This window comes from Hymenobacter sp. BT18, assembly GCF_012273015.1.
GTDB classification, from domain to species: domain Bacteria; phylum Bacteroidota; class Bacteroidia; order Cytophagales; family Hymenobacteraceae; genus Hymenobacter; species Hymenobacter lutimineralis.
In genome coordinates, this window is record NZ_CP050954.1 from 3,980,751 (window position 1) to 4,038,421 (window position 57,671).

General features: G+C 61.8%; 43 protein-coding genes and 1 pseudogene (1 of these 44 only partly in view). 21 read left to right on the forward strand and 23 right to left on the reverse strand.

Annotation, left to right across the window (positions count from 1 at the left end):
• Nucleotides 1–75: 75 nt before the first annotated feature.
• The 4 genes from HER32_RS17120 to HER32_RS17135 form a co-directional block, all read right to left on the reverse strand.
• On the reverse strand, nucleotides 76–417 hold the full coding sequence (locus HER32_RS17120; protein ID WP_168682753.1) for a cupin domain-containing protein: 342 nt from the start codon (nucleotides 415–417) through the stop codon (nucleotides 76–78).
• A gap of 69 nt (nucleotides 418–486) precedes the next feature.
• Complete coding sequence (locus tag HER32_RS17125; RefSeq protein WP_168682754.1) at nucleotides 487–882, reverse strand: hypothetical protein; 396 nt, start codon at nucleotides 880–882, stop codon at nucleotides 487–489.
• Between the two features lie 103 nt (nucleotides 883–985).
• Nucleotides 986–1,468: a 2-amino-4-hydroxy-6-hydroxymethyldihydropteridine diphosphokinase gene (gene folK, locus HER32_RS17130; RefSeq protein WP_168682755.1), complete on the reverse strand. Its 483-nt coding sequence runs from the start codon at nucleotides 1,466–1,468 to the stop codon at nucleotides 986–988.
• A gap of 5 nt (nucleotides 1,469–1,473) precedes the next feature.
• Complete coding sequence (locus HER32_RS17135) at nucleotides 1,474–2,334, reverse strand: alpha/beta hydrolase family protein (RefSeq protein ID WP_168682756.1); 861 nt, start codon at nucleotides 2,332–2,334, stop codon at nucleotides 1,474–1,476.
• Between the two features lie 235 nt (nucleotides 2,335–2,569).
• Here HER32_RS17135 and HER32_RS17140 point away from each other — a divergent pair, with 235 nt between their 5' ends.
• A complete protein-coding gene (locus tag HER32_RS17140; protein WP_168682757.1) occupies nucleotides 2,570–3,559 on the forward strand; it encodes a polyprenyl synthetase family protein in 990 nt (329 codons plus the stop codon).
• A gap of 252 nt (nucleotides 3,560–3,811) precedes the next feature.
• Here the strand turns inward: HER32_RS17140 and HER32_RS17145 are convergent, their stop codons facing one another.
• The gene (locus HER32_RS17145; RefSeq protein ID WP_168682758.1) at nucleotides 3,812–4,111 is read right to left on the reverse strand and encodes a hypothetical protein; all 300 of its coding nucleotides are present in this window, start codon (nucleotides 4,109–4,111) and stop codon (nucleotides 3,812–3,814) included.
• A gap of 162 nt (nucleotides 4,112–4,273) precedes the next feature.
• Between HER32_RS17145 and HER32_RS17150 the strand changes: the two genes are divergently transcribed.
• Both HER32_RS17150 and HER32_RS17155 read left to right on the forward strand, forming a co-directional pair.
• Nucleotides 4,274–5,674 carry a cytochrome P450 gene (locus tag HER32_RS17150; protein WP_168682759.1) on the forward strand — a complete coding sequence of 467 codons (1,401 nt, stop codon included), beginning with the start codon at nucleotides 4,274–4,276 and terminating at the stop codon, nucleotides 5,672–5,674.
• A 126-nt stretch (nucleotides 5,675–5,800) separates the two neighbouring features.
• The gene (locus HER32_RS17155) at nucleotides 5,801–7,732 is read left to right on the forward strand and encodes an ATP-binding protein (RefSeq protein WP_168682760.1); all 1,932 of its coding nucleotides are present in this window, start codon (nucleotides 5,801–5,803) and stop codon (nucleotides 7,730–7,732) included.
• A gap of 4 nt (nucleotides 7,733–7,736) precedes the next feature.
• On the opposite strand, the gene HER32_RS17160 is transcribed toward HER32_RS17155, so the two are convergent.
• A complete protein-coding gene (locus HER32_RS17160) occupies nucleotides 7,737–8,861 on the reverse strand; it encodes an MBL fold metallo-hydrolase (protein WP_168682761.1) in 1,125 nt (374 codons plus the stop codon).
• Nucleotides 8,862–9,155: 294 nt separating this feature from the next.
• Here HER32_RS17160 and HER32_RS17165 point away from each other — a divergent pair, with 294 nt between their 5' ends.
• Nucleotides 9,156–9,710: a GNAT family N-acetyltransferase gene (locus tag HER32_RS17165; protein ID WP_168682762.1), complete on the forward strand. Its 555-nt coding sequence runs from the start codon at nucleotides 9,156–9,158 to the stop codon at nucleotides 9,708–9,710.
• 112 nt (nucleotides 9,711–9,822) lie between these two features.
• Here HER32_RS17165 and katG read toward each other — a convergent pair whose 3' ends face one another.
• Both katG and HER32_RS17175 read right to left on the reverse strand, forming a co-directional pair.
• Entirely contained in the window at nucleotides 9,823–12,075 is a 2,253-nt protein-coding gene (gene katG, locus HER32_RS17170; RefSeq protein WP_168682763.1) for a catalase/peroxidase HPI, read from the reverse strand.
• A gap of 344 nt (nucleotides 12,076–12,419) precedes the next feature.
• Nucleotides 12,420–13,760: a TlpA family protein disulfide reductase gene (locus HER32_RS17175; protein ID WP_168682764.1), complete on the reverse strand. Its 1,341-nt coding sequence runs from the start codon at nucleotides 13,758–13,760 to the stop codon at nucleotides 12,420–12,422.
• A 184-nt stretch (nucleotides 13,761–13,944) separates the two neighbouring features.
• On the opposite strand from HER32_RS17175, the gene HER32_RS17180 reads away from it, so the two are divergent.
• The 5 genes from HER32_RS17180 (at nucleotide 13,945) to HER32_RS17200 (ending at nucleotide 23,706) form a co-directional block, all read left to right on the forward strand.
• Nucleotides 13,945–16,239, forward strand: a complete 2,295-nt coding sequence (locus tag HER32_RS17180) for an aconitate hydratase (protein WP_149070518.1) — start codon at nucleotides 13,945–13,947, stop codon at nucleotides 16,237–16,239.
• A 160-nt stretch (nucleotides 16,240–16,399) separates the two neighbouring features.
• Nucleotides 16,400–17,368, forward strand: coding sequence for an ATP-binding cassette domain-containing protein (locus HER32_RS17185; protein ID WP_168682765.1), 969 nt, complete (start codon nucleotides 16,400–16,402; stop codon nucleotides 17,366–17,368).
• Nucleotides 17,369–17,594: 226 nt separating this feature from the next.
• A complete protein-coding gene (locus HER32_RS17190; protein ID WP_168682766.1) occupies nucleotides 17,595–20,447 on the forward strand; it encodes an MSEP-CTERM sorting domain-containing protein in 2,853 nt (950 codons plus the stop codon).
• A 94-nt stretch (nucleotides 20,448–20,541) separates the two neighbouring features.
• The gene (locus tag HER32_RS17195; protein ID WP_168682767.1) at nucleotides 20,542–22,533 is read left to right on the forward strand and encodes a TonB-dependent receptor; all 1,992 of its coding nucleotides are present in this window, start codon (nucleotides 20,542–20,544) and stop codon (nucleotides 22,531–22,533) included.
• Between the two features lie 180 nt (nucleotides 22,534–22,713).
• A complete protein-coding gene (locus tag HER32_RS17200) occupies nucleotides 22,714–23,706 on the forward strand; it encodes an AAA family ATPase (protein WP_168682768.1) in 993 nt (330 codons plus the stop codon).
• On the opposite strand, the gene HER32_RS17205 is transcribed toward HER32_RS17200, so the two are convergent.
• Nucleotides 23,696–24,037, reverse strand: coding sequence for a hypothetical protein (locus HER32_RS17205; protein ID WP_197748848.1), 342 nt, complete (start codon nucleotides 24,035–24,037; stop codon nucleotides 23,696–23,698). The two genes, HER32_RS17200 and HER32_RS17205, sit on opposite strands and share 11 nt — an antisense overlap.
• Before the next feature lie 151 nt (nucleotides 24,038–24,188).
• Here HER32_RS17205 and HER32_RS17210 point away from each other — a divergent pair, with 151 nt between their 5' ends.
• Together HER32_RS17210 and HER32_RS17215 are read left to right on the forward strand one after the other, a co-directional pair.
• Nucleotides 24,189–24,722 (forward strand): metal-dependent hydrolase, encoded by a 534-nt coding sequence (locus HER32_RS17210; RefSeq protein WP_168682769.1) that lies wholly within the window; start codon nucleotides 24,189–24,191, stop codon nucleotides 24,720–24,722.
• A gap of 59 nt (nucleotides 24,723–24,781) precedes the next feature.
• Nucleotides 24,782–25,468 carry a TIGR02117 family protein gene (locus tag HER32_RS17215; RefSeq protein ID WP_168682770.1) on the forward strand — a complete coding sequence of 229 codons (687 nt, stop codon included), beginning with the start codon at nucleotides 24,782–24,784 and terminating at the stop codon, nucleotides 25,466–25,468.
• 104 nt (nucleotides 25,469–25,572) lie between these two features.
• Here HER32_RS17215 and HER32_RS17220 read toward each other — a convergent pair whose 3' ends face one another.
• A complete protein-coding gene (locus tag HER32_RS17220; RefSeq protein ID WP_168682771.1) occupies nucleotides 25,573–25,821 on the reverse strand; it encodes a hypothetical protein in 249 nt (82 codons plus the stop codon).
• A gap of 264 nt (nucleotides 25,822–26,085) precedes the next feature.
• Between HER32_RS17220 and HER32_RS17225 the strand changes: the two genes are divergently transcribed.
• From HER32_RS17225 to HER32_RS17240, 4 genes and pseudogenes are all read left to right on the forward strand, one after another.
• Complete coding sequence (locus tag HER32_RS17225) at nucleotides 26,086–26,520, forward strand: LexA family protein (protein ID WP_168682772.1); 435 nt, start codon at nucleotides 26,086–26,088, stop codon at nucleotides 26,518–26,520.
• 2 nt (nucleotides 26,521–26,522) lie between these two features.
• A pseudogene (locus HER32_RS17230) lies at nucleotides 26,523–26,633 on the forward strand (hypothetical protein); the annotation flags it as partial.
• 560 nt (nucleotides 26,634–27,193) lie between these two features.
• Nucleotides 27,194–28,918: a group II intron reverse transcriptase/maturase gene (gene ltrA, locus HER32_RS17235; RefSeq protein ID WP_168682773.1), complete on the forward strand. Its 1,725-nt coding sequence runs from the start codon at nucleotides 27,194–27,196 to the stop codon at nucleotides 28,916–28,918.
• A gap of 68 nt (nucleotides 28,919–28,986) precedes the next feature.
• Nucleotides 28,987–30,183 carry a Y-family DNA polymerase gene (locus tag HER32_RS17240; RefSeq protein ID WP_410503900.1) on the forward strand — a complete coding sequence of 399 codons (1,197 nt, stop codon included), beginning with the start codon at nucleotides 28,987–28,989 and terminating at the stop codon, nucleotides 30,181–30,183.
• A gap of 122 nt (nucleotides 30,184–30,305) precedes the next feature.
• Here HER32_RS17240 and HER32_RS17245 read toward each other — a convergent pair whose 3' ends face one another.
• From HER32_RS17245 to HER32_RS17280, 8 genes are all read right to left on the reverse strand, one after another.
• On the reverse strand, nucleotides 30,306–30,725 hold the full coding sequence (locus tag HER32_RS17245; protein ID WP_168682775.1) for a VOC family protein: 420 nt from the start codon (nucleotides 30,723–30,725) through the stop codon (nucleotides 30,306–30,308).
• Nucleotides 30,726–30,851: 126 nt separating this feature from the next.
• Nucleotides 30,852–33,617 (reverse strand): S8 family peptidase, encoded by a 2,766-nt coding sequence (locus HER32_RS17250; protein ID WP_168682776.1) that lies wholly within the window; start codon nucleotides 33,615–33,617, stop codon nucleotides 30,852–30,854.
• Between the two features lie 283 nt (nucleotides 33,618–33,900).
• Complete coding sequence (locus HER32_RS17255) at nucleotides 33,901–34,140, reverse strand: hypothetical protein (RefSeq protein WP_149070505.1); 240 nt, start codon at nucleotides 34,138–34,140, stop codon at nucleotides 33,901–33,903.
• 85 nt (nucleotides 34,141–34,225) lie between these two features.
• Nucleotides 34,226–34,972: a LytR/AlgR family response regulator transcription factor gene (locus HER32_RS17260; protein WP_168682777.1), complete on the reverse strand. Its 747-nt coding sequence runs from the start codon at nucleotides 34,970–34,972 to the stop codon at nucleotides 34,226–34,228.
• On the reverse strand, nucleotides 34,969–36,087 hold the full coding sequence (locus HER32_RS17265) for a sensor histidine kinase (protein ID WP_168682778.1): 1,119 nt from the start codon (nucleotides 36,085–36,087) through the stop codon (nucleotides 34,969–34,971). Before HER32_RS17265 ends, HER32_RS17260 begins: the two co-directional genes overlap by 4 nt.
• A 15-nt stretch (nucleotides 36,088–36,102) precedes the next feature.
• Nucleotides 36,103–36,711 carry a DUF7010 family protein gene (locus tag HER32_RS17270; protein ID WP_149070502.1) on the reverse strand — a complete coding sequence of 203 codons (609 nt, stop codon included), beginning with the start codon at nucleotides 36,709–36,711 and terminating at the stop codon, nucleotides 36,103–36,105.
• Between the two features lie 98 nt (nucleotides 36,712–36,809).
• Entirely contained in the window at nucleotides 36,810–37,766 is a 957-nt protein-coding gene (locus HER32_RS17275) for an alpha/beta fold hydrolase (RefSeq protein WP_168682779.1), read from the reverse strand.
• A gap of 379 nt (nucleotides 37,767–38,145) precedes the next feature.
• Nucleotides 38,146–38,469 (reverse strand): hypothetical protein, encoded by a 324-nt coding sequence (locus HER32_RS17280; protein ID WP_149070500.1) that lies wholly within the window; start codon nucleotides 38,467–38,469, stop codon nucleotides 38,146–38,148.
• A 191-nt stretch (nucleotides 38,470–38,660) separates the two neighbouring features.
• Between HER32_RS17280 and HER32_RS17285 the strand changes: the two genes are divergently transcribed.
• Nucleotides 38,661–39,110 (forward strand): energy transducer TonB, encoded by a 450-nt coding sequence (locus tag HER32_RS17285; protein WP_149070499.1) that lies wholly within the window; start codon nucleotides 38,661–38,663, stop codon nucleotides 39,108–39,110.
• Here the strand turns inward: HER32_RS17285 and HER32_RS17290 are convergent.
• From HER32_RS17290 to HER32_RS17310, 5 genes are all read right to left on the reverse strand, one after another.
• Nucleotides 39,107–39,661, reverse strand: coding sequence for a hypothetical protein (locus HER32_RS17290; protein WP_168682780.1), 555 nt, complete (start codon nucleotides 39,659–39,661; stop codon nucleotides 39,107–39,109). The two genes, HER32_RS17285 and HER32_RS17290, sit on opposite strands and share 4 nt — an antisense overlap.
• Before the next feature lie 16 nt (nucleotides 39,662–39,677).
• Complete coding sequence (dctA, locus tag HER32_RS17295) at nucleotides 39,678–40,955, reverse strand: C4-dicarboxylate transporter DctA (protein ID WP_168682781.1); 1,278 nt, start codon at nucleotides 40,953–40,955, stop codon at nucleotides 39,678–39,680.
• A 483-nt stretch (nucleotides 40,956–41,438) separates the two neighbouring features.
• Nucleotides 41,439–42,659, reverse strand: a complete 1,221-nt coding sequence (locus HER32_RS17300) for a PQQ-dependent sugar dehydrogenase (RefSeq protein ID WP_168682782.1) — start codon at nucleotides 42,657–42,659, stop codon at nucleotides 41,439–41,441.
• A 161-nt stretch (nucleotides 42,660–42,820) separates the two neighbouring features.
• Nucleotides 42,821–43,333, reverse strand: coding sequence for a hypothetical protein (locus HER32_RS17305; protein ID WP_168682783.1), 513 nt, complete (start codon nucleotides 43,331–43,333; stop codon nucleotides 42,821–42,823).
• A gap of 269 nt (nucleotides 43,334–43,602) precedes the next feature.
• Nucleotides 43,603–44,046 (reverse strand): hypothetical protein, encoded by a 444-nt coding sequence (locus tag HER32_RS17310; RefSeq protein WP_168682784.1) that lies wholly within the window; start codon nucleotides 44,044–44,046, stop codon nucleotides 43,603–43,605.
• Nucleotides 44,047–44,226: 180 nt separating this feature from the next.
• On the opposite strand from HER32_RS17310, the gene HER32_RS17315 reads away from it, so the two are divergent.
• From HER32_RS17315 to HER32_RS17335, 5 genes are all read left to right on the forward strand, one after another.
• Nucleotides 44,227–44,715, forward strand: a complete 489-nt coding sequence (locus HER32_RS17315) for a GAF domain-containing protein (protein WP_168682785.1) — start codon at nucleotides 44,227–44,229, stop codon at nucleotides 44,713–44,715.
• A 41-nt stretch (nucleotides 44,716–44,756) separates the two neighbouring features.
• The gene (locus HER32_RS17320; RefSeq protein WP_168682786.1) at nucleotides 44,757–46,886 is read left to right on the forward strand and encodes a TonB-dependent receptor family protein; all 2,130 of its coding nucleotides are present in this window, start codon (nucleotides 44,757–44,759) and stop codon (nucleotides 46,884–46,886) included.
• 248 nt (nucleotides 46,887–47,134) lie between these two features.
• Entirely contained in the window at nucleotides 47,135–47,350 is a 216-nt protein-coding gene (locus HER32_RS17325) for a PID-CTERM protein-sorting domain-containing protein (RefSeq protein ID WP_232066295.1), read from the forward strand.
• Nucleotides 47,351–47,400: 50 nt separating this feature from the next.
• Complete coding sequence (locus HER32_RS17330) at nucleotides 47,401–48,387, forward strand: hypothetical protein (protein ID WP_168682787.1); 987 nt, start codon at nucleotides 47,401–47,403, stop codon at nucleotides 48,385–48,387.
• Nucleotides 48,388–48,466: 79 nt separating this feature from the next.
• A protein-coding gene (locus HER32_RS17335) for a T9SS type A sorting domain-containing protein (RefSeq protein WP_168682788.1) crosses the window boundary here: on the forward strand, nucleotides 48,467–57,671 show its 5' portion. 590 nt of this gene lie beyond the right edge of the window; the window shows 9,205 of its 9,795 coding nt (coding positions 1–9,205); it begins with the start codon at nucleotides 48,467–48,469; its stop codon lies beyond the right edge, outside the window.

Genomic DNA, 57,671 nt, shown 5'->3' on the forward strand with positions numbered 1-57,671 from the left:
TTGGGTAGACGAATACTTAAAAGAGGTGCTTTCTGAGTTCATACCGGCAGAGAGCAGGCCGGTATGTGCTTGTTCTTAGCTGTTGATTACCTCCTGCAGGCGCTCCACCTTGTCTTGCTTAGATAGGGTAAGCCGGACCACCGAGTTTTCTTCCGCCGTCAGGTCGTGCGGAACATTGCCTTCCAAGAATATGATGGTGCCGCTTTCCATGGTCTGCGTAGTGCCGTGTACACCAAGCGCAATCCGGCCTTCCAGAACGTGAATCAAGATGGGGTAGGGCGTTTTGTGCTCCTTCATTATCTGCCCGGCCTTCAGCAGGATGCGGATTTCCTTGGAAAACGACGTTTCCAGTAAAACTTTCGTTTTAACCCGGTTTTCGTCGAATGCTAAATCTTCGTTAAATGAGGCAGTGTTCATGGGAATAATGGGATGGATGCTTGAAGAGAATTTGCCGTAGCCCAAAGCAACAGGGCAGTAGTATAGGTCTTATTCTACCATTTCCGGAGGCTCCAAGTCAAACAGCTCGAACAGCTCGACCAGGGGGGGGGTGCTGTGGGGAGGTAAGTTTATCGTAGCAAAGCAGTTGAAATCAACTTGCCAAAAACCGCCCTGCCGCGTAATCTCGTCGCCCAGCAGCCGGTATTCTGATTCCTTGTAACGAGGGGAAAGCACAAAGCGCCACGTAGTATATGCCGAAGGCTCGATGATGGACACCACCTCGTGCGCGCCACTCTCATGCAGGACTGTTCCGAATGTCGTTCCGTAAGTCAGCCGGTCATCGACTATGTCATTCTCAACGGCCCGGTATACCCTATCAGCCACTGGTTCCACGGCCAGGGTGGTAGTGGTTTGCTCTTGAGCGTTATAGATTCTTATTTCCATGCTGGGTATGCTGTCCTTACACGATGTGCGCCTACTAAAGCTGCGCCGCGAGCTGCTGACTTCGGCGCCAACTTCTTTCTTACCACGTCCCGCTTAGCCGGCACTAGCCTACCCGCTCCACCGCCAGCGAATCGGGGCAGGCAACGAGCAGCTCAGCTACGGTGCAATGCAGCAGCGGGTGCACTGCTTCCGGGGCAATTTCGCAGAGCGGCACCAAAGCAAACCGGCGCTCCGGCAGGCGGGGATGCGGCACCTGCAAGGCAGGCGTATCCAGCACCTGGTCGCTGTAGAGCAGAATGTCCACGTCGAGGGTGCGGGCATCCCAGCGTACGTGCCGCTCGCGGCCGGCGCGCTGCTCAATGGCCAAGCAGGTGGCCAGCAGCTGCGCCGGCGTAAGCAGGGTGCGCAGCCGCACGGCTTGGTTTAGAAACGCCGGCTGGCTGGTGAGGCCCCAGGCGGCCGTTTCATACAGGCTCGAAACCGCCTCCACGGTGCCGGCGGTTTCCTGCAGGTGCTGTACCGCCGTACGCAGATACTCGGTCCGGTTGCCGAGGTTGGAGCCCAGTAAAAGGTAAGCCGTAGGCATGGGCACTACAGCACGCGCCGCAAAAAGTCCAGGGTAGCCTCGGCGGCCTGCCGGGCAGCTTCGGGCAGCTCGGCCACGTTCCACGGGTGGACGCCTCCGAAGTTGTGCGTGACCCCGGGCAGCAGGGCCAGCTCGGCGGCTGGATACCACTCCTTGAGCTCATGGGCGCGCCGTACGGGCACGGTTTCGTCTTCGTCGCCGTGCACCACGAGCAGGGGGCGGCCACCGAGCTTGCGGCGCACGTTGTGGCGGATATCGAGACGCAGGCGGTTCTGGTGGTAGTCTTCCACAATTTGAAAGTACAGGGGCAACTGCTGGCCGGTGCGCGCATTTTCCACGTGAAAAACGCCCTGCTGCTGCCACTGCTCCAACAGGGTCTCGGGCCAGCCGGGGTTTACATCGTTGATGGCAGCCCAGGTGACCACGGCGTGCACCCGGGCATCCTCGGCCGCTTTCAGGAGCACCAGGCCGCCGCCGCGGCTATGCCCAACCAGGGCCAGGCGTCCGAGGTCAACTTCGGCCGCCGGCAACAGGGCCGGCAGCTGGTCGAGGAGGGCCCCAATGTCGTCCAGCTCCAGGGAAAAGTTGTTTTGCCCAAAGGCTTCCAGGTCTTCCAGGTCGCCGGTGCCCCCCACCACGAGGCCGTTGTGGGAGAGGTTGAGCTTGACGAAGACAATGCCCTGCCGGGCAAACCAGTCGGCCAGCAGGTTGAAGTGCCCCCAGTCCTTAAACCCCTTGAAGCCGTGCACGAAAACCACCACCGGCTTGGGCTGCCCATCGGGCAGCAGGCAGGCATCGGCGGTGAAGGGCCGGGAATGGCGCGGACTGGACAGCTGGAAATGCAGTTGGACGGGCTGGTCTGGCATAGCGACGAAGATAAGCAGGGGGCCGGTCATTGCGGGCAGGGCCGGGCCAGCCAGCCTTAAGGCGCTGCGCAGGCCCGGGTAAGACTGGCGCTGGTTACCTTTCGGGGCTTGGCGGGTTGTTTAGGCGGAGGCAGCAGTGGCAGGCGCGAAATGGCCTGCGTCCGCGCCCTGTTAACGGCTTAACCGCCTCATTTCTCCTTTTTACCCGTATCATTGCAGCGCCCAAAATACCCGCATGAACGTTACGCTGGACCAGATACAGGCGCCTATTGCCGCCGAAATGGAGGAGTTCGAGAAGAAATTCCGGCAGTCCATGCAAACCAAGCAGCTGCTGCTCGACAAGATCATGGGCTACATCGTGAAGCGCAAGGGCAAGCAGATCCGGCCCATGTTTGTGTTTTTTACGGCCAAAATTAGCGGAAACCAGCCCGAGGGTCCACTGCCGGAAGCTTCTTTTCGGGGCGCGGCGCTTATTGAGCTGCTGCATACGGCCACGCTGGTGCACGACGACGTGGTGGACGAATCCAACTACCGGCGCGGCTTCTTCTCCATCAACGCCCTCTGGAAAAACAAGATTGCCGTGCTCGTGGGCGACTACCTGCTAAGCAAAGGCCTGCTGCTGAGCCTGGAAAACGACGACTATGACCTGCTCAAAATTGTGAGCAACGCGGTGAAGGAGTTGAGCGAAGGCGAGCTGCTGCAGATCGAAAAAGCCCGCCGCCTCGATATCACGGAGGACGTGTACTTTGACATTATCCGCCAGAAAACGGCTTCGCTGATTGCTTCCTGCTGCGCCGTGGGAGCGTCCTCCGCCGGGGCCGACAAGGAAACCGTGGAGCGGGCCCGCCTGTTCGGCGAGAAAGTAGGCATGGCCTTCCAGATCAAAGACGACCTGTTCGACTACGGCACGGCCGAAATCGGCAAGCCCGTGGGCATCGATATCAAGGAGAAAAAGATGACGCTGCCCCTCATCTACGCCCTGCAGCAGGCCGACTGGCTAACCAAGCGCCGCGTCATCTTTAACGTGAAAAACAACGAAGGCCGCAAAGACCGGGTGCAGCAGGTTATCGACTTTGTGAAGCAGTCGGGCGGGCTGGAGTACGCCATCCGCACCATGGAGCGGTACCGCGACGAGGCGCTGGCGGTGCTGCACACCTTCCCAGCCTCCGCCTCGCGTACCTCCCTGGAGCAGTTGATCAACTACACCATCGAGCGGGAGAAGTAACCCACGGATTCGGGCTGATTTTGTGGACGATACCAGCCTTGGCAATCGGGCAGCAAAAAGCCTCACACTTTGTGCGAGGCTTTTTGTCTTTTGTCATCCTGAGCGGAGCGAAGAACCTTATCATGTCGGCACGAGGCCGTTCGACAGTAATACCGCCGTGCCGGCATGATAAGGTTCTTCGCTCTGCTCAGGATGACAGAGAATTACTGCGAATCGTCCGCGAAATCCGAAAAATCCGCCCGAATCCGTGGGTTAGGCTTTCACCTGGTAGGCTACGCTTTCGGGCTTCACGTCCGACACGTCGAAGTGCACGCCGTCGAAGGTGCTTTTTACCGTGATTTCGTGGGTCATGTCGCAGCCGGGGCATTTGATTTCCTCGGTTTCGAACTGGCCGTCGTCTTCCGTGGAGTTGGCCAGGTGGTCGGCGGCGGGCACCCCGATGAGGTCGGTGAATACCTCCGTCTGACACGAGTTACATTCGAATTTAAGCCCTACCGTGCGGCCTTGCAGCTCATCGAGGGGGGCTGGCGTATTTTTTTGCTGAATCCACATAAGAACGGGTGTTTGATTGGAGAAAGGATGGGAGGTGAGGCGCCAGGGCCTACAGGCTGTACGCGGGGAGGGTAGGGTGGGGTTGTGTTTGCGGTAAAGGCGGAGGAAAGCGGACAAGCAAACGTGCGTACCTTCCCTTCAGAAACCATTGGCTTCCCCTGCATGAGCACGCAACCTGCCCAGGCCCTTGCCGAGCCGCTGTCCGGCCCAATTCCGTGGGTGCCGCGCTGGCGCACCTTCCGTTCGCTGCTGGCTATGGCCCGCAACCCCATCGACAACCTCGACCAGGTCCACCTGCGCCTCGGCGACACGGTAGGCATACACCTGGGCGGCATCCGGCCCACCATCGTCACCCGCGACCCGGCCCTGGTGCAGCACATTCTGCAAAAAAACCACCGCCGCTACCTCAAGTCCGACCTTACGCACGGCCTGATTCGCTACCTGGGCCGCGGCCTGCTCACCAACGAGGGCGCCGACTGGCTGCGGCAGCGCCGCCTGATTCAGCCAGGTTTCCACCGCCAGCGCCTGGCTGGCCTTACGCGCCTAATGCAGGCGGCTGCCGAGGAATGGACCCGGGAGTTGCGCCTGCGTACGGCCGCGGGGCCAGCCGTGGTAGATATTCACGAGGCCATGACGCGGGTGGCGTTTCGCATCATTGCCCAGGCCACCTTTGGTACCAGCATGAGCGAGCAGGAGCGGGAGCGGCTGTCGGACATGCTCACCCAGATTCAGGCCTTCTACGTGCGCACCATCCGGCAGCCCTACCTGCACCCGTGGTTTCGGCTGGCCGGCCGCTACCGCCACCACGATGCCCTGAGCCGGGAGCTGCGCGAGCTGGTGCGCGGCTACATCCGCCAGCGGCGGGCGGCCGGCGCCGGCCCCGGGCAAGACGACCTGCTGCAAATGCTCCTGGATGTGCGCTACGAGGATACCGGGGAACCCATGACGGAAGACCAGTTGCTGGACGAAGCCAACATCCTGCTGCTGGCGGGCCACGAAACCTCCGCCAATGCCCTGAGCTGGCTGTTTTACTTGCTGGCGGGTCATCCCCAGGTCGCAGAAAACGTGCGCGAAGAGCTGCGCCAGGCCGGCCTGAGCACCCAGGCCCCCGCGTTTGAGGACCTGGCCCGACTGCCGTACTCCATGCAGGTCGTTCAGGAGACTATGCGCCTTTACCCGCCCGCCTGGATTCTGGACCGGGTAGCGCTGGAAGCCGATGAGTTTCGGGGCCAGCCCATTCCCAAGGGGACGCTGTTTTCGATTTACCTCTACGGCCTGCACCGCCACCCCGGCCTCTGGCCCGAGGCCGACAGTTTTCGGCCGGAGCGGTTTGCCCCCGATGCCCAGCCACCCGTGCCGGCCTACGGCTATCTGCCGTTCGGGGGCGGGCCCCGTCTGTGCATCGGCAACCATTTTGCGCTGGCCGAAATTCAATTGGTGCTGCTCGAAACGCTCCGGCACTTTGCGGTAGGGCCGGTGTCGGCCGCTGCCGTGGTGCCCGTGCCGCTGGTTACCCTGCGTCCGCAGCCCGGCCTGCTGGTGGAATTCAGCTCCCTGCCCTAACACTTCGGAAGGTTAGGGGTTGAAAACGGGCTGCTTGCTCCACAACAATGGAAGCTCGATCTTTGGGCATATGTTGGGGCAGGCTGCCGCTTCTGGTCCAAGGTGCTGTCTTTTGCCTGCTTATCTATGTCCACCCCGCCCAGTTCCCCCGAGTCCCTGCCCACCAATCTGGCCGATGCCCAGGCCGAGATTCTGGCCTTGCGCGCCGCTTTGGCTGAGCAGCTCACCATAGCCCGCATTCCGGCGCAAAACCCCAACCCCTCTTATCGGCTGGGGTCTAATCGGCAGCGGTTGTTTGCCAACCCCGCCGCCGATGCGCTGGCGGCTTCATTACCTGCTGACGTGCAGGAAGAAGGCCGCGTCCAGGCGTTTGGCTGGGCCGCGGAGGCGCTGACGAGCGGCCAGCCAATAGAACGGATGCTGAAGCTGGGTGAACGTCAGTTTGCGGCGTACATCGTTCCTTTCCCCGAGGAAGAATACGTGAACATGTACTTGGTGGAGCAGACGGCCCAGGTAGCTGCCCAACAGCGGCAGGCGGCCCAGGAAGCCTTTACCCGGCAGGTGCTCGACGCGGTGCCGGTACTTGTGTACGTGCGCGATGCGGCCGGCAACTATGTGTTCCAGAACTCGGCTACGCGGGAGCTGGCCGAACAGCTGGCCAACAGCCAGCCCACCGCCGAAATAGCCAGCCACCAGGCCCGGCAGCTTGCCAGCTACGATGCCGCCGATGCCAGCGTACTAGCCTCGGGCCAGCAGGTAGTAGTGGAAGACGAAATGACCTTGCCCGATGGGAGGCTGCGCTACCTGCACACCATTAAGCAGCCCCTGCGCTGGGATGATGGCCCCACCCACGTGCTGGGCGTAAGTGCCGATGTGACGGACCTAAAGCAGGCCACGGAAGCGGCCAAGGCGGCGGCCAAAGCGCGTGAGAATTTCCTGGCCAACATGAGCCACGAAATCCGTACGCCCCTCAATGGCGTGCTGGGCATAGCCGCTCAGCTGGCCAAAACGCCCCTGAACACCCGCCAGCAGGAGCTGCTGGGTATTATCCGCAACTCGGGCCGCCACTTGCTGGGCGTCATCAACGATGTGCTCGACATGGCCAAGATTACCTCCGGCAAGCTGGAGCTGGAGCAATCGGCCTTCAACCTCTGCGACTCCATGGGGCAGGCCATCCAGCCCCTCATCTACCAGGCCCAGGAAAAAGGTATTACGGTGGAAGGAACTCTGCTGCGCGACTCTTGCCCGTATCCCTGGGTGATTGGGGATGCGCACCGGCTCAACCAGATTCTGATGAACCTGGTCAGCAACGCGGTAAAATTCACGCCTGCCGGGGGCCATATTAAAGTAGGCGGCTACGCCCTGGCCGAAACCGGGGAGGAGCTAACCGTGGAGTTCCGGGTAAGCGACACGGGTGTGGGCATAGCCCCCGATAAGCTGGGCCGCATCTTCGAAAACTTCACCCAGGCCTACGCCGATACTACCCGGCAGTTTGGCGGCACCGGCCTGGGACTGAGCATCAGCCGGGCGCTGGTGGAACAGATGAATGGTACGCTCACCGTGACCAGCGAAGTAGGTAAGGGCAGCACGTTTGCCTTCCAGCTCACGCTGCCCCGCGTGGCGGTGCCCAAGCCGGCCGATGCCCCGCCCGCCCACACCACCTACGATACCGGCGCATTGCGTGGCAAGCACTTGCTGCTGGTAGAAGACAACGACATCAACCGGTTAGTGGCGCGTATGCTCCTCGAAGACTGGGGCGTGACCCTGGAAGAAGCGGAAGATGGCCTGGAAGGACTGGCCTGCATCACCCAAAACACCTACGATGGAGTGCTGCTGGATATTCAGTTGCCCGGCCTGAACGGGCTAGAGGTGACGGCGGCCGTGCGTGCCCTGCCCGACGCACGCAAAGCCCAGGTCCCGATTCTGGCGCTAACGGCCAATGCCTTCCAGAGCGACACGGAGGAGTACCTGGCCGCTGGCATCAACGACGCCATTGCCAAACCCATCGACGACGCCGTGCTGTTTGCCAAGCTTACCCGGCTACTGACTGCTACCTAGGCTGTTACTGCCACCAGCGTACCTGGGGCAGGGGGCCGGCGTTCAGGGTTACTGGCTGGCCTAGCTGAGGTGTGGTGATAGGCAGCTGGCGGCGGGCGGCCTCAGTAGTGGCCCGGCGCACCGGCTCATTCCAGGCGTGGTGAGCTTCCGTGAAGGCACCCCAGTGCACCGGCAGCATCAGCCGGGCCTGCACGTCGAGGGCGGCCTGCACGCTTTGCTCGGGCATCATGTGAATTTCGGCCCAGTCGGCATCGTACTGGCCGCACTCCATCAGGGCCAGGTCGAAGGGACCGTGCTGCCGGCCAATGGCGGCAAAGTGCGGGCCGTAGCCCCCGTCGCCGCTGTAGAACACGCGCTTGGTGGCTGATTTCAGTACCCAGGAGCTCCAGGAAGTGGAGTTGCGGTTGGTGAGGCCCCGGCCCGAGAAGTGCCGCGTGGGCGTACTCACAATGGTAAGCCCCGGCAGCTGCAGCGAGTCGCCCCAGTCCATTTCGTGGATTTTGGCGGGCGCCACGCCCCAGGCCAGCAGGTGGGCCCCCACGCCCAAGGGCACGTAGAAGTTAGCCGTCTTATCCTTTAAGCGGCGAATAGTCTGGTAGTCGAGGTGGTCGTAGTGGTCGTGGGAAATCAGCACGGCATCGATGGCGGGCAGCTGCTCGGCCGTTATGGCCAACTGAGGGTTGTAGCGCTTGGGCGTCACCCAACTCAAAGGGCCCATCTGAACGCTTAGCATGGGGTCGAGCAGCACGTTTTTACCCGCTATTTCCACCAGACTGGCCGAGTGGCCAAACCACGTCACGCGCACTGTCTCGTTGGTTTTCTGCTGAATATGAGCGGGCGTCAGCGGCTGGGTGGGCAGGGGGGCAGCGGGCCGTTCGTTGGGCGTTTTGGTAAACAGGAATTTCCAGAGTGAGGAAAACGTGCTGCCGCCCGTCATGAGCGTGGTGGGCACCAGGTTTTGAAATTCGCCGTCCCGGTAGTGGCCTGTTTTGGCATAGGCCGCACGCTGGGCTTTGGTGGGCTTACCCCCAAACTCCGGGCTCAGGTTGGCAAAAGCCCCGCCCACCACGAGCAGGGCCACCAGAAAGCCACCTAACAGGCGAACAAATAAGCGTCGGGGTTGGCGCATACGAACTAGGAGAGAGAAATGGGGGGTAACAGTAGCCCACTGCCCTGCAGTCGGAATACGGGGCGAAATACTTTACCGCGTGTCCAGTAAAGTACGCTTAACTGCCCCAATTAGCCGAGTGAGGGTGGTGCCTGGGCAGGTGGGTAAAATACTTGTCTTGTTGCGTTTGCCGATTCCGGAACCCAGGAAAGGCTGAGCCTCGAAAGGTGCGTACAACCTACTCGATAGCGCGGATGGACGTTATTTGGCTACCCCGCGCCGAATAGAGTCAGGCCTTTCTGCTACTTTGCCGCCATGGAACTGCTTTCCCTCGGCGGCCTCGTGCCCGACGCCATCCCCCGCCTCGAAACCCCCGACTTACTGCTGCGTGCGCCCCGGCCCGAAGATCTGGCTGAAGCGGCAGCGCTGCACCAGGACCCGGCCTTCTACCGCTACCTCGGCGGCAACCCCAACGACGAAGAAACCGTGTGGCGACGCATGCTCTCCCATCTTGGCCATTGGGTGATACTGGGCTACGGCTCCTGGGCCTTGGAGGAAAAAGCCACCGGCCGCTACGTCGGCACCGTGGGCTTCTTCGATGTGCAGCGCGACCTGACACCTTCTATCAAGGGCACGCCCGAAGCCGGCTGGGTACTGGCACCCCGGCTGCACGGCCGCGGGTACGCCAGCCAGGCGCTCACCGCTGCCCACGCCTGGGCCGATGCGCACTTCCCCTCTCCGCGCACCACCTGCATCATCGACCCCGACAACGAGGCTTCCCTACGCCTGGCGCGTAAGTTTGGCTACCAGGAATTTGCCCGCCCGCTTTACCACAACAAGCCCATAGTGCTCCTGGAGCGGTTTCGGTAGCTACCTGCCAGCTGGCTTCTGCGGTGGCTTAGTCAAGCCCAAGAAAAAAGGTGGCCCCACATGAGGCCACCTTTTTCACTGCTAAAATGACGCGGAAGCGCCCGAGCAGGCTTTAGGCCAGGTCGAAGCGGCCGAGGTTCATCAGGCGGGCCCATACGGCCACGAAGTCGTGCACGAACTTCTCCCCGGCATCGGCGCAGGCGTACACCTCGGCCAGGGCGCGCAGCTCGGAGTTGGAGCCGAAAATCAAGTCAACGCGGGTGCCGGTCCACTTCACGGCGCCGGTTTTCCGGTCGCGACCGTTAAAGGTATTTTGGGCATCGGAGGTGGCGCTCCACGTCGTGTTCAGGTCGAGCAGGTTCACGAAGTAGTCGTTGGTGAGGGCCCCCGGGCGGGCGGTGAACACACCGTGCTGCGACTGGTCGAAGTTGATGTTGATGGCCCGCAGGCCGCCGAATAGCACTGTCAGCTCCGGTGCCGTCAGGGTCAGCAGCTGCGCCTTGTCAATCAGCAGTTCCTCGGCCGCGGCCTTGTGGTGGGGCTTTAGGTAGTTGCGGAAGCCATCCGCGGCTGGCTCCAGGGCCGCAAACGACAGCACGTCGGTTTGCGCCTGGGAGGCATCAGCCCGGCCCGGCGTAAACGGTACCGTCACCGCGTGGCCCGCATTCCGGGCGGCCTGCTCAATGCCCACCACACCGGCCAGCACAATCAGGTCGGCCATGGAAATCTGCTTGCCGTCGGTTTGAGCTGCGTTGAAGGCCTGCTGAATGCCAGTCAGTGCGCGCAGCACGTCGTGCAACTGAGCGGGGTTGTTTACTTCCCAGTTTCGTTGCGGGGCCAGGCGCAGGCGCCCGCCGTTGGTGCCGCCGCGCTTGTCGGAGCCGCGGTAGGTGGAAGCTGCCGCCCAGGCCGTGCTCACCAATTGCTGCACCGAGAGGCCGGAAGCCAGGATGTTGGTTTTCAGGCCGGCCACGTCCTGATCGTTCACCAGGGGATAGGTTACGGCCGGGATGGGGTCTTGCCAGAGCAGCTCTTCCGTGGGCACTTCGGGGCCCAGGTAACGCTCTTTGGGTCCCATGTCGCGGTGCGTGAGCTTAAACCAGGCGCGGGCGAAGGCGTCGGCAAACTCCTCGGGGTTTTGCTGGAAGCGGCGCGAAATTACCTCGTACACCGGGTCGGCGCGCAGGGCAATGTCGGTGGTGAGCATGAAGGGCGCATGCTTCTTCGAGGGGTCGTGGGCATCGGGGATGGTGCCGGCCCCGCCGCCGTTTACCGGGCGCCACTGGTGGGCGCCGGCGGGGCTCTTCGTTAGCTCCCACTCGAAGCCGAACAGGTGGTCGAAGTAGTCGTTGCTCCACTGGGCGGGGGTGCGGGTCCAGGCGCCTTCCAGGCCGCTGGTGATGGTATCGGCGCCGTGACCTTTGCCGTAGCTGTTGCGCCAGCCCGTGCTCATTTCTTCCAGCGTAGCGCCGGCGGGCTCCTTGCCCACGTACTGGCCGGGGTCGGCGGCGCCGTGGGTTTTGCCGAAGGTGTGGCCACCAGCAATCAGGGCCACGGTTTCTTCGTCGTTCATGGCCATGCGGCCGAAGGTTTCGCGGATGTCGCGAGCGGAGCGGATGGGGTCAGGCTCCCCATTGGGCCCCTCGGGATTTACGTAGATCAGGCCCATCTGCACGGCGGCCAGGGGGTTATCCAGCTCCCGGTCGCCGGTGTAGCGCTTGTCGCCCAGCCACTCGGTTTCGGGCCCCCAGTAGATGTCCTGCTCGGGTTCCCATACGTCTTCGCGTCCGCCCCCGAAGCCGAAGGTTTTGAAGTTCATGGACTCCAGGGCGCAGTTGCCGGCCAGAATCATGAGGTCGGCCCAGGAAATTTTCTGGCCGTACTTCTGCTTGATGGGCCACAGCAGCAGGCGGGCTTTGTCGAGGTTGGCGTTGTCGGGCCAGCTGTTGAGGGGGGCAAAGCGCTGGGCGCCCGAGCCGGAGCCGCCGCGGCCGTCGCCGATGCGGTAGGTGCCGGCGCTGTGCCAGGCCATGCGCACGAAGAACGGGCCGTAGTGGCCGTAGTCGGCCGGCCACCAGTCCTGGGAGTTGGTCATCAGCTCGAATAGGTCCTGCTTTACCGCGTTCAGATCCAGCTTCTTAAACTCCTCGGCGTAGTTAAAGCCTGGGTCCAGGGGGTTGGACTTGTGGTCGTTCTGGCGCAGGATGCTCAGCTTGAGTTGGTTGGGCCACCACTCGCGGTTGGTGCGGCCTCCGCCGGCGGTTTGCTTTACGGCGCCGTAGCCGAAGGGGCACTGGGCGGCCGGCTCGTTCAGTTCGTAGAGAATGGAATTTTCCGGGGGGAGGTTGTGTAGGTTGGTGTCCATGTTGAAAATGAGTTATGACCTGGTCTCCGTGTGAAGCATAGCCGGTGGCAGGTTCGCCTGCCGAGCTAAAAATGCCCGGGTTGGCGGCGGGCCCGCGCCCCAACGCGTTACCAGGCAGCTGAGCCGCCTGATAAACGACCTCCTTTCTACAAAAAGCTCGACCATTTGTTTGCCGGGTGTGGCCGCTGATAAAACTCTATGCCCAGGAAATCCGTTGAAGGCCCACTTTTCCGCGACAAACTGGGGATGTCGCTCGGCAGGAACTTGCTGCGGATAGGATAAAAAAAAGACAGGCAGCGACTACTGAAAGTCCCTGCCTGCCCTATGGGAAGCGCCCGTAAACCTTACTCCGCCAGCAGCTGGTCGATGGTTTTGTTGAAGTCGGCTTTTTCCTGCTCGTAGTACTTGCCGGTACCGGGGCCGGAGTATCCCGTATGAATCTTGCGCACCTCGCCTTTCTTGTCTAGGAAGATGGTGGTGGGGAAAGCCAGCACCTTGGCCAGCTGCGGCAGGGACTTGCTGGCTTCGGCCGCCGAGGCCTGGCCCGCCACGGCAATATCGTAGCCGATGTTCATGCGCTCCTTCATCTTCAGCAGCTTCTGGGACGCCACTTTCTGGTCGGCGGTGCGCTCGTAGCCCAGCCCAATGATTTCGACCCCGCGCTGCTTGTTCTTCTCGTACCAGGGGGCCAGGAAGTTGGTTTCATCCATGCAGTTGGGGCACCAGGAGCCCAGAATCTGCACCACCACCACTTTGCCCGTGTACTTGGGGTCGGTGGGGGAGATGCTGCCGCCTTCGTAGATGTTGGGGAACTTGAAGTCGAGGCGCTTCTGGCCGGGTTTCATGCCGGTCAGGGCGTTGGCGTCGGGTAGCTTGGCGTTTGGGTCGGGCGTGGCGGTCCAGGTTTCGTGGCCTTTCTTGCCGGAGTAGAACTCGCCGAATAGAGTATTAGGGGCGTAGTCTTTCGTAATGTCGATGGGTTCTTTCGGGCCGTTGTGCGCCGTGAAGAGGAAGCCGTGGCTGCCATCGAACGTGCTGAGTTTTAGATTAGCGCCATCCACTTGCCCGGCCAGGTAACGGTAGTCACCAGTCGTGGTCAGGAAAGTGCCGGTTACGTCCGAACCAGTCTGCTTGAAGATGCCGACTGCCGGATAGGTTTCTCCGTCGTCGCCCTTGAAAGTCACTTTCCAGGTGCCATCAAACGAGAGCGGCTTGCTGGCCGCAGCTACGGGAAACAGCTTCTGTGCTCCTTTGGTAGCCGTAAACGCCACCCGATATGGCTCCTTGCCGTCGTACTTCACCCAGGCGCCTTTCAGCTTGTCGGCCCCGTCCTGGCGAACCACCAGCGCGGCATCAAACACGCCCATGCGGATGGTGGTGGAGTCGCCGGCTGAGCTAATTTCGTCCAGCTTCAGGCGCTCCTCGCCGTTGCGCAGCGTTACCACGGGCTTGCCGCCCTGCTGGCTTACTTCAAACAAAAACGGAATTTCCTGCCCTTGCGCTGAAAGTACGCCCCGCCACTTGCCGGCCGTGAGCTGGGGCGCCGCGCCCGTGCCCGCCGAAGCGGCGGCAGGTGGAGTAGCGGTGGTTTCGGTGGTGGTAGTAGAATTGGACTGGCAGGCTACCGCGGCCAGCGCGAGTCCGGCCCCGGTTACAGCCTTGCGAAACGAAAAGGCGACGGGCATAGTGAAAGAGGTTATTTGTTCGGGGCTAAACTACGGAGTAGGGTTGATAGTTTAAGGAATACGCCCTTGCCTGGCCAAAACGGCGGCCAAATGCCAAAATATTGGGCTGCGCAACGGGCGGTACCTATATTTGCGTACCTGTCTCTGATAGGCACGTTCTCTCCATCTTTTTCCCTTTCGCATTATGGCGTTTGACTTAGAAATGATCAAGGCCGTGTACGCCGGTATGGGCTCCCGCATCGAAGCGGCCCGTACTGCCGTCGGTCGTCCGCTCACCCTCACGGAAAAAATCCTGTACGCTCACCTGTACGGCGGCACTGTTTCGCAGGCGTTTGAGCGGGGCGTTTCCTACGTCGATTTCGCCCCCGACCGGGTAGCTATGCAGGATGCCACGGCCCAGATGGCGCTGCTCCAGTTCATGCAGGCCGGTAAGCCCCAGGTGGCCGTGCCCAGCACCGTGCACTGTGACCACCTCATTCAGGCCAAAGAAGGCGCCGACGAGGATTTGGCCATTGCCAACGCCGAAAACAAAGAAGTATACGATTTCCTGGCTTCGGTCTCCAATAAATACGGCATCGGCTTCTGGAAGCCCGGTGCCGGTATCATTCACCAAGTAGTGCTCGAAAACTACGCCTTCCCCGGCGGTATGATGATCGGCACGGACTCGCACACCCCCAACGCGGGCGGCCTCGGCATGATTGCCATTGGCGTAGGTGGCGCCGACGCCGTAGACGTGATGTCGGGCATGGCCTGGGAGCTGAAGTTCCCCAAGGTTATTGGTGTGAAGCTCACCGGCAAGCTGTCGGGCTGGGCTTCGGCCAAAGACGTTATCCTGAAAGTAGCGGGCATCCTGACCGTGAAAGGCGGTACGGGTGCTATCGTGGAGTACTTCGGTGAAGGCGCCAACAACCTGTCGGCTACTGGCAAAGGCACCATCTGCAACATGGGCGCTGAAATTGGGGCAACGACCTCGGTGTTCAGCTACGATGAGAAAATGGGCGACTACCTGCGTGGCACCGGCCGCGCCGAAATTGCCGATGCCGCCGCCGCCGTAGCCGCGCACCTGCGCGCCGATGATGAGGTGTACGCCAACCCCGCCAACTTCTACGACCAGCTCATCGAAATCAACCTTTCCGAGCTGGAGCCCTACGTCAACGGCCCCTTCACCCCGGATGCTGCCTGGCCAATCTCGCAGTTTGCCGCGGCCGTGAAAGAGCACAACTGGCCCGCCAAGCTGGAAGTCGGCCTCATTGGCTCCTGCACCAACTCTTCCTACGAAGACATTACCCGCGCCGCCAGCATTGCCAAGCAAGCCGCCGACAAAGGCCTGACGGTGCAGGCCGAGTACACCGTAACGCCCGGCTCGGAGCTGGTGCGCTACACCGTGGAGCGCGACGGACTGCTCGACACTTTCGCTCAGATGGGCGGCGTGGTGCTGGCCAACGCCTGCGGACCGTGCATCGGGCAGTGGGCCCGCCACATGGACGACATGAAGCGCCCCAACTCCATCATCACGAGCTTCAACCGCAACTTCGCCAAGCGCAACGATGGCAACCCGAACACCCACGCTTTCGTGGCCTCGCCCGAAATCGTGACGGCCTTTGCCATTGCCGGCGACCTGACCTTCAACCCCCTCACCGATACGCTGACCACCAAAGACGGCCAGCAGGTGCGCTTCGACGAGCCCCAGGGCATTGAGCTGCCCCCCCGCGGCTTCGATGTGGAAGATGCCGGCTATCAGGCGCCCGCCGAAGATGGCTCGGGTGTACAAGTGCTGGTAGCGCCTACTTCCGACCGTTTGCAGCTGCTGGAAGGCTTCAAGCCCTGGGAAGGCACCGACCTGCACGGCCTGCGCCTGCTCATCAAAGCCCAGGGCAAGTGCACCACCGACCACATTTCGATGGCCGGCCCCTGGCTGAAATACCGCGGCCACCTCGACAACATCTCCAACAACATGCTCATCGGGGCCACCAACGCCTTCAACGGCGAGACGAACTCGGTGAAGGATGCCCTGACCTCGGGCACGCCCTATGGCGCCGTGCCGCAGGTAGCCCGCAACTACAAGGCCCAGGGCATCGGGTCGATTGTGGTAGGGGATGAAAACTACGGGGAAGGCTCCTCGCGCGAACACGCGGCTATGGAGCCCCGCCACCTGGGTGTGCGCGCCGTGCTGGTGAAGTCGTTTGCCCGTATCCACGAAACCAACCTCAAGAAGCAGGGCATGCTGGCGCTGACCTTCGCCAACAAGGCCGACTACGACCTGATTGAGGAGGACGATACCATCGACATCCTCGGCCTGACTACGTTCACGCCCGGTCAGCCCCTGCAGATCCGCCTGCACCACGCCGACGGCGACACGGACCTCATCACGGTGAACCACACCTACAATGAAGGCCAGATCGAATGGTTCAAAGCCGGCTCGGCCCTGAACCTGATTCGTCTGAAAGAGTCCGGCGAAGCACAGTTGTCGCAGAAGTAATTGCTGCTAGCTTCGGCTGATGCATAGAAACGGCCGCTTCTCCGGTAGGGGAGGCGGCCGTTTTCTGTGGGCAGATGCTACTATATAATTGCTCTACTGGTTAGGCCTGTAGTAACAGAATAGGTGCGCCCATCCAAAACTACCCGTCAAATACCCACGAATGGCCTTTCTCCGCGTTTCCCACCTCAGCTTGCACGAAGCCACCCACCAGGCCCTCACCAACGTGAGCTTCTCGCTAGGGGAGGGCCGGCGGCTGGCGGTAGCCGGCGAAACGGGGGCCGGTAAAAGTACCCTGCTGCAAAGTATTGCCGGCCTGATTCAGCCCACCGGAGGAGAAATATGGCTGGAGGAACGCCGCGTAAAAGGCCCCCAGGAGCAATTGATGCCCGGCCACCCTGGCGTAGCCTACCTGTCTCAGCACTCCGAGCTGCCGAAGTTTCTGCGGGTAGAGCAGGTGCTGCGCTATGCCAGCACGTTGCCCGCTCCAGAGGCTGGGGCTTTGTATCAGTTGTGTCGCATCGACCACCTGCTGCTGCGCCGCACCGACCAGGTTTCGGGCGGGGAGCGGCAGCGCATTGCCCTGGCCCGCCTGCTGCTGGCCCGTCCGCGCCTACTGCTGCTGGATGAGCCTTTCTCCAACCTCGACCGGGGCCACAAGCAGCTGCTCCAGGCTGTATTGCACGACGTCACCACCCAGCTGGGCCTCACCACCCTTCTCGTTTCCCACGACCCACAGGATACCTTGTCCTGGGCCGATGAGCTGCTGGTACTGGAAAAAGGTGTGTTGGTACAGCAGGCTGCCCCCGAAACTATTTACCGGCAGCCGGTGAGTGCGTACGTGGCGGGTCTTTTTGGGGAGTATAGCTTGCTTTCTGCCGCAGCTTCCCGCCGTCTTACGGGCGACCCAGGCCGGCGCAACCGACGGCTGCTGGTGCGGCCCGAGCAATTACAGCTGGCCGAGGTAGGAACGCCCGCACTAGTACAGGAAGTCCGGTTCTACGGCAGCTACTACGAAGCGCAACTTACCCTGGCCGGGCAGCCCGTGCGGCTGCGCACCCCGCAGGCCGGCCTGCAAGCGGGCCAAACGGTGTCGGTAGCCCTGGCAGCTGGGGCAGCGTGGTACGTGTAGTTCAAAGGAGGAGCAACGTACGTCGGCTACTATAGCGCAAAAAGGCTTTTCGAGCTTCGGAAGAAGTGCTGGTTTTTGATGCCAGCCTACTTATTACTGATTGCAAAACAGGTAATACAACTGCCTTCCTGGAAGGAAAGGGTATCTTTTTTAATTAAACTTTGAAATGCAAAGTACTTTATAATATGTTTGTGACGTTCTGCCTTTTTATCTACCTGATCTGTACATGATGCGCTCTGTTCTGCAACCCCGGTGGCTATTTTTAGTGAATACATTACCAGTGCTGGTTCTACTGGCTCTGGGCTACGCCCAGTTTTCCCTGATTGAGAGCCTGCTGCCAATGAGCAGTGTGCGCACTTGGTGCTGGTTGGGTGGAAGCCTAGCGGGGCTAGGCCTGCTCACGCTAACCTACGCGGTGCGGCAGATGGTGCGTCGCCGCCCGGTAAGCCTGGGTTATTGTGTGGTGGGGTTGGTGACCACCATACTATGGCTGCTGGTGGCCATGCAGCAGGATTGGGAGTTGATTCCCTCAGAAATTCCGCGCTGGCTGGTGCCCACGGATGTTTTACTCTACGCCTATACCTTTCTGATGCCTACGCTGGCTCATGCGGTGTTTGTAGCCGTGGTACGCCTCACGCCCGCTAACCAACCTCAGTCGGCCTTACAGAACTTTGGCTTAGCCTTTTTGTCACCTATTCTGTGGGCATGTGCTGTCATATTTTTTTGGGCAGCATTAGGCCGCTGGGTGCCCATGGCGCTCGAACAAACACTGATGCGAATAGGCTTTGCGCTGGGCGCGGCCTGCTTCCTGTTTTTTCTGGTGCGCGCCGCTTACATCATGGGCCTACGCCGGCTAGAACATGGCCTGGGGTTGCACACGGGTTGGAAAGTGCTGGTTGGGCTGGTGATGCCCGTCCTGGGTTTGTTGCTAAACTCCGGTATCCTGCTAGGAAGCTGGACGTGGAAAGAAAGCGGCCTTTTCGGCAATTTCAACAGCTTCTCGTTTTATGCGCTGGCCGTGCTCAACGGCATTTTTGTGAGCTTGCCCCCCTCACCACGTCGGGGCTGGCAACTGCTGCTTATGCTGGGGCGGAGCATTCTGCTGGCGTATACGCTTTATTTCTTTCTGGTATTTCTGCCGTTTCTGCCGCTGGCGCTGCCAGCGGTGCTCCTCTTCGGTTTGGGGCTGTTCATGCTCACACCCTTACTGCTCTTGGTGGTACATGTACAGGCACTTTCCCTCGATTGGCAAACGCTACGCCCCATTACCCCGCGCGCTACGCGTTTAGCCGTGTTGGTAGGGGGCGGGCTGGTGTTGCCGTTGGCTCTCACGCTGTACTACCTGCATGAGCGGCACACGTTGCATCAAGCCCTCAGCTACCGGTACTCCCCCGATTATCAACTGCACCCCAGCCTTGATGAGCAGACGCTTGCCCGTACCCTGCAGCAGGTGCGCCGCAACAAAAACAACCAGGGCGGCCCGTGGGACTCCGGGCAAACGCCCTATCTCTCCCTCTACTTCAACTGGCTGGTGCTCGATAACCTGACGCTGTCGGAAACCAAGCTGGCGGACCTCGAACGAGTATTTATGAGCAAACCGGTAGCAGCGGAGGAGGTGCCTTTTACGCTACCCCCACCGCCTCCCTCATCGTTTCAGCCCGGCATCACCGACCTGACCACCCGCAGTAGCTATGATGCCCGGCAGCAAGCCTGGGTGAGCTGGGTGCACCTGCGCATAGCCAATGCCAACCCGCAGGAGCAGGATGGGGAATTTACGACAACGCTGGAACTGCCCGCCGGCTGCTGGGTCAGCGACTATTACCTGGATATGAACGGGCGGCGTGAGCAAGGTATCCTAGCCGAAAAGAAAGCAGCTGCGTGGGTATATGCCCAGATCCGCAATGAGCGTCGGCAGCGCGACCCGGGCCTGCTCATGTACCAGAAGTCGGGCCAGCTAAGCCTGCACGTGTACCCGGTGGTGGGCGCGGCCGTGCGCACTACCGGCTTGCAGCTGCTGCACCGGGACCCTCTCACGCTGCGTATTGGCCAGCGGCGCGTGGTACTGGGCGACTCGGTAGCAACCCCTCTGCAACCAACTGTGGTGGCAGCGCCGGGTGGGGCCGTGGCTTACGTAAGCCGGGCTGCCAAGCAGCGCCTACCGCTGGTGCGCCGCCAGCCCTACTATCATTTCCTGCTCGATGTCTCGGCCCGGCAACAAACCGCGGCGGCTACCTATGCTAACCGCCTGCGTCAACACTATGGCTCGGCCGTGCTGAACAACCCACAAACCCGCTTTACGCTGGTCGATGCTTACAGCACGCCCGTAGCCGCAGGCCAAAACTGGCAGGCCGCTCTGCGCGCGCACCAAGGCCGGGGTGGTTTTTACCTCGATGGTGCTCTACGGCGCCTTCTTACGGATACTTACCTGCATCCTGCCGCCACGTATCCCGTACCGGTAATCGTAACAGACTCCCTGCAGCATGCCATTCTCGGGCCTGATCTCGCCGATTTGCGGGCCGCGTACCCTGAGTCGGACGTGTTTTACGTGCTGGGTCCAGATGGCGAGCCTGAGCCGCATGCCTTAAGCCGGCGAAGTGCTCAGCCGCTGGATGTAGTGGATCAGATCCGGCCGGTGCGGGCTTGGCCCTCCGCCTTCCAGGCCCGCGCCTATCTCCCCGACGATGGGGCCGGCGAACTGGTCCTGGCTAACCCGGCTGCACCATTAGACCCCGCACTGGCTTCGGCCAACCGCTGGCAAACGGGTTTGCTGCTGCACGGCTATCAGCAATGGCAGGCCTTCCACCCCGAAATAGGGGAAAGCCAGCGGCGGCCTTTTGTGCAAGCCAGCTTCCGGGCCGGCATTCTTACACCCTTCACGGCGTATCTGGCCCTCGAAAATCCTGCTCAGAAAGAAGCCCTGCGCCGCAAGCAGCAGCAAGTGCTGAACGCCGCCTCGGCCCTGGATCTGGAAGAAGATTCTGCCAATCCTACGGCAGTGCCCATCGACCACTACGCTGGACTTCTGGTAGTTGCTGCGGCCCTGCTGGCGCTGTGGCAGCTGCGCCGTACTGCAGGTTGAAGCCTGGCCGAGCGGGCTATAGCAAGCATGAGCCCGGCTGCTGAAGGATTACGCTAGTTTTGCGGGCATATAGCCGTGGCTCTACTCCTTCTACATGAAACTAGGCATACTCTCTGGTGCTTTATTGTTCATCACCGCCACCAGCCGGGCCCAAACGCCCACTGCTTCAGATACGACCACGGCCCTGCCCGAAGTGACGGTGACGTACCGGGCGGCCGCCCGCACGCCCGTCACGTTTCTCAACCTGAGTGGCCGGGCGCTGGCGGCCCGCAACGTAGGACAGGAGCCGTCGTTTTTGCTCACGGAGACGCCCGCCGTGACGGCCTACTCCGATGCGGGCAGCACCCAGGGCTACGCCTACTTCCGCCTGCGCGGCATCGACCAGACACGCATCAACACGACCCTGGACGGAGTGCCGCTGAATGAGCCCGAAGACCAGGGGGCTTACTTTTCCAATTACCCCGACCTGTTTACCTCCCTGAGCGGACTGCAGCTTCAGCGGGGCGTGGGCACCACCCAGAACGGGGCGGCCAGCTACGGGGGCAGCCTGCAGCTGTTCTCGGCTTCCCTGCTCGATTCGGCCCGGGCCACCCTGGGTGGGGGCTATGGTTCCTTTGGCAGCTATCGGCTGTTTGGGGAGGTAGCCAGCGGACGGCGCGGGCACGTGGCCGGCTACGTGCGGGCCTCGCAGGTGCACTCCAACGGCTACAAGAACCGCTCGGCCAATACTTCCCGCTCGGTGTACCTGAGTGGGGGGCTGTTCTACGATAAAACCCACTGGAAGCTGAGCGTGCTGGCCGGACAGCAACGCAACCAGCTGGCCTGGCTGGGCGTGCCCGATTCGGTGTTGCGCAAGAATCGACGTGCCAATGCCAATGGACCGGAGAATGACTTGTTCCGGCAGGCCCTGGTACAACTGCAAAACCAGTGGCGGCCCACCGCCCATGCCGAAGTCAGCACCAGCGTGTACGCCTCGGGCCTGCGCGGGGGCTACGACTTCGACTTAAACAACTTTCTGGGTTTTCCATCCACCAACGAAATGTACCGCTACGATTTTCGCTCAGGGCTGCTGGGGGCTTTTAGCACCTTTACGCACCAGACCCGGCGGTTCACGTGGTCGGTAGGAGGCAACCTGAGCACCTACCAGCGCCGCCACTTGGGCAGCGAGCGGACGACCGGCGAGCTGTACCGCAACACCGGCTACAAGCGCGAAGGCAGCGCCTTTGGCAAGCTGGAGTACCAGGCCGGCCTGCTCACGCTGTTTACGGATGTGCAGGCCCGGGCCGTGCGGTTTCGCTATGCGGGCGACGTGCCCCTGGCGCCGCTGTCGTGGCAGTTTATCAACCCCAAAGCCGGCCTAAGCCTGGCCCTCACCGACCGCACTACGCTGTACTACAGCTGGGGCCGCACCGGCCGGGAACCTACCCGCAACGACCTGTTCGGAGGCAACGACAACCTCTCAGTCGACGAAGACGGGCAGGTCCTGCTCTACAGCACCCGCGCCGAGTACGTGCAGGACCACGAGTTGGGCCTGCGCTACCAAAGTCCTCGGCTTGAAGGCAGTGTGAATACCTATTACATGGATTTTCGGAACGAGATTGTGCTAAACGGCAAGCTAGGCCCCAACGGGTTGGCTTTGACCGACAACGTGGAGCGCAGCTACCGAAGCGGCGTAGAAGCCACGGTGCGTTACCAGCTCACCCCACGGTTTTCTCTGCTCAACAACTCCGCCTTCAACTACAGCCGCATCCGCGAGCAGGCCGAAACCTTTCGGCCAGTTCTTACCCCGGCGGTGCTGCTTAACCAGGAAGCCGCGTACGCCACCGGACCCTGGCAACTGGCCCTGACGGGCCGCTACCAGAGCCGCTCCTACCTGGATTTTGCCAACTCCGCTACCGTGGCAGGCTACGTGCTGCTGAACGCTCGCGCGCAGTATGCCTGGCGACAATGGGAGTTCACGCTCTTTGGCAACAACCTCACCAACGCCCGCTACTTCAACACCGGCTACGTGGAGGCCGACGGCACCCGCAAGTACTTCGTGCAGGCCCCGGCCAACATTTACCTGGATGTGAAACTACACCTCTAGCGTAGTCCCGTTTTAGGTTAAGCGTTAGCTGAGGCCCGCGTAGCCGAAGCCTCTCTGCCATTTCGTTGAATACCCGTAGAAAGCAGTCGGGATACTTCGGCCAGTTCAGCTTGACGTTTAATTTAGCATGTATCGGTTTTTCCATTGCATAGCAAGGGTTCATTAGAAGCGTTATCCGCTATGACGCACGCCTTAGTATTCGGGAAGTTTCTGCCCCTGCACCGGGGGCACCTGGCCCTCATTGACTTTGCCCGCCGCCACTGCGACCACCTAACGGTGCTGGTATGCGCCAGCGACCTGGAGCAATTGCCGGGTAGCGTACGGGCCGGCTGGCTGCGCGAAACTTACGCTGCCCACCCAGAGGTACATGTGCAGGTATTGGACTACCGCGAAAACGAGCTGCCCAACACCTCCGTTTCCTCCGAAGCCGTGGCACACGCGTGGGCCGAGCGGTTTCGGCAGGAGCTGCCCACCGTTAATCTAGTCGTCACTTCGGAGCCGTATGGGGAAATGGTGGCGGCCCGGCTGGGTATCCGGTTTCTGAATTTCGATCCGGCCCGTGTGCAAGTACCTGTTTCCGCCACCGCCATCAGAGCCGACCTACAGGCACATTGGCAGTACCTGCCGGGCAGCGTGCAGGTCTATTACCGGCGCACGGTAGCAATTCTGGGTACGGAGTCAACCGGCAAAACCACGCTGACGCAGCAACTGGCGGCATACTTCGGAGCCTCCTACGTAGCCGAGGCGGGCCGGGACTTGGTGGCCCACTCGACCGAAATTAGCCGGGCCGACTTACTGGCGGTGGCCTCGGAACACGCCCGACGCATTGCGGCGGCCCAGGCCACAGGCGGCCCGCTGCTGCTGCTGGACACCGATGTGCACATCACGCAGTCGTATACCGGGCTGCTGGGCGAAGATTACCTGGAATTGCCGGCCGAACTGTATGCCATCAACCGGGCCGATCTGTATTTGTACCTGCAAGCCGATGTGCCGCTTGTAGATGATGGTACCCGGCTAAGCCAGACCGAACGGCTGCGGCTGGATGCTTTGCACCGGCAGACGTTGACGCATTTTGGCATCCAATACCACGAAATAGGTGGGGTGTGGCCCGAGCGGTTTGCGCAGGCCGTGCAATTGATTGAGTTGCTGCTGAAGCAGGCGGCTACAGCGTAGCTACTTGCTCCGGCCGGTTCTCGCGCGGTTTTTGCACCAGGTAGTAGAAGGCCAGCACCAGCAGCCCGGCTCCGAACGGCACCAGCGCCAGGTGCTTGCCCGTGACGGAGTGCCACACCAGCACCTCATCGAAGTGAAAGAACTCACTGATCATCCAGTAGGAGTTGGCCGAAATCCAGAGCACAATGGCCAGGTTGTGGGCCAGCTCGGAAACCAGGTGGCGGGTGCGCCAGGTAATCATGATAGCAATAGCCAGGGTGGGCACAACCATGGCCAGGCCCAGGGGCTTCCACACCATGCACCAGCTCACGTCTTTCAGCAGCCAGAACACGATGTGCAGGTTTTCAGAACACGATGTGCAGGTTTTCCATGCGCCGGTACGCGGCCGGAATGACGTAGTGGGCGTCGGACGATTCGGTAGCCATTTTTCAGGGGAAATAGGGTTTCAAATGTACACTGCACCGCCGTACTTGCGGCCCGCTATGCCCACCATTTTCACCCACGCCGCCGTAGCCGTTGGCCTCGGCCGCAGCCTCTCTTCCCAGCCGCGCCCCGCGGGCTTCTGGTGGCTCCTGGCCCTGTGCGCCATCCTGCCCGATTTCGATGCCGTGACGTTCAAGCTGGGTATTCCTTACGCAAGTATGTGGGGGCACCGGGGCTTTACGCACTCCCTGGTATTTGCTGCGCTGACTGGAATTATGCTGGCCTTGCTGGCGCCGGCGCGGCTGCGCGGTACGTTGAGCCGGATAGAGCTGGCGGCTTGGCTGGCGGCAGCCACGGTTTCACACCCACTGCTGGATATGCTCACTAGTGGCGGCCTGGGGGTGGCGCTGCTGGCCCCATTTAGCGGGGAGCGGTACTTCTGGCCATGGCGCCCGGTGCGCGTTTCGCCGGTGGGGGCGGGGTTTTTCTCTTGGCGTGGGGTAGTCACGCTGCTGAGTGAGCTGCGCTGGCTGTGGCTGCCTACGCTGCTGGTCCTATTAGCTACGCGGTGGGCCCGCCGAAAAGAACAATAACTTTTGGGCTCTATCTCGTATGAGGGCTGGTCTGCTATATTCAAGCTCAACCGTTCTGAATGCCAAACACGCTAAAGAAAGTATTGAAAGGAGCCGCCTGGACGGGTGGAGGTATCGTGGGTGCAGTAGTCGTATACCTGGCTGCTTCAGCCGCGTTGTCGGCGGTGCCGGTGGGGGAGCGGAGCCAGCCTGAGACGGGCGCCATTGAGGCCTGGGTGCTGTCGAACGGGGTGCACACCGATATTGTCCTGCCCGTGCGCACCCAGTACATCGACTGGAGCCAGCTGGTGCCTTATAGCCACACCCCGGCCGCCGACAGCAGCCGGCAATACGTGGGCTTCGGCTGGGGCGACAAAGGATTTTACCTGAACACGCCTACCTGGGCCGAGCTTAAACCCAGTACCGCCGTGCGCGCCATGTTCTGGATGAGCACCACGGCCATGCATACCACCTTCCACCACCGCCCCCAGGAAGGCCCGCACTGCGTGCGTATTTACCTCACGCCGGCCGAGTATGAAAAACTCATTGGCTTTATCCGGAACAGCTTCGAGCCCGATGCCCAGGGCCGGGTGCAGCACATTGCCGGCCACAGCTACGGGCAGTACGACGCTTTTTACGAGGCCCGCCGAACCTATAACCTGTTCTACACCTGCAACACCTGGGCCAATGAGGCCCTAAAGGTGGCCAACCAGCAAGCCGCCCTCTGGACGCCCTTTGACTTCGGAATTTTCTGGCACTACCGGTAGGACCAGCGAAGCCGATGCAAAGGCGGGCAGAAAAAGAAAGCCCGGTTGGGCTGCTTTAAACACGCAGCGCCAACCGGGAAGATGAAAGAGAAATAGGCTGGAACCTAGTTCAGCCAGACTTCGGCGACGGAGCTGAAGCGGTGAGCGGCAAAAGCTCCATAAGGAGCCTCGGCATAAAACCCCAGAACGTGGACCTGGGGCTTGCCAGTGCGGACGTTGCGCCGGTATTGCACGGGGTACACATGGCCTACCTCCGGCCACTCGCCAACGTAGTCTGCGGGCCGGCTACTAGCATCAATGCACCGCGCAAACTGCTGCACGGGGGCTGGTACAGGAAACTTGACTTTCGACATATCCAAAGATACAAATACAACAGTAAACTAACAAAATTGGCGGTAAAAATATACAGGTTTATTACCAGGTAAAAAGCCATTTATTGGCTATTATTGCCTGATTAATGCTATTTTAATACCAGTTGTACAGGCGCATAGGAGAAACATACGATGTGGGTAAGCTCTTGGATTTGCTAATATTTTTAGTAAATAGCGGCGGCGTAATTCCTGCTGCTACCCATGCATCCATTGTCCTTGTATACCCTGCCCCAGCAACCGTAGGCCTTGGCGCTACCATTGCTGAGCAGCTACTTACCAGCGGGTTTTGCCTCACCCGCTGATGACTACCTGGAGGGGCACCTCGACTTAAACCAGCACCTGATCCGGCACCAGGCGGCTACCTACTTTGCCCGGGTGCGCGGCGACTCTATGCAGGAAGCCGGTATACAGGATGGCGACTTGCTAATCATCGACCGCGCCCTCACGCCCGCAAGCGGGCTGGTAGTAGTGGCCGTGGTGGATGGGGAGTTTACCGTGAAGCGGCTACGCCTGGCTAGAGGGCGGGTATGGCTGGAGCCGGCCAACCCCAGGTATCAGCCCCAGGAAATACTGCCCGGAATGAACTTCTCCGTGCGCGGGGTAGTCACCCACGTCATTCATTCCATGAACACTACTGCCAGCTTGCGTGCTGGGGATGGTAGTCAGATAACCGCTGAGTAGTTATGGTGGCGCTGGTCGATTGCAACAACTTTTACGTGTCTTGTGAGCGGGTTTTCCAGCCCCGTCTGGAGGGCCGGCCCGTGGTGGTGCTGTCGAACAACGATGGTTGCGTGCGACCTGTTGCCTGTGAACTCCATAAGCAGGCGTTCTTTAGCTCGGGCTAAAGAATAACTATCTGTCTGGTGCAGAGCCAAATTCTCTGCCGTCCTGATGAGCGGGCGAAAACGCTTTCCCCACTTGCCCGATGTGGCAACCCGGGCGGGTGAAGCGGGAAAGAAAGCGGGTACGTCGGAGACTGGCCGGCTATCCCTGCGAGTGTGAAAGTATGCGTAAGACCTTCTGAATCCATTAATCATCGTTACGTTGAACAAGCTTACCCAGTATAACAAGCTTGCCCAAAAGGGACTGGTTGTCAGGGCTTCGGTATTGCATGACCGACCGAAGCCGCTCATTCACAGCATAACCCGGTGAAACAGTGGGACGCTACGCTTTCGTGAAACAGACAGGTGGAACAGGGAAACCCCGAACCGGCTCTGCTTCGGCAGTGGGCCGCCGGCTACACGCCGGTTCGGGGCAGGATGGCGCAAGAAGCCAACGCCGCCGGGAAAGCCGGCGGATATGCCCACTTGCGCCCGTTGTGTATTGGTAAACGAAGTTAGTAACAGTCAAGACGATGGACACTGTGATGCCACAGATGGATGAATGGAAGGCCCTGCCCTGGAAGAAGCTCCAGCGTACGGTCTTCAGACTGCAAAAACGCATTTACCAGGCCAGCCGCCGGGGCGATACCCGGCAGGTGCGCCAACTCCAAAAACTACTGAGTAAGTCCCGGGCGGCCAAACTCCTGGCCGTCCGCAAAGTCACCCAGGACAACCAGGGCAAGCGCACGGCCGGCATCGACGGGGTGAAATCGCTCACCGACAAGCAACGCCTGCGGCTGGGCCGTCGGCTCTCGTTTCGGTGGGCGGCCAAACCGTTGCGACGGGTCTGGATTCCGAAGCCGGGTTCGGCCGACAAACGCCCGCTGGGCATTCCCGTCATGCGCGACCGGGCCTTGCAGGCGCTGGTCAAGCTGGCGCTGGAACCCGAATGGGAAGCCCGGTTCGAGCCCAACAGCTACGGCTTCCGGCCCGGCCGGTCGGCGCACGACGCCCTGGCGGCCATCTATACCTGCATCAACCAGCGGGCCAAGTGGGTGCTGGACGCCGACATCGAAAAGTGCTTTGACCGCATCGACCACCCGCGGCTCCTGGCCAAGGTGGATACCGTGCCCCGGTTCCGCCGCCTGCTCAAGGGCTGGCTGCGGGCCGGCGTGCTGGAGGGCGACGTGTTTCAGCCCGTCGAGGCCGGGACCCCGCAAAGCGGGGTTATCTCGCCGCTGCTGGCCAACATCGCCCTCCACGGCATGGAAACGGTCCTCCGGACGCACTTCCGACAACGGCGCATCAGCCCCACCCGCCTGAGCCCGAAAGTGACGCTGATTCGCTACGCCGACGACTTCGTGGTCCTCCACGAAGACCGCGCCGTGGTGGAAGCCTGTCAGCAACTACTCGCGGACTGGTTGGCGCCGTTGGGACTGGCCATGAAGCCCGCCAAAACCCGGCTGGTGCACACGCGGCACGCCACGGCCGAGCACCCGGCGGGCTTCGATTTCCTGGGGACCACCGTGCGGCAGTTTGTGGTGGGACGGACCCATTCGGGCAAGGACCAACAGGGGCACCTGTTGGGCTTCAAGACGTTAATCAAGCCCTCGCGCACGGCGCAGCACCGGCACGGCCAGCGGCTGCGGGACATCCTGTTTCGGCAACGGGCTTCGCCCCAACAGGCGCTGATTCGGGAGCTGAACCCGGTCATCCGGGGCTGGAGCCAGTACTACGCCGGTGTGGTGGCCAGAGACGTCTTCTCCCGCATGGACTACGTGCTCTACCACGGGCTGCGCCGCTGGGCCATGCGCCGGCACGGCGGCAAGCACCGCCGACGCATCGTGCGCAAGTACTGGCGGTTGGAGCAGGGCAGTTGGAACTTTGCCACCCCGGCCGGGGTGCAACTCCGCTACCACAGCTTCACCCGCATCCAGCGCCACGTCAAGGTGGCGGGCACCCGCTCGCCCTTTGATGGCGACTGGCCGTACTGGGGCGCGCGACTGCGGCAGTACCACGGCCTGGACCGGCGCACCTGCCTGCTGCTGAAGCAGCAAGCCGGGCGCTGCGCGTGGTGCCACCTGTGCTTCACGGACACGGATGTGCTCGAAAAGGACCACCGCGTACCCCGAATACGCGGCGGGAAGGAGGAGTTGACGAATCTACAGCTGCTGCACCGGCATTGTCACCACCAAAAGACGAAGCAGGACGGCAGCCTGGCAGCTCGCGGTAGCGGTGCACAACGAGGAGCCGTGTGAGGTGAAAGTCTCACGCACGGTTCTGAAGTGGCAGCCGGGGGAGCGATTCCCCGGCTGACCATAACCTTATTTCCCGCTCGGACGAAGCCAAACAGCTAGGTTTTGCTATGGGAGAGGCCTATTTCCAGGCGCGGGGTCGTCTGCGTGAGCACGGCGTAACGGTATTCTCCTCCAACTATCCGCTCTACGGCGATATGAGCCGGCGCGTCATGACCATCCTCTCGCAGTTTTCGCCGGAGGTAGAGGTGTACTCCATCGACGAGTCGTTTCTGAACCTGGAGGGGCTGCGCTACTGCGCCCCCGAGGGCCTGCAGGCATATGCCCATCGGATTCGGCATACCGTGCGGCAGCAAACCGGCATTCCCACGGCTATTGGCATAGCTCCCACCAAGGTGCTGGCTAAGCTGGCCAACCGGCTGGCCCGCCAACTACCGGAAACGGAGCGGGTGTGCTTGCTGGCTACGCCGGAGCAGCAACGGGCGGCGCTGGCCAGCACGCCGGTAGAAAATGTCTGGGGCATAGGTCGCCGCTACGCCGCTAAACTGCGCTTGCACCAGGTGGGCACCGCCGCCGAGCTAGCAGCAATGCCCGAAGCCTGGGTAAGGCGTCACCTGGGCGGCGTGGCCGGGGTGCGCCTGTGGCGGGAACTGCGGGGTGAGAAAACGCTTTCGTGGCATGGCGAAAATCTGCTACCCGAGGAAGGCGAAAAAAACGAGCTGGCGCGGCCAAGGCACAGCGTGATCTGCACCCGCAGCTTTGGCAAGCCGCAAACGGCGCTGGGCCCCCTGCAGGAGGCTATTGCCACCCATATGGGCCGCGCGGCCGAGAAGCTGCGGCAGCAGCAGCGGGTAGCGCATCTGCTAACCGTGCTCCTGGGCCGCGACCGATACACCGGGGAGCCCGGGCCTTACACGCTATCCACGGTAGTACCCTTGCTGGTAGCCACCAACGACACCCTGTCTTTGACCAAGGCCGCCTTGCGGGGGCTACGGCAGTTGCGCCAGCCCGGAGTGGCCTATACCCGGGCCGGGGTTCTGCTCACCGGGCTAGAGCCCGCCGGCCAGCCCCAGCTGAGCTTATTCAGCGCGGGCGAAACGGAGCAGAGCGCCGCCTTGATGTCTACCTTTGACGCCCTGAACGCGCGTTTTGGCCGCGGAACCGTGCGCTTGGCGGCCAGCGGCCTGGACCCCAGCGCCTGGCAGGGCCGCAGCGCCTTTCGTTCCCCGGCCTACACCACCGACTGGCAGCAGCTCTGGCATATTTAGGCCAGGCGTTTTCTCATCTGACTAATGCAGCTCTGGCCTAAAAGACCTATGTAACGCTTGCAATAGCCGGCCGCCTGAGTTTCTCATTTATGAACAGGTGCTTCGCCTGTTACGCCGCCCTGTCAGCTGGGCTCCCATAGCTCGAGCTTATTGCCCTCGGCGTCCAGAATGTGCACAAACTTGCCGTAGTCGTAGCTGGCAATAGCATCGAGAATGGTGACGCCGTTTTCCCGGAGTTTGGCTACCAGCCCTTCGATGTTCTGAACCCGGTAGTTGATCATCAACTCTTTCTTAGAGGGCGCGAAATAGTCGCTTCCTTTTGGAAAGGGGCTCCACTGCAGCTGGTTTACCTCATCGGGGTTGGCGGCATCCCGGGAGGCAAAGGTTGCGCCCCAGTCATTCAGCTCGAACCCCAGGTTTTGGGCGTACCAGTCCTTCATTCCCTCTGGGTTATCGGCCAGAAAGAAGATGCCACCAATGCCGGTTACCCTGGGGCTGATGAAATTACTGGCAGCAGACGCTGCGTTGTCGGTATTTTCCATTTTCCTGGTTTGTTTGCGCGACTACAAATTGCAAAAACTATTACAGGATAAGTGCTTCAAAATCTTGGAGCCCCCAGGAAGGATTTGCTGAGCCCTGGCCGCCGACCGGACTGTGCCCTGGAGCGACTAAGGGCGCACCAGCACTTTGCGCACCAGCACGCCGCCTGACCCTGTTACCCGCAGCAGGTACAAGCCGGCGGCCGAGGGAAGCTGAAACGCTTGGCGACGCTGCCCGGTCCACGTCCAGCTCCGCACCGGCCGGCCCAGAGCATCCAGCAGGGTAACCTGACGGGCAGAAAAGGCGGGTGGCACGTCTATTACCACGCGGCCCGTGGTGGGGTTGGGGTATACTTCCCACCGGGTCGCAACTGCGCCGGGCGGCCGCACGGGCGTAACGGTGCCCAGGTATTGCTGCCGGGCAACATCTGCGGTGGCCCGCAGGCTATCCAGGGAGCCACCGGCCAGCAGGGCAAAGGCCACCAGAGTAGAGTCGCCGGGGGCCAGGGCGGGCAGCTCGGCCCCTACTACGTGGGATACATCGGCACCGGTGGCCGTTTCGCCCGCGGTGGCTTGGGTAGTACCGCTGCTCAGCATCAGAAACTTCTCCGCGCTAGTGAAGCCATCAGCCAGCCGGATGGGCGAGCCTACCGGCGCATTGTTGTTAATAGCATAGCTGACGGCGGTACCGCCCTGCAGCAGCTGCACGCCGGTGTGCAGGGTGGGGGCGAGGCGGTCGTACACGTAACCCAACTGGCGCCCCGCATCCCAGGCCGCGGCGTTACGGCTGCTGGCCTGCGGCAGGTCCCAGTCCATGAACAGTCCCGCGTACAGGGGGCGCAGCGTATCGGTGGTGATGTTGGTGAGGCGGTACTCCAGCACCACGTAATTGCGGCGGAGCGAGTCGGCCCAGGCGTAGGCCCGCTGCCGCACGCGCACTCCCACCGTACTGGCCGAGGGCACGTCCTGAAAGCGCCCGGCTATTTCCTGATCCGCCTCCCGGGCCGCGGCTACAAAGCGCAAGGGCTTTACGCTCACAAAATCCTGGTCAACACTTTTGACCTCGTTCAGCAGCCGGTCCGACACGCGACTGGGCGTAGTGCCTACCAGCAGGCTGCCGCTGGACAGCAGCGGCGGGCCGTTGCGGTACGTGACGCCCTCGCCCACGGCCGGGTTGGTGGCTTCGTAGCCGATGTTGCCCTGGCTGGTAACCGATACGTGGAGGTTGCCGGCCGTGAGCGTAATAAAGCCCGGGTTCAGGGTCACCGTCACAAACTGGTCGTCCTGGTAGCCATTATCGGCTTCAAAGTGAAAGCGCAGCACTGCCATAGTGGCCTGGGGAACGTCTGGTGAGACAAATACCTCAAAGGGCTCCAGGCTGTTGCTGGCGTTGCTGAGCGTGAGCATGTCGCCCACCACTACGCTGCTGTGCAGCACGCGCAGGTAGGGGGAGGCCGTGGTCAGGGAAATGCGCAGGTTGGCCACCGGGGTAAGCACGTTTTGCAGCTCCGCCACAATCCGGGTGGTGTCATCGGGCTGGAAGCTGGGCTGGGGCTCGTAGCGCAGCTTGGTAAGCTGCACGGCGTAGAGTACCGGCTCGGTGAGGGCGCGGTGCATGTTGAGGCGGCCCGTACCCAGCTTGTGGCGGTACACGGCATTGCCAGTGACGGTGTACAGCGAATCGGTGGTCTGGCGCAGGCGCGCCATTACCTGCTCCGAGGTGTAGCCGGGAAACTGCGTGCGCACCAAGGCGGCGGCTCCGGCTACCAGCGGGGCCGAGAAAGACGAACCGCCCACGTCTACGTAGGCGCTGTCGTGGTTGAAGACGGTAGTGAAAATCTGCTGTCCGGGGGCCGATAAATCGATGTGGTAGCTGTAGGTGTTGGAGCGCCCTTTCTGGTCGTTGGGCTCCAGAGCACCTACCGACAGCACGTGCTCGTAGCTGGCCGGGTAAAAATCCAGCTCGGCATTGGTATTGCCGGCCGCGGCCACCACTACCACGTCCCGGTCCACGGCGGCGTAGGTGATGATGTCCTGCTCGTACTGCGACTTGCCCCCGGCGCCGCCCCAGGACAAGTTAATTACCTGGCAGCCGTGGTCGGCGGCGTACACAATAGCTTCGAAGCCGGCGAAAAAGCCGCTGGCCGTGCTGGGGTAAATCTTCAGGGGCAGGTACTTGCAGGAGAAGCCGGCTCCGGCTATGCCCTTGCCGTTATCGGTGCGGGCCGCCGCTACGCCCGTCACCAGAATACCGTGGCCGCGCTGGGAAGTCAGGGCGTCGGGCGAAGGGTCGTTGTCGTTGTCGGCCAGGTCCCAGCCCCGGAAGTTGTCGATGTAGCCATCCTCATCGTTGTCGATGCCGTCAATCGGGTCGTTGTAATTGCGCTTTTCCTGGCCCCTCAGGTCCTGGTGCGTAAACCGGGTGCCGGTGTCCAGAACGCCGATAACCACGTTGGTGTCGCCCTTCGACACGTCCCAGGCGCGGTAGGCGCTTACTTTTTTCAGGTAGTACTGCACATTTTTGGTGCGGGTAGAGTCGGCGTAGGGGTCGTTGGGCTGGTAGAGCGGCTCCCGCTGGTAAAGCGGCTCCACGTACTCCACCAGGCCGGTTTGCAGCAGCAGCGTCCGGGCTTTGGCAAAGGAAACCTCGGCCGGGTACTCGGCCTGGTAAATCAGCTGCAGGTCGACGGCTGGCTTTTTCCGGGCCAGCGGGCCGCGGGCGTGCGGAAACTTTGGCCGCACCGCCGTAGCGCCCAGCTGGCGCACGGCCTTTTGCCAAGCCGGGCTGGTGAGGCGCTGGCCCGCGGAGAGCCCGCCCGTGGCCGCCTTTAGTCGGAAAACCAGTACCCCAGGTGCAGTGGGGGAGACTGTTTGGGCCGAGGCTGCACTTGGCAAAAGCCAAATCAGCGCCCAAAGGAAAGCAGACAGAACAGGTAGCCGTGGCAGCATATAGGTGGGGAATTCAGTATGAAAATATACGGGGTAATTGCCGTACCAAGGTCAACTATGTACGGGCTTTTCGCTAAAGCAGGCAGTTTTCTCTGCGAGTTAGTTTGTGGCTCATCCTGAATAATTTATGCCTGGCGAAAGCGCGGATGAAACAGATAAAAAAATCCTGCCTCAGTACCATCGTACCAAGGCAGGATTGTGCCGGGAACAGGCAGCCGCCGACGCGGGGTTAGTTGTTCTTAGACCGTTTCACGGTCTTGAATTTGTTGGGATTCCGGGAGTTCATATCAATGCCCAGTCCCAAACTGGATTCGCCCGGCTTGCGCTGAGCTTTCTTGTTGTGAGGGTTGCTCTTTTCCGTTTTGAAAGAAGATGCGGGGCGGGCCTTAGGGGTATGTAGGGCTTCGCGGTCCTGGGAGCAGGAAGCCAGCAGAAGCAGACAGCCGAAGAAGGGTAGAAGCAGTTTCATAAATGCTGCAGTACAAAAAATGAGCCAGTACCACTCCAGGTACCTACTGCCGTGTACTGCGGAAGTCAGCAAAAAGATACATAATCTACAGGCTCAGCATTTCCCGAAACCGCACCGACTGCTGCCGCGAAACTTCCACGGCGGGGCCGCCGCGCAGGTGAATTTTCAGCGAGTTGCTAAACCAGGGCTCAATCCGCTCCACCCACTTCAGGTTGATAATCTGCTGGCGGTTGGCGCGGAAAAACACGCGGGCATCGAGGCGCTGCTCCAGGTGCTGCAAGGTGCGCGGAATCAGGGGGCGGTGCTGGTCGAAATACACCTGGGTATAGCTGCCATTGATTTCGAACAGGCGAATGTCGGCCAGGCGCACAAACCAGCACTGCTCCCCATCCTTTACAAACACCTGGTCCTGCTCCGTGAGTGGGGGCAGCGCCGGCTCCTCCAGGGCCGAAGCGGCCCCGCGCGCCGCCGTTGCCGCCCCAGCCACCTTGGCCTGCGCCTTAGCCAGGGCCGCCGCCAGGCGGTTTTCCTGAATGGGCTTGAGCAAGTAGTCCAGGGCGTTTACCTCAAAAGCCCGTAGCGCGTACTCGTCGTAGGCCGTGGTGAAGACGACGTGGGGCGCCTTTTCCAGCGAAGCCAGCAGCTCAAACCCGGTTTCGCCGGGCATATGAATATCCAGAAACAGCAGATCCGGCTGCGTTTGCAGCAGCAAGGCCCGGGCCTCGCCGGCGTGGCGGGCTTCCCCCACAATCTGCACCTCCGGAAAAGACCGTAGCAGGTGGCGCAGCTCGGTGCGGGCCAGGCGGGAGTCGTCAACTAACAGCGCGTTCATACAGCGGCAGGGTGGGAAAAGGATGGTGAAGCCGCAGTGGGCGCGTGGACTGGGAGCTGCAGGCAGGCTACCACCGTATCGGGCTGGGTAGGGTCGTTTTGAATAACCAGCTGGGCAGCCTGGCCGAACAGCAAAGCCAGCCGCTCGCGGGCATTGCGCACACCCACGCCCGGGTGGTCCGGCTGGGGCGCGTACTGGCCCGTGTTGCGTACCCGCACGTGCAGGGTGCCGGAGTCGTTGAGCTGGGCCGTGAGTTGCACAAAGCCCCCGGCGGGCCGGGGGGCCACGCCGTGCTTGATGGCGTTTTCCACCAGCAGCTGCAGCGTCATGGGCGGAATGGGCACGTGCAGGGCGGCGGGGTCCACATCCAGGGTGTAGTGCAGCCGCTCTTCCAGCTGCATGGCCTCCAGCTGCAGGTAGTGCTCCACAATTTCCAGCTCCCGGCCCAGGGGCACCTGCTCGGCGCTGTTGAGCTGAATAGAGTAGCGCAACAGGTCTGAAAGGTGGGTAATCATGTCGCGGGCGCGGCCGGGGTCTTCCATCACTAGGGCGCGGATGTTGTTGAGGCCATTGAACATGAAGTGCGGGTTGATCTGGGCCTTGAGGGTGCGCATTTCGGCTTCCTGCACGGCGGCGGCCAGCTTCCACTTATCTACCTCGGCCTGCCGGAAGCTGCTCAGGTAGTGCCAGCCAAAGTAAAATCCTTCCCAGAGCCAGAGCAGAAAGTTCACGTTGAACACGTAGAACACAAACTGCCCCCAGCCGTGGGGCCGGCCATCATCGGTGGGCCGGATCAGGAAGTAGATAATGGCCCAGATGATGACCTGGCTGAGCACGGCGAGCAGTACGTTCAGCACCAGCAGGCGGCTGAGCAGGGGCACCGGCGCCAGCTTCACCCAGCCACTGGCCCGCAGGTGGTAGCGCAGTCCGTGGCTGATGAGTACCAGTGGCGCCACAATGGCCAGCTGCATGAGCAAGAGCTTCCCGCTAAGGGGCGTCATCAAACTGAACATAGCTATGTTCAGCAATAGATACAGGCCCCAACCCAGGGCCTGCAGGCGCCAGTACAACCGGCCGGGCGCGGGCACTGCCGCGTAAGATTTCAGAGCAGCCATGCAGGTTCTCAACCGTTAAGCCGCTGCCAGTTGGCCCGGGCTTAGCTGGGTGTAGGCCGCCCGCTGCCGGCAGTAAGCCCAGTACAGCAAGCCCGCCAGCACTAGCAGCATAGCCGCGACAAAAGCCGGCACCAGATAAAGCGTGGGGCCGGCCGTGCGCAGTCCAATCACCAAACAGCCCACCGAAATTACCCCCGCCAGCACAGCGTAGGCGCGGGTATTGTAAAACCAGGCGTACGGAAAGAAATGCGCGCCCGTGATGATGCCGTACGTCATGATAAAATACGCCGGGTACTTGCTGAAGATGAAGATCAGAAACGGGAAGTAGAAGAGCTGGGCAATGTTCAGCCACAAACCCAGGGGCTGCAAAGGGTTGTGCGGCAGCTTCCAGTTGGTGCGCAGGAGCCGGGAAAGCAGCCAGGCCAGCGGCAGCGTGAGGGGGCCAACAAAAAAGGTGATAAGCCCCTTTTGCGCTACCGGGCCGGGCAGCAGCCACACCCCCGTAATAGCCACCCACACGGCACTGGCCGCCAGGATGAAGTCGAGGCCATTTTTGGCTTTCACCGATACTTCGAGCCGCAGCACGGCAAATTCGTGCTCGAAAGGAGTAGCGTAGTTTTCCATAACGTAGGCGCTGGGGTTTTTTAAGCAGAGAAAACGATTCGACCAAACGAGGACATTGCTGGCCTGCGGCCAGGCCAGCAATGCCGCAAGATGGCGAGTTACTTTTTTGCTACCGCCTGCTCCCGCAGAAACGCGTCGGCCTGTTGGAAAAACCACTGCGTATCGTCGTACATAAGAAAGTGCTTGCCGGCCTCCGACATTTCCACGCGGTGCCGGGGTAACTGGGCGTATTGCTGCTCGAAAATAGCGCGGGTGCTTTCTTTGGTCGAGCCATAGGCCTGGTAGGCAGCCCAGGCCCCCAGCACCAGCACGGGCTGCTGAATGCGCGCTACCTCGGGGCGCAGGTCGGTGGTGTACATGTCGTACATGGCCTGGGCCACGGTAGCGGGGTCGGAGGCCAGGCCCCAGCGCGTTACCTGGGTAATGCGGGCCGTGTCCGTAACAAGGCCGCTCACCATCTGGCGCTGCTGGGCAGGCTGGGCCTTGCTCTTGCTCATCTGCTGGCGCATGCCCTCGGCCATGGGGCGCACCATCTCTACCGTGGCGGCCGGGTTCTGCACAGCGCCGATAAACGGCAGCGAATCGACAATAACCAGGGGGCCGACGGCTTCCGGGCGGGTGCTGCTCATCCAAAGGGCTACGAACCCACCCAGGCTGTGCCCCACTACGGTGGGCTTGGTAAGCTTTTGGGTTTGGATGTAGGTCAGGAGCTGGTCGCGCACGTTCTGCAGCAGCTGGCTGGTGCTGGCCGGCGCCGCCGTGCCCCCAAAGCCCGCCAGCGACACAATGTGGCACTGGTACTGCTTCTGGTAGTGAGCCACGGTTTCGTCCCACACCGCGCCGGGACAGGTCAGGCCCGGAATCAGGAGCATGGGCTGGCCTTTGCCCACCACGCGCACCGTAAAGCCAGGGTGCGCAGCGGGATTATCGGGCGTGGCGGTGGCTTGCTCGGATGTGAAATGCAAGGCAGCCGCGGCGGAGTTCGGGGCACTGAAAGCAGCACCGGCCAGCAGGAGGGCGGCGCAAACAGGGCGGAGGGCAGTGGTAAGTTTCATAGGAAGTAGGGCGTTGTGGCTGATTGATAAATCAAACCTAGCACCCCGGCCCTCCTGCCTGAAACTACTTTTCCACGAACGGTAAATACCCCGGCCGAACTGCCGAAAAGCCCCGGCGAACGGCACCACGGATTCGCGCGGATTTTTCGGATTCCGCGGATTTTGGGGACGATGCGCTTTATCCGTCTGTCATCCTGAGCGTAGCGAAGGACCTTATCACGCCTGAACGAAACTGTTCTAACGTGATAAGGTCCTTCGCTACGCTCAGGATGACAGACAACAAAAAGGCCTCGCACCATGCGAGGTTTCTTTATTGAACGACAATTGCCCCCGAAATCCGGGGAATCCGAAGCCGCCGCCGGATGCGTGTCTCCGATGTCTAGATGATGTTGCGCAGGTCGTTGCGCAGGTTTTCAATGCCCTGCCAGATTTCTTCCCAGGTCGAGCGGTCGGTGGGCGAGGCGCTGTCCTTGGCGGGAGCATCAGCCGCGGCGGGGCCCAGGCGCTCCAGGAGCCCGGCGCGCTTTACTTCCAGCGCCGCAATGTGCTCGTGGTAGGTGTGCGGGGAGTTGGCGGTGGTGGTGTGGGCCCGGTTGCGCAGGGTCTTGATTTTTTCGTCCAGCTCAGTAAGTGCCTGGCGAAGGTGGGCATCGGAAAGGTTTTCCGGTACGCGCACGTGCTGGGGGGAGGGAGTATGCGACATAGGGTGAAGGAGTTGAGCGGAATGGCGCCGCGGGTAAGTAAGCGGGATACTCAAACTACTGTTTTTCGCCGGGAAAGGATACCGGAATGTTACCAACCTCCCCGCAACACAACCATAACGTAGCGGTGAAGCACCGCGCTCGGGGGGCGCCTACTTTTGCCTTCGTCCAACGCGCTACCTAGCCTGGCCTTATGAAACAGCTGCTACTTACGTTCCTGCTGAGTACTACGATTTTTGCCGCCCGGGCGCAGCAGCCCAGCCCCCTGGCGCTGGTCACCCCCGCCACCGAGCCCGGCTCGGCCGCCGCCCGGCCCGCTGCTCCTAAAGTATACGTGCTGGCCGAGGAAATGCCAGCCTTCAAAGGGGGCGAAAAAGCCCTGCTGCTCTTCATGCGCGAAAAGGTGCAGTACCCGGCCGAGGCGCTGCAGCAGAATATTTCGGGCAAAGTGTACGTGCGCTTCGTGGTAGACGAGCAAGGCCGCATCCGCGACGCCGAGGTAGTGAAGGGCCTGGGCCACGGCCTCGACCAGGAAGCCCTGCGCCTGGTGCGCATCATGCCCTGGTGGACGCCCGGCCGCGTGCAAGGCCAGCCCGTGCGCGTGTACTACACCCTGCCAGTAGCCTTTCGCACGGTGGATTAAGTATTGAACTGAAGGGGCACACCCAGCTCCCGGGCCAGGGGGGCGGCGGCCGACTGGTACAGCTGGCTGAGCACCTCATTGATAGCCGGGGCTAGCTCCACGTGGTAGTCTTCGTGCAGCTTGTAGGCCAGCCGCAGGGTGTCATGGGTGCGGCGGGCCAGGTGCTGCAGCAGGGGTTGGGTGGGGCCGTGCAGGCGGCTCACGGCTTCGGGCTGGTGGCGGAAGACGTTGCCGAGCAGGCGCAAACTCAACTCAATTTCGCCCAGCAGGTCGTCGGTGATTTTGGTGTGGTAGGTGAGGCGCTGCTGGAGCTGGCGCACAATGTGCAGCAGGTCGTTGGGGGTTTGGTGGTAGCCGCGCACGGGGTCGTCTACCTGCTGCCGCAGGCGGTGGCGACGCTGCTCCAGGGCATCGTCACCTTCCAGCAGCCGGAAGCTGAGCTGCTCTACCAGCACGGCATCCTGGGCCACGAGGCGGGCCAGCAGCTGGTCTTTTTCTTTCTGAGGAAGGCTGAAAAGGGCTTTGCGAAGGTCGGGGGAGAGGGCCGGCATAGGTGTGATAACAACGTTAGCGAACTTCTGATTCCGCCTGAACCAGCCCCAGTAGCGCGGCCCGGTTTTTTTCTTCGTCAAACGCCCCTTCGCTCTTGGCCACCACCACCGTCGCCACCGCGTTGCCGATGATGTTGGTAATAGCCCGGGCCTCGCTCATAAACCTGTCTACGCCCAGCAGCAGGGCCATGCCCTCTACCGGAATAACTTTGGTGGCCGCAAGCGTGGACGCCAGCACGATAAAGCCCGAGCCCGTGACACCGGCCGCGCCCTTACTCGTGAGCATGAGAATACCGATGATGGTGAGCTGCTGCCCCAGCGTGAGCGGCACCCCAAACGCCTGCGCCAGGAAAATGCTGGCAATGCTGAGGTAAATAGTGGTGCCATCGAGGTTAAAGGAGTAGCCCGTGGGCACCACCAGCCCCACCACCGGCCGGGCGCAGCCAAAGGCCTCCAGCTTGTCCATCAGCCGCGGCAGCGCCGACTCCGACGAGGACGTGCCCAGCACAATCAGCAGCTCCTCTTTGATAAAGCCCAGCAGCCGCCACAGGCTGAACCCGTAGTAGCGCGCCACCGCGCCCAGCACCCCAAATATGAACAGGGCCATGGTGCCGTACACCGTGAGCATGAGCTTGCCCAGCGGCAGCAGCGTATCGAGGCCGTACTTGCCAATGGTAAAGGCCATGCCCCCGAAGGCGCCGAGCGGGGCCAGCTTCATCACCATGCCCAGCACCGCGAAAAACACGTGGCTGAGCTTTTCAAAGGTGCTGATGAGCGGGCCGCTCACCGTGGGCGCTACGCGGGTGAGGGCCAGCCCAAACAGCACGGCCACCAGCAGCACCTGCAGCACGTCGCCCTGGGCAAAGGCCCCCACGAAGCTCTCCGGAATGATGTGGGTAAAGAAGGCTACCCAGTCCATGTGGGCCGCCTTCTCGGCGTACTGCTGGGTTTCAGCGGCCTTGGCCGCCACACCCCGCGTATCGATGCCCGCGCCGGGCCGGGCCAGGTTGGCGGCGGCTACGCCAATGAGCAGAGCAAAGGTGGTAATGAGCTCGAAGTACAGCAGGGCCTTGCCGCCCACACGCCCTACCTTCTTCAGGCTGCCCATGGAGCCGATGCCCAATACCACCGTCAGGAAGATGATGGGCGCAATCAGCATCTTGATGAGGCCGATGAACACGTCGCCGAGGGGCTTGAGGGCCGCGCCTACGGCCGGAAACAACGCGCCTACTGCTATGCCCAGCGCAATGGCCGTGAGTACCTGAAACGTGAGGTTGCGAAAGAGTTTGGGCATACTGAAACCGGCCAATTAGTCCCGTAAGGTAGCTACTTGCCGCTACACCCGCCGGGCTACCGAGCTTACTCCTTATCCGTCCTGGGTATTCAACCGGGATACTTCCGCCAGCACCCCCAAGTAGTACTATCCTGTGATGAAAGCCTGCTCTGAAGCCCACCAGGATTCGTTGTTCCTTCGATGTAGGTTCGATGGAGCATAAGCTTCGATGCAGATACGAAGGCGCGTTAGTTGGACGATACAAAGAAGCTTTGCCAGCAACCCACCGGTAAGCCGGGTTACCGACAAGCTGGCTAGACTACGCATTTGTACCGGCAGAACGACGTAGAGACGCGACACTTCGCGTCTCCTCATTGAATGACCCGGAGCCGCTTAGCCTACAAAACGTCAGCAACGACGAGACGCGAAGTGTCGCTGTTCTACGGAATCAGGAAAATAAAAAAGCCCTGCCGGAATGGCAGGGCTTTCGATGGTAGCCTGCTGCTACCCCTTCTTCTTACCCGGCTTGGCGTCCTTGCCGCCGGCGTAGGCCACGCGGTAAATCACGCCGTTGGCGTCGTCGGTGATGAGCAGGGAGCCGTCGGTGTGCTGGGTGATGCCGCACACCCGGCCGAAGTGGGCCTTGTTGTTATCCACCAGGAAGCCGGTCAGAAAATCCTCGATGCCGGTGGCCTGGCCCTGCTCGTTGTAGCGCACCCGCACCACGCGGTAGCCGCTGGGCTGGGCGCGGTTCCAGGAGCCGTGCATGGTCACGAAGGCGTCGCGCTGGTACTCCTTGGGGAACTGGCCACCGGTGTAAAACACCATATCCAGCGGGGCCGCGTGGGCGGCGTAGAGCTGCACAGGCTTCACGGTGCGGGCGGCGTATTGCTGGGGCGTTTCGCCGGCGGGCTGGGGGTGAGGCGGGATTTTGCCGTCGGCGTACACGTAGGGCCAGCCGTAGTCGGCGCCTTCCTTGATTTCGTTGAGTTCCTCGCGCTGGTCCTCGTCGCCCAGCCAGTCGATGCCGTGGTCGAAGCCCCAGAGCTGCTTGGTAGCGGGGTGCCAGTCGAAGCCGATGGTGTTGCGCAGGCCCTTGGCCACTACACGGCGGCCCGAGCCATCGGTATTGATTTGCAGGAGCGTGGCCTGCTCCTTGTTGCGCTCATCGCAAGCGTTGCAGGTGCTGCCCACCGAGAGGTAGAGCTTGCCATCTGGCCCGAAGTGCATGGTGCGGTTGGGGTGCTGGCCGGCGTCGGGTAGGTCCGAGTACAGGGTTTTCAGCTCGCCCAGGGTGCCATCGGCCTTGATGTCGGCCACCAGCAGCTCCCGGATGGTGGTCAGGTAGAGCTTGCTGCCCTGCAAAGCCAAGCCGTGCAGGTCGGGACGGCGGGCTACTTCGCGCGTTACGTCGGCTTTGCCGTCCTTGTTCGTGTCGCGCAGCAGGGTGATGGTGCCCTTGGTGCGGTCGGAGAAATACACGTCGCCATTGGGGGCTACCGTGAGCATGCGCGGGTTGCCGGTTTTCTCGGCAAACTTGCTCACCGTGAAGCCGGCCGGGGCTTTCAACTGGCTTACGCGGGCATCGGTGGCCTCTACCTGCTGGGGCTTAAACACGTTCACGGCGTAGCCGTCTTTCACGCTTTGCTGGTAGTCGTTTTGGGCCAGGGCCGCGGTAGCGGAAAGCAGGCCCGCTGCTAAGAGGGAATGTCGGAGGAAGTGCATCGTTGAAGTGCTGAGGAGCTTTCTTCAACTGCGAACAAAGAGCTGGGGTTGCGTAGCAGGTCGGGTAAATGGTCTGTGCTGGGAGTGCGAGGCTGGGTCAGACGTGGGCTAGTTGCCGCAGCTTCAGCGTTACTAATAGGGCCAGGAAGAAAAAAGGGTATTTATATAGGAGGCAATAACAGTCGTCTGTGTTTAAATGCATAAATAGTTGTAGGATCGTGGCGTATATCTATCCAGTAACTGCATGAATTTTGTTGCAGGTAATCTATTACATGAATAAATGAGCTGTACTTAGCCTTTCTTTCAAAATGTACTATCAAGCCCTTGTTATTCTTATCTGATAGCTGGCTTATAATGTTCTTTGTTCTGTGAACTTCAAAGAACTCATTCCATAGATTGCCCGTGATGATTACTGTTTGCCAAGATTTAAAATACGCTAGTTGGTATTCAGACAAATAAGTTGGTGGTGCATATTTAGGAACTGTGAAATCGGATCCATAAAGAGAAGGAAAAGTGCTTGGTAATACATTAAAATAGGGTCGAGTAATTAAACTATTTCGCCACTCTACGCACCCCAGCCACAGCAGCCAAGCCAGGGCCAGCAAGCCCGGTGGGAAGAACAAGCGCCGACGGTGACGGCGCGGTAGATACAACGTATAAGACATGGTGGGCATATTTACCGAGTAGCAAGCCGCCGCAGCTTCAGCACCGCCAGTAATACTATAAGTAGTAGCAGTAGGGTGGAAGTGCGCCAGGGGGCGTGGAAGAGTGGGTAAGAGCTGATTGAAGTTCTCCAGCCTCGCGAGTGTCGCCTAAGGGCATTCTCTGAGTATATGCTCAAACGACGCGTATAGCGCTGAAAAACGGGTACTACGTCCAGATCATTAGGAGAACGGCCATTGGTAAAGACATAAATGGCCTCGGGTTTATGGGTCCAGTCAACCTAAAATCTGAATATTTGGTATTCATCAAGCTGGTTGATAAACCGAATAAAATTGCCGTAAGTAGCCGTTGGTAGGAAATACACGCGGTATTCGTATTTATTTCGAGTTGTTCTTAAATAATAGCTGGCTTCCCGGATCTGACGCAGGGTAAAATAATCGGCCCATAGATTGCCAACGAACGTGAAGGTTTGCCACTGTCGAAAGTTCTCTAATTGTAATTCTGAACTATAAATAGGAAAATAGGGTGGGGCTCCATAGTTATATTGTAGTGGAGTAGTTTTGAAAACAGGAAAAATGGGCAAGAGTATTTCCGTTTGTTTGTGCACATAGACTCTTGGCAGCATTACGCACCCCAGCCACAGCAGCCACGCCAGCGCCAGCAAACCCGGTGGGAAGAATAAGTGCCGACGGTGGCGGCGCGGCAGATGCAGTGGATAAGGCATAACAGCAGTCAAGTACAGAATAGCGCAACGGGTTACTATACGCTGTGGCTCCGGCTTTTCGTATGCCTGTTGCGAACGGCCCGCCAACATATCGTGGCCAGAATAGTTAAGCTAGCTTAACAGTAGTACCTTGCCGGGCTTCTGTCTGCCTGACCTATCCGCTTTTGCCCTGTTGCCCTTATGACTACTCCTAGCCTGGAAACGGACCCTATAATCCTACGTGAAATAGAATCATTTACCAGTGTACTGCGCCAAAATGGAGTACATGCGGCCCTGGAGTTTCTGAACCGCCGCACCCCGCACCGCTACACCGGTATCTACCGCTTCGATGCCGACGTGCTGCGCAACGAGGCGTTGTTTGACCGGTATCAGCCCACGCCCCAGCAGGCCGGGCCCGTACCCATGGCCGTTACCTACTGCTCCCTGGTGGGCCAGCGCCAGCAGCCCCTTGAAATCCAGGACGCCAGCACCGATGCCGACATCCAGGGCCTGATCGACACGCCCGTGGTTTCTTACTGCGGGGTGCTCATCCGCGACGCCGAAGGCCAGCCATACGGCACGCTCTGTCACTACGATATGCAGCGCTGCCAGGAGCGTACCACCGACCTCCCGCTGCTGGAAGCCGCCGCCGCGCAGCTCTACCGGTATATCCGTCCGGCCAACCTCTAAGCCGGCTTCCGCGTTCGGGGCAATACCTTTTCTTTGCCCACATGCTTTTTCGCTACTCTTTGCTGCCGCCGCTGCTGTGGCTGCCGGTGCTGCTCTGCGCCCAAACCCCTTCCCCCGACACTACCCGCACTGTGCGTCTGCCCGAAGCCACCGTAACGGGCTACGGGCAGCAGCTGCCGCTGCGCCGCACCGCCGCTGCCGTGGGTGTGGTCGATGCCGCTGTCTTTGCCCGCTTTAGCGCGGCCAACCTCACCCCGGCCGTGAACACCGTGCCGGGGGTGCGCCTGGAGGAGCGGGCCACGGCCAGCTACCGCCTCAGCGTGCGGGGCAGCACGCTCCGCTCCCCGTTTGGGGTGCGCAACGTGAAGGTGTATTACAACGGTCTGCCCTTCACCGAAGCCAGCGGCAGCACCCCCCTCAACCTGCTCGATGCAGCGACCATTGGGCGCCTGGAAGTCATTAAGGGACCCGCCGGCTCGGTGTACGGGGCCGGTACGGGGGGCGTGGCACTGTTCTCTACCCCGGAGCCCACTCCCGGGGTAACCCGGGTTGAAGGGGGGCTTACCATCGGCTCCTTCGGATTGCGCCGGGCTACCGTGGCCCTGGAAACCGCCGACTCCCTGCAGAGCCTGCGCGCCCAGTACGCCCGCCAGACCCTGGACGGCTACCGCCAGCACAGCGCCCTGCGCCGCGACGTGCTGACCCTGGATGGAAAGTGGCGCCCCAACTCCCGGCAGACCGTGTCCGCGCATCTGCTGTATTCTGATATCAACTACCAACTCCCTGGCTCGCTCACCCGGGCGCAGTTTGCGGCCAACCCCCGGCAGGCCCGGCCCGCCACGCCCACTGCGCCCGGCACCGTGGAGCAGAATGCCTTCTACGCCTCGCGCACGGCTTTGCTGGGCGGTACTCATGAGTACCGCTTTAGCGAGCAGCTCACACTTACCAGTACGCTCTACGGTAGCGGCAGCGCTATCCGTACGCCGTTTCTGGTCGATTATGAGCGCAACACGCAAGTGGGTGGGGGCGGACGCACGGCCCTGGGCTACCGCACCCGGCTGGCGGGCCGCGTGCTGCGCCTGGCGGCCGGGGCTGAGGGGCAAACGTCGTTTGAAAGCTCCCGCAACTACCGCAACCGCGGCGGCCAGCCCGACACCCTGCGCTACGACGATGAAATCCGGACCAGCACCGGCTTCGTGTTTGCCCAGGCCGACTGGGAGCTGCCCGCCGGCTTTCTGCTGACGGCCGCCGCCAGCTACAACCGCCTGCGCTACCGCCTGGGCCGCCTTTCGGGCCGGGCCCGCGCCGCCGAGGAATACCAGCTCACCCGCCGCTTCCGCCCCGAGGTATCGCCGCGGCTGGCGCTGCTGAAGGAGCTGACGCCGCTGGTATCGGTGTATGCCAGCGTGAGCTCGGGGTTTTCGCCGCCCACGGAAGAGGAAATTCGCCCGTCGGATGGCTCCGTGAACCAGCAGCTGCAGGCCGAGCGTGGCACCAGCTACGAGGTAGGCACGCGGGGGCAGCTCGGGCAGAACCGGTTTTCCTTCGACGTGGCCGCTTACGATTTCCAGCTGCGCCAGACTGTTGTGGCGCGCTCCAACGACCAAGGCGTGCAGCTGTTCTACAACACCGGCCGCACCCGGCAGCGCGGGGTAGAGGCGGCTCTCAGCGGCTGGCTTTGGCGTGAGCGGCGTGTGCGGAACCAGTATTTTCGAGGCGGGAGTCATCAGCAGAATTCCTACCAATATGGCCTGCGGGCCTGGGCTAGCTACGCCTACAACCACTACCGCTTCGGGCAGTACGAGGCGGGCGGCAACAATTTTAGTGGCAACCGCCTCACGGGCGCGGCGCCGCATACCCTCTCGGCGGGCCTCGATTTCTCGGAACGCCTGGGCTTCTACTTCAGCCCCACGCTCAGCCACCAGGCGCGCATCCCGCTGAACGATACCAACACCACCTTTGCGGCCGGCTACTGGGTGTTTGGGGCCCGGGGCGGCTGGCGCCACCCACTGCCCGGCCGCCTGGAGGCCGACCTCTACGCTGGCCTCGACAACGCTACCGACCGGCGCTACAGCCTGGGCAACGACCTGAACGCCTTTGGCAACCGGTTTTTTCAGCCGGCCCCGGGCCGCAGCTACTACACTGGGGCGCAGCTGGCCTGGCGCTGGTAGCACAAAGCTAAATTGCTGGAAGAAAATGGCAGGAAGCCGGATTAGCGGCCCGACAAGGGGTGGCTGGTCCGGCTTCTCCGTGCTGGTACGGAGGACAGCTACGGGGTAGGGGGTAGGGCAAAATGCCGCATGGCTCGGATTGCGGACGGGGGGGCAGAATGCCCACTTTTACCCCAGCCGGAGCCCCGCCGAAGGTTGGGCCGGGAATCCTGCTTACTAGCCGTTTTTGTCACTTTTCGCTGCTTTCTATGCACCTGTTGTCTACTGCTTTCCGCGCGTTGCGCCGGCCCTGCCTGCTGGCGGGCCTGGCTTTGCTTCCCAGCCTGGCCCTGGCCCAGAACCCCGACGATGAGGGCGGCCCCGCCCCCGACGATGCCACCGCCGTGCCCATCGACGGCGGCGCCAGCCTGCTGCTGGCGGCCGGAGCCGCTCTGGGCGTGGCCCGCCTGAAAAAGCGCCGCTAGTTACCGGCTGCCTTTCTGTTTTACTCACCTATCACCCCACCACCACTACCATGAAAAAACTGTACGCTTCCCTGCTGCTCGGCCTGAGCACCCTCCTCGTTGTTTCGGGGGCCTTTGCCCAGACCATCCGCCGCGTCAATAACAACGGCATCACGGGTACCAATATCTACAGCACCATTCAGGCCGCGCACGATGCCGCCGCCGCCAACGACATTATTCAGGTGGAACCCTCTACCACCACTTACGGGAGCCTGACCTGTACCAAGAAGCTCACCATTGTGGGGCCCGGCTATTTCCTCGACCTGAACACCGGCCTGCAGGCCAGCTCCATTCCGGCCACCGTGGCGTCTATTGATTTTCAGTCGGGCAGCGCGGGGTCGTCGGTATCGGGTATTACCACGCCTAACATCTACCTACGGGCCAATAATATATCGGTCACCCGGAATAAGGTAGACTATTTGTACGTAGCCTACTTTGGCGAAAGCAGCCAGTGCGTAATTCGGCAAAATTATATCTATTACCTGTACGCCTACGGCTATACCAGCAACGACCTGCTTGTTACCAATAACCTAATCACCTACTACGTGTACCTGAGTAACGGCGTCACGAAGGGCGAGTTCAACAACAACACGGTAATGGCTAGTGGAGGCGCCTCGTTTGATGGCTTCACGGTGAAAAATAACTACTTCGGCTACTCCTTCACGCCTACTAGCAACACCTCCTGGAGCTATAACAAGCTGGCGCAAGCCTCGCTGCCCACCAGCGGAACCCAGAGCAACAACACCGCCAACGTGGCTTACAACACCATTCTGACCTGGGGCTCCGGCACCCAGTACGACGCCTGGTATAAGCTCAAAGCCGGCGGCCCCGGCATCGGTGCCGGCGAAGGCGGCGTGGACATTGGCGCGTTTGACTCGCCCACGGGCTACGACTACAAGCTCTCGGGCATCCCGGCGGTGCCCAGCATCTACGAGTACAACCAATCGGTGAACGGCAACACGCTGAACGTGACCTTGAGCACGCGCTCCAACAACTAACCGGCCCGCCACTATGCATACCGCAACCCACTCACGCAGGTGGGGGCGGGCTGGATGGGGCCGTTGTGCCGCCGGACTCGTGCTGCTCCTGAGCAGCCTGCTGCCCGTGCGCCTACTGGCCCAGAACATCACCCAGGCTGAGTACTACCTGGATGGCGGCCCCGGCAACGGGACGGCCACCGCGGTACCTATTGCCTCGCCCGCCCCCAACCTCAGTAACCTGGCGTTCAGCCTTAACCTGAGCAGCCTCTCCGCCGGCTTTCACTCCCTGGCCGTGCGCACCAAAGACGCCAACGCCCAGTGGAGCCTGGTGCAAAGCCGCTCGTTTTACTACGAGCCGCTGGCGGCCACGGCGGCCAACCTCAGCCGCATCGAGTATTTCATCGACACCGACCCCGGCCTGGGCAGCGCCACCAGCGTGCCCTTCACGGCGGGGGCTGCGGCCAGCGGCGTTACGTTTGCGGTGAACCTGAGCAGCCTGAGTGCCGGTTTTCACTCCCTGGGTATTCGCGCCAAGGATGCCAACGGCAAATGGAGCCTGACGCAGCAGCGCACGTTCTACTACGAGCCCCTGGCCAGCACTACCTTGCCCAACATTACCCGGGTTGAGTATTTCGTTGACACGGACCCCGGCTTTGGCAGCGCCATCAGCGTGCCCATTACGGCCGCCAGCAACGTCAGCGGCGTTACGTTTGCGGTGAACCTGAGCAGCCTCAGCACGGGCTTTCACTCCCTGAACCTCCGCACCCGGGATGCCAATGGTAAGTGGAGCCTGGTAACGAGCCGCACCTTCTACCACGAAACGCAGGCGGCTACGGCACCCAACATCACCAAGGTTGAGTACTTCCTGGACGCCGACCCCGGCTTCGGCAGCGGCACCAACGTGCCCATTACGGCCGGTACCAATGTCAGCAATATCTCCCTGAACGTGGCGCTGGGCAGCTTGTCGGCGGGCTTTCATACGCTGAGCGTACGGGCCAAAGACGCCAACGGCAAGTGGAGCCTGACCACGGCCCGCACGTTCTACTACGAGCCCGTGCTAGCCGTAGCGCCCAACATCAACCGGGTGGAGTACTACTTCGACACGGACCCTGGCTTCGGCAGCGCCACCAACGTACCCATTACGGCCGCCGCCAACCTGAGCAGCGTGAACGTGGCGGCCGACGCCACCGCCCTGGCCGACGGTGTGCACCGCCTGTTTGTGCGGGCCCGCGACGCCAATGGCAAGTGGAGCCTGGTAACCAACCGTCGCTTCCTGAAAAACGGCTGCGCTTCCTCGCCCAACTTCGCGGCCGAACTGCCAACTGGCAACTACGGCTACGGGGGCAGCACCAACGGCCTGGCCGAAACCGCCTTTAACACCGACCCGGCCTCGCCCAACACCAGCAACTCCTTCTACGGCTACAACGGCAGCCTGCTCCAGGCCGACCTAGGCAGCTCCCAGACCATCAGTGAGGTCCGCTACAAGCTCACGCCCAGTAGCTCCAGCAGCTTTACGGTGCTGGTGCAGACGGCTCCGAGCGTGGGCGGCACTTACACCACTGTGGATACCTACACGGCCAGCTTCCTGGCCAACACAACTACGCCCGTAGCCCGCACCCTGGCCACGCCCGCAAGCGCGCGGGTGCTACGCCTGGTGGTACAGAACGCGGCCGGGCAGTATGCCATTATTTCGGGAGTCGGTGGGTACTACTTCAACTGCGCCGGGCCTACCATCGTGTCCTTCACACCCACGGGCGGGGCAGGGGGCACCAGCGTAGCCATTACGGGCACCAACCTCACCGGGGCCACGGCGCTTACCTTCAATGGAGTGGCGGCCCAGAGCTTTACCGTAAATTCGGCCACCAGCATCACGGCCGTGGCGCCGGCTGGCGGCTCTACCGGGCAGATCTGCGTGACCACGCCCGGCGGCACGGCCTGCTCGGCGGCTTCCTACGTGTACCCACCCACCATTACCACGGGGACGGTATCGCCGCAGTCGTTTTGCAGCACCACCTATATCTCGGTGCCGTTCACCACGAATATGGCCTCCTATACGGCCGGCAATGAGTTTCACTTCCAGCTTTCGGATGCCAGCGGCAACTTCACCGAGGGCAGCCGCCTGTATGGCTACCTGAGCAGCCAGAACGCCAATGGCGGGGTGCTTACCGACTCCATTGCCTTCCGCACGCCGGTCGGCACGGGCTACCGCGTACGCGTGGTGGCCTCAAACCCGGAAATTACCGGCACCAGCAACAGCCAGAACCTGACGGTGCGGGCCACGCCCCTGGCTACGGCCGGCGCGGCCCAGACCACGGTGCCCTACAACGGCACCATCCAGCTCACGGCCGGCCCGACGGGCCAGAGCAGCTACCAGTGGTACGTGCGCTACACCAACGGCGGGGGCACCAGCTACGTGGGCAGCGGCCAGACCCTAAACCTGACCAACGCCCAGCCCTCGCAGAGCGGCCGCTACTTTGTGTACGTGCAGAACAGCCTGGGCTGCCAGGACTCGGCTTCGGTGCGCGTGACGGTGCAGCCCTCGGCTCAGCCCATTCTGAGCATGGCCCAGTTCGGGTACTCGGGCTGCGCGGGTCAGCAGATCAGCTTTGGCTTTACGGTGCAGGGCAACAACTTCCAGCCCGGCAACGTCATCACGGCCCAGCTGTCCAACGCCAGCGGCTCGTTTGCCACGCCTACCAGCATTGGCACGGCGAGTTTTGAAGGCCAAGGCTCCGGAGCTATTTCGGTGACCATTCCGGACGGCACGCCTACGGGCACGGGCTACCGCATCCGGCTGGTGAGCTCCAGCCCCGGCGTAACCAGCCAGAACGACAACGGCTCCAACATCAGCCTGACCACCAAGCCCACCGCGGTGCCTTCCTCGAACTCGCCGGTGGCTTACGGGGGGACTATTCAGCTCACAGCCCAGACGGTGGCCGGGGCTACCTACCAGTGGTACGGGCCCAACTTCTTCTCTACTCAGCAGAATCCCACCATTACGGGGGCCTCGCAGGGCGCCAACCAGGGCACCTACACGCTGTACGTGACGGTGAATGGCTGCCAGAGCGCGGGCGTGGCTACGCAGGTGACGGTGAACCCCTCCACGGACCCTATCCTGACGATGACCAACCAGCCAAGCGGTACGCTCTGCGGGAACACGGGCATTACCATGAGCTTCTCGGTGACGGGCAACCCCTTTGCGGCGGGCAACACCATCACGGCTCAGCTGTCGAATGCCAGCGGCTCGTTTGCGGCGCCTACTAACCTGGGCAGCGTGGCTTTCACGGGCCAGGGCAATGGGTCATTCGCCATTTCGCTGCCGGCCAATACGCCGGCCGGCACGGGCTACCGCCTGCGCCTCGTAGGCTCCAGCCCGTCCGTCGTCAGCATCAACGACAACGGCTCGAACCTGACCATTAACCCAGCACCAGCGGCTGTGGCCTCCAGCAACTCGCCGGTAGCCGACAACGGGACCATTCAGCTTTCGGCGCAAACCGTGGCGGGGGCCAGCTACCTCTGGGGCGGCCCGAATGGGTTCAGCTCCACGCAGCAGAACCCCACCATCGACTTCGCCAGCCAGGCCAATGCCGGTACCTACACCCTGACGGTGACTCTGGGCACCTGCGCCACGAAAACTAACACAACCGTGACCGTGCAGCCTGGCGCACCTACGCTCACGCTGACTAGCAACGCTGACCGGCAGATCTGCGCCGGCAACTCCGTGGGCCTGGGCTTCACGGTGGGCGGCAGCGGCCTGACCTCGGGCGGCACCGTGACGGCGCAGCTTTCCAACAGCAGCGGCGCTTTCACTTCGCCCACTACCATTGGCTCGGTGAGCTTCACGGGCGCGGGCAGTGGCTCCGTGAGCGTGACGGTTCCGGCCGCCACCACGGCAGGCACGGGCTACCGCGTGCGGCTCGTAAGCACCAACCCCGCCCTGACTTCCACGGAAAGCGGGCTGTGGAGCATCACCAACCTGACCACGGTAACGGCTTCCTCGAACTCGCCGGTAACGGCGGGTGGTACCATTCAGCTCACCTCGGGCGGTGTGCCCGGCGGCGCCACGCTGCAGTGGTCGGGGCCCAACGGCTTTAACTCCACAGCGGCTAACCCCACTATTGACTTCGCCGGCTCGGCCAACCAGGGCACGTACACGCTCACGGTTAGCCAGAACAACTGCTCGGTGGAGCGCCAGGTGGCCGTGACGGTGAATAACCCCGTGGCTTCCGTTACGACGGGTTCGGTATCGGGTGGGTTCTGCCCCGGTTCGGGATTGAGCGTGCCGTTTACCAGCAGCGGCACGTTTGCCAGCGGCAACCAGTTCCGGGCCATTCTTTCCAACAGCAGCGGCTCGTTTGGCTCGGGCACGCAGGTGATTGGCACGCTCAGCCAGAGCGGGGCCGTCACCAGCGGCACCATTGCGGCAACCATCCCAAGTGGCGCGGCGGCCGGCTCCAACTACCGCATTCGGGTGGAAGCCACCAATCCGGCCGTGACCAGCGCCAACGACAACGGCAGCAACCTGACGGTGCAGGCCGTGAGCTACACCTGGACGGGTGGCTACAACACCGACTGGTTTGACACGCGCAACTGGAGCTGCGGCCAAGTGCCCACCAGCACCAGTACCGTCACCATTGGCGTAGGTACCTACTATCCGGTGATTGTGGGCGCGGGTGCGGTGGTACGCAACATCACCGTGGTGTCGGGGGCTTCGTTCCAGGTATCGTCGTCGTTCACGATTTACGGCAACGTGGTGAACAACGGCACCTGGGTTAGCGGCGGCTCCTACGTCTTCGCGGGCTCGGGTACGCAAACCGTGGGCGGCTCCTCGGCGGTGTACTTCGGGGGCGTGACCATCAACAGTGGGGCCACCATTAGCCTGGGCACGGGCATTTACGTGGCCGGCAACTGGGCAAACAATGGCGGCTTCGTGGGCGGCACGTACTTCGTGAACTTCAACGGCACCGTGGGCCAGCTCATCGGCGGCTCGGTCGTCACGAACTTCTACCACGTGGTCGTGTCGAATACGGTGGGCCTCACGCTGAATCAGAACATCTATGTGCTGGGCAACTGGACCAACAACGGCGTGTTCGTGGCCGGTACCTACGGGACGACCTTTGGCGGCTCGGTCGTGCAGGTTATCGGCGGCACGAGCCTGACGAACTTCTATGGTCTGACGATTCTGAACTCGGTGGGCGTGACGCTGAACACGGGCATCGGCCTGGGTGGGCCGTTCGTGAACAACGGCGTCTTCACGGTGAACACGCAGACGGTGGTCTTCAACGGCACGGTGCTGCAAACCATTGGCGGCACCACCGAAACCACGTTCTACGACGTCATCATCAACAACACGGTGGGCGTGAAGCTAGTATCGAGCATCCTGGTGCTGGGCGACTGGATCAACAACGGGCAGTTCCTGGCCGACTCGTACTCCGTCATCTTCGGCGGCACGCTGGCTCAGATAATTGGAGGTACGCAGGTTACGAACTTCTACGACGTGACCTTCCAGAACTCTGTGTCGGTGACTTTGCACCAGAACATCTACGTGCTGGGCGGCTTCGTGAACACGGGCGTATTCTACGGCTACTACACGGCCGGCGGGGTGACCAGCGGCTACTGGGTGCGCTTCGGCGGCACGGTGGCCCAGGTTATTGACGTGAACAGCACCACCTACTTCTGGCACTTCTACGCCGATAACGCGGCGGGCATCAGTCTTGCCTCGCACATCTACGTAGCGGGCAACTTCTACCTGTACTCGGGCACCTTCGCGCCGGGCTCCTACACCGTGTACTTCAACGGTACGGGCGGCGTGGTGCAGACGGTGGGCGGCCACACGGGCCTGAGCTTCTACGGCTGGAACATCGTGAGCGGGGCTTCGGTCCGGCTGCTGCAGAACGTGACCTTGTTGGGCGGCTTCGTGAATGCGGGCACCTTCTACGGCTACAACCTGGTGGGCGGGGTGTACACGGGTTACACGTTTGTGTTCGGCGGCTCAGCGGCGCAGATTCTCAGCGGCGCGGGCACCTACAACTTCTGGCACGTAACCTGGAACAACGCCATTTCGGTGACGCTCCAGCAGAACATCTACGTGCTGGGCAACTGGGTGAACACGCGCGGCTTTGGGCACGGCGGCTACACGGTGTACTTCAACGGCACGGTGGCCCAGACCATCGGCGGGGCGGTGAATACGACCTTCCACCACATCAGCATCGGCAACCTGGTGAGCGTAACGCTGAATCAGCAGATTGCGGTGCTGGGCAACTGGCTCGGCACGGGCAAGTTCCTGGCCGGCCTGTACGCGGTGTACTTCCAGGGCACCACGGCCCAGACGATTCTGACCGGCTCGGCCACGCGCTTCTACCACCTGTACTTCGATAACCCCACGTCCGTAACGCTGCTCTCCAATATCTACCTGAACGGGAACTGGGTGCATAACGGCGGCTTCGCGGCGGGAACCTACGGGGTGTTCTTCACGGGCACCACGCTGCAAACTATCGGCGGCACGGCCCTCACGCGCTTCCACCACATCAGCATCGGCACGGGCGCCAACGTGCGCCTCGACCGGGCTGTGACCGTGCTTGGCAACTGGACCACCAACGGCACCTTCGGAGCCAACGGCTACGTGGTAACCTTCGGCGGCACGGTGAATCAGCTCATCGGCGGCTCGGTAATAGTGCCTTTCTACGGCGTTATCATCGACAACACCATGGCCGGCGTCACGCTGGGCAACGACATCCGCATTGTGGGCGGTAACTGGGTAAACAACGGCGTGTTCTCGCCGGCTACCTACCGCGTCATCTTCGAGGGCACAGTGGCTCAGCTCATCGGCGGCTCGGCCACCAGCACCTTCCACGGTCTCACCATTCTAAACAATGTGGGCGTAAGTTTGACCGGGCCTATCTTCATCAAGGGCAACCTAGTGAATGACGGCGTGTTCAGCTGTGCGGGCTACCTGGTGACGTTCAACGGTACGACCGCCCAGAGCATAGGCGGCACGGCGGTAACGGTGTTCGGCCACCTCACCTTCAACAACGCGGTAGGGGTGAGCTTACTCCAGGACATTCGGGTGCGGGGTGATTTGCGCAACCTGGCCATTTTCGCGGCCGGGGCCCGCACGGTGTACTTCGACGGCTCTGTGGCCCAGGCCATCTACTGCCCCTCGGGTACGCTTACCTTCCACCATATGGTGTTCAGCAACCTGTTGGGCGTAACGCTGCAGGACAACATCTTCCTGACCGGCAACTGGCTCAACAACGGCGGTTTTGCCCACGGCGGCAAGCTGGTGACGTTTAAAGGCTCGGTGCTCCAGACCATCGGCGGCTCGGTGAACACGGTGTTCCACCACCTCACCCTGGCCTCGGGTGCCAATGTCCGCCTAGACCGCGCCATCACGCTGCTGGGCAACTGGCTCAACAACGGTGCCACCTTCGCGGCCAATGCATTCACGGTGTTCTTCAACGGCACCGCCCTGCAAAGCATCGGCGGTACGGCCACCAGCGTGTTCCACCACCTCACACTCAACAATACGGTAGGGGTGAACCTGGACTTCGACATCGACCTGACCGGGAACTTCGTGAACAACGGCAAGTTCTGCGGCTGCGGCCACCGCACCCGCTTCCTGGGTACGCTGGCGCAGACCATTACCTGCACCTCCGGCCAGACGCGCTTCCACGACGTGACGTTTGCCAATACGGCCGGCGTGACCCTGCTGGATAACATCGGGGTGACGGGCAATTGGGTCAACAACGGCGGCTTCGTGGCCAATGGCTACCTGGTGCTGTTCAGCGGCACGGCTCTGCAAACCATCGGCGGCACGGTGCTGTCGGCCTTCCACCACGTGCAGATTACCAACGCCGTGAAGGTGCAGCTGCTGCGCGACATCACGGTGGGCGGCTACTGGCTCAACTCGGGCATCTTCGCGGGCAATGGCTTCGGGGTGACCTTCAACGGCACCGCCCAGCAAACTATTACCACCACGGGGGCCTCGGCCCGCACCACCTTCCACCACGTAACCTGGGCCAACCTGGTAGGCTGCCTGCTCGGCGGTGACCTCTACGTAACCGGCAACTGGCTCTGCAACGGGCCCTTCAACCCGGCTACCTACACGGTGTACTTCACCGGCACGGCGGCCCAGACCCTGGGCGGCTCGGCCACGCTGCGCTTCCACGGCCTGAACGTGCAGAACACGGTGGGCCTCACCTGCAACGGCCCGGTATACCTCTACGGCAACCTCACGAACGGTGGCCTGGTGAACGTGGGTACCTACCCCTGGTACTGCGTGGGCACCGCGGCCCAAACGCTGGGTGGCACCACCTCCACGCCCATCCGCTTCTACGACCTGCTGGTGCAGAACGGCAGCGGCGTGGGCTGCACCTCGAACCTGGGCGTGACGCACATGCTCACCCTCACGACCGGCAACCTGGCGTCCGACGGCCACCTGACCCTGCACTCCAACGCCTCGGGCACCGCCATGGTGGTGAACCCCGCCGGTGGGGGCACGGTAACGGGCCGGGCCACCATGGAGCGGTTTATCACGGGGCTGGGCGCCCCCGGCTACCGCCACTACAGCTCGCCCATGCAGCTCGGCACGGCCACCGTGCAGGAGTTTGCCGACGACCTGCCCGTGTTTGAGCTGAACCCGGCTTACAACACGGTGGGCAACACCGTGAAGCCCTTCCCAACCTTGTTCCGCTACGAGGAAACCCGCCTCACGGCCGAGAAGAACACCTTCACACAAGGCTGGATGGTGCCCTCGGCCAGTGAAAACCTGGTGCCCGGCCGCGGCTACTCGGCCCAGACGCTGCCCACCACGGTGGTGGATATTTCGGGTGTGCTCGGCAACGGCAACGTGAGCTACTCCATGACGCGCGGCGCTCAGCTGGGCGCCGGCTGGAACCTGGCCGGCAACCCGTACCCCGCCCCTATGGACTGGGACGTGGTGCGCCACACCAGCGGTATGCTCTCCGGCGTGGATGATGCCCTCTACGTGTTCGTGCCCTCGGGCAAGTACACGGGCGCCTACCGCGGCTACGTGAACGGCGTGGGCCAGAACGGCGGCAACAAGGACGTGGCGGCCATGCAGGGCTTCCTGGTGCGGGCCTCCTCGGCCTCGGCCAAGATGAACCTGACCAACGCTGTGCGCCACACGTCCTATACCAGTCCCGCCTACCAGCGCGGCTCCGCCGAAACACGGCCGGTTGTTCGCCTGGAAGCCCGCAGTGCCAAAGGGCTGGCCGATGAAGCCGTGTTCTACTTGCAGGAAGGCGCCGGGGAAGGCTATAAGGCCAACTTCGATGCCTACA

Excerpts from the sequence above, each read along its gene's own strand:
- HER32_RS17120 (WP_168682753.1), bottom strand. The coding sequence starts at position 417 with ATGAACACTGCCTCATTTAACGAAGATTTAGCATTCGACGAAAACCGG.
- HER32_RS17125 (WP_168682754.1), bottom strand. The coding sequence starts at position 882 with ATGGAAATAAGAATCTATAACGCTCAAGAGCAAACCACTACCACCCTG.
- folK (WP_168682755.1), bottom strand. The coding sequence starts at position 1,468 with ATGCCTACGGCTTACCTTTTACTGGGCTCCAACCTCGGCAACCGGACC.
- HER32_RS17135 (WP_168682756.1), bottom strand. The coding sequence starts at position 2,334 with ATGCCAGACCAGCCCGTCCAACTGCATTTCCAGCTGTCCAGTCCGCGC.
- HER32_RS17140 (WP_168682757.1), top strand. The coding sequence starts at position 2,570 with ATGAACGTTACGCTGGACCAGATACAGGCGCCTATTGCCGCCGAAATG.
- HER32_RS17145 (WP_168682758.1), bottom strand. The coding sequence starts at position 4,111 with ATGTGGATTCAGCAAAAAAATACGCCAGCCCCCCTCGATGAGCTGCAA.
- HER32_RS17150 (WP_168682759.1), top strand. The coding sequence starts at position 4,274 with ATGAGCACGCAACCTGCCCAGGCCCTTGCCGAGCCGCTGTCCGGCCCA.
- HER32_RS17155 (WP_168682760.1), top strand. The coding sequence starts at position 5,801 with ATGTCCACCCCGCCCAGTTCCCCCGAGTCCCTGCCCACCAATCTGGCC.
- HER32_RS17160 (WP_168682761.1), bottom strand. The coding sequence starts at position 8,861 with ATGCGCCAACCCCGACGCTTATTTGTTCGCCTGTTAGGTGGCTTTCTG.
- HER32_RS17165 (WP_168682762.1), top strand. The coding sequence starts at position 9,156 with ATGGAACTGCTTTCCCTCGGCGGCCTCGTGCCCGACGCCATCCCCCGC.
- katG (WP_168682763.1), bottom strand. The coding sequence starts at position 12,075 with ATGGACACCAACCTACACAACCTCCCCCCGGAAAATTCCATTCTCTAC.
- HER32_RS17175 (WP_168682764.1), bottom strand. The coding sequence starts at position 13,760 with ATGCCCGTCGCCTTTTCGTTTCGCAAGGCTGTAACCGGGGCCGGACTC.
- HER32_RS17180 (WP_149070518.1), top strand. The coding sequence starts at position 13,945 with ATGGCGTTTGACTTAGAAATGATCAAGGCCGTGTACGCCGGTATGGGC.
- HER32_RS17185 (WP_168682765.1), top strand. The coding sequence starts at position 16,400 with ATGGCCTTTCTCCGCGTTTCCCACCTCAGCTTGCACGAAGCCACCCAC.
- HER32_RS17190 (WP_168682766.1), top strand. The coding sequence starts at position 17,595 with ATGATGCGCTCTGTTCTGCAACCCCGGTGGCTATTTTTAGTGAATACA.
- HER32_RS17195 (WP_168682767.1), top strand. The coding sequence starts at position 20,542 with ATGAAACTAGGCATACTCTCTGGTGCTTTATTGTTCATCACCGCCACC.
- HER32_RS17200 (WP_168682768.1), top strand. The coding sequence starts at position 22,714 with ATGACGCACGCCTTAGTATTCGGGAAGTTTCTGCCCCTGCACCGGGGG.
- HER32_RS17210 (WP_168682769.1), top strand. The coding sequence starts at position 24,189 with ATGCCCACCATTTTCACCCACGCCGCCGTAGCCGTTGGCCTCGGCCGC.
- HER32_RS17215 (WP_168682770.1), top strand. The coding sequence starts at position 24,782 with ATGCCAAACACGCTAAAGAAAGTATTGAAAGGAGCCGCCTGGACGGGT.
- HER32_RS17220 (WP_168682771.1), bottom strand. The coding sequence starts at position 25,821 with ATGTCGAAAGTCAAGTTTCCTGTACCAGCCCCCGTGCAGCAGTTTGCG.
- ltrA (WP_168682773.1), top strand. The coding sequence starts at position 27,194 with ATGGACACTGTGATGCCACAGATGGATGAATGGAAGGCCCTGCCCTGG.
- HER32_RS17245 (WP_168682775.1), bottom strand. The coding sequence starts at position 30,725 with ATGGAAAATACCGACAACGCAGCGTCTGCTGCCAGTAATTTCATCAGC.
- HER32_RS17255 (WP_149070505.1), bottom strand. The coding sequence starts at position 34,140 with ATGAAACTGCTTCTACCCTTCTTCGGCTGTCTGCTTCTGCTGGCTTCC.
- HER32_RS17260 (WP_168682777.1), bottom strand. The coding sequence starts at position 34,972 with ATGAACGCGCTGTTAGTTGACGACTCCCGCCTGGCCCGCACCGAGCTG.
- HER32_RS17265 (WP_168682778.1), bottom strand. The coding sequence starts at position 36,087 with ATGGCTGCTCTGAAATCTTACGCGGCAGTGCCCGCGCCCGGCCGGTTG.
- HER32_RS17270 (WP_149070502.1), bottom strand. The coding sequence starts at position 36,711 with ATGGAAAACTACGCTACTCCTTTCGAGCACGAATTTGCCGTGCTGCGG.
- HER32_RS17275 (WP_168682779.1), bottom strand. The coding sequence starts at position 37,766 with ATGAAACTTACCACTGCCCTCCGCCCTGTTTGCGCCGCCCTCCTGCTG.
- HER32_RS17280 (WP_149070500.1), bottom strand. The coding sequence starts at position 38,469 with ATGTCGCATACTCCCTCCCCCCAGCACGTGCGCGTACCGGAAAACCTT.
- HER32_RS17285 (WP_149070499.1), top strand. The coding sequence starts at position 38,661 with ATGAAACAGCTGCTACTTACGTTCCTGCTGAGTACTACGATTTTTGCC.
- HER32_RS17290 (WP_168682780.1), bottom strand. The coding sequence starts at position 39,661 with ATGCCGGCCCTCTCCCCCGACCTTCGCAAAGCCCTTTTCAGCCTTCCT.
- dctA (WP_168682781.1), bottom strand. The coding sequence starts at position 40,955 with ATGCCCAAACTCTTTCGCAACCTCACGTTTCAGGTACTCACGGCCATT.
- HER32_RS17300 (WP_168682782.1), bottom strand. The coding sequence starts at position 42,659 with ATGCACTTCCTCCGACATTCCCTCTTAGCAGCGGGCCTGCTTTCCGCT.
- HER32_RS17305 (WP_168682783.1), bottom strand. The coding sequence starts at position 43,333 with ATGCCCACCATGTCTTATACGTTGTATCTACCGCGCCGTCACCGTCGG.
- HER32_RS17310 (WP_168682784.1), bottom strand. The coding sequence starts at position 44,046 with ATGCCTTATCCACTGCATCTGCCGCGCCGCCACCGTCGGCACTTATTC.
- HER32_RS17315 (WP_168682785.1), top strand. The coding sequence starts at position 44,227 with ATGACTACTCCTAGCCTGGAAACGGACCCTATAATCCTACGTGAAATA.
- HER32_RS17320 (WP_168682786.1), top strand. The coding sequence starts at position 44,757 with ATGCTTTTTCGCTACTCTTTGCTGCCGCCGCTGCTGTGGCTGCCGGTG.
- HER32_RS17325 (WP_232066295.1), top strand. The coding sequence starts at position 47,135 with ATGCACCTGTTGTCTACTGCTTTCCGCGCGTTGCGCCGGCCCTGCCTG.
- HER32_RS17330 (WP_168682787.1), top strand. The coding sequence starts at position 47,401 with ATGAAAAAACTGTACGCTTCCCTGCTGCTCGGCCTGAGCACCCTCCTC.